A 56,757-nucleotide genomic window follows, 5' to 3' on the forward strand; every position below is an offset into this window, starting at 1 on the left:
GGCCCCGTCGTCTAGTGGCCCAGGACGCCGCCCTCTCAAGGCGGTAGCGCCGGTTCGAATCCGGTCGGGGCTACAGCACCGTCAGCCCGTCCCGTTCTCGGGGCGGGCTGTTCTGCTGTTCGGCCCCGGTGTGCTCGGCCGTCTCGCGGGGCGACCCCCCGCAGCGGCGCCGGAAGCGGTGCCGCTAGACTACTCCCGCACCGCCCGCGAGGGTGGTGAAGCAGGAAAAGTGCCTGGCCCCGTCGTCTAGTGGCCCAGGACGCCGCCCTCTCAAGGCGGTAGCGCCGGTTCGAATCCGGTCGGGGCTACAGCTCACCGAACGGCCCGTCTCGCTCTCGCGAGGCGGGCCGTTCGCCGTTTCGCCGGGATCCTCGCGCCCGGCGGGGGTCAGAGGCCGGAGAGGCGTTGGCCGGCCCGGACGACGGCCATGGCGTGGCGTTCGCCGGGACGGCGGCCGAGGCGCTCGATCGGGCCGGAGATGCTGATCGCGGCGATCACCCGGCCGGTGCGGTCGCGGATCGGGGCCGAGACGCTCGCCACGCCCGCCTCCCGCTCGGCGACGCTCTGCGCCCAGCCGCGCCGGCGCACCTCGGCCAGCGTGCGGCCGGTGAACTTGGAGCGGGGCAGCAGCGGCATGACCGCCTCGGGTGGCTCCCAGGCGAGCAGGATCTGCGCCGCCGAGCCGGCGACCATCGGCAGCACCGAACCGACCGGGACGGTGTCCCGCAGGCCGCTGGCGCGTTCGGCGGCGGCCACGCAGATCCGCTCGTCGGCGCGGCGCAGGTAGAGCTGGGCGCTCTCGCCGGTGGCGTCGCGCAGCGCGGCGAGCAGCGGCTCGGCGGCGGTGAGCAGCACGTCCGGCGCCGCGTTCGCCAGCTCGCCCAGGCGTGGCCCGGGGCGCCATCGGCCCTGGGTGTCCCGGACCAGCATCCGGTGGATCTCCAGCGCCTGCGCCAGCCGGTGCGCGGTGGCCCGGGGCAGCTTGGTGCGTTCAACGAGTTCGGCCAGGCTGGCGCCGTCGACACAGGCGGCCAGGATGACCACCGCCTTGTCGAGAACGCCGACACCGCTCATACTGTGTCCCACAAGCCGAAATTTACCTCCCAGAATTTAGGATGTCCAGATGGTGGGAGTCACTCAACCGAGGACCCTGGCCGAGAAGGTCTGGGACGCGCACGTGGTCCGCTCCGCCGCCGGCGAGCCGGACCTGCTCTTCATCGACCTGCACCTGCTGCACGAGGTGACCAGCCCGCAGGCGTTCGACGGCCTGCGCCTGGCCGGTCGCGGTGTCCGCCGGACCGATCTGACCATCGCGACCGAGGACCACAACACCCCTACCGGGTACGACGACCCGGCGTTCCGCTCCCGGCGCGGCGACCTGCTCACGATCGCGGACCCCACCTCCCGCACCCAGATCGAGACGCTGCGCCGCAACTGCGCCGAGTTCGGCGTGCGGCTGCACCCGCTCGGCGACGAGAACCAGGGCATCGTGCACGTCATCGGCCCGCAGCTCGGCCTCACCCAGCCGGGCATGACGATCGTCTGCGGCGACTCGCACACCGCCACCCACGGCGCGTTCGGCGCGCTCGCGTTCGGCATCGGCACCAGTGAGGTGGAGCACGTGCTGGCCACCCAGACGCTGCCCCAGGCCCGGCCGAGGACGATGGCCGTGAACGTCGTCGGCGAGTTGGCCCCCGGCGTCACCGCGAAGGACCTGGTGCTCGCGCTGATCGCGCAGGTGGGCACCGGCGGCGGGCGCGGCCACATCGTCGAGTACCGGGGCGAGGCGATCCGGGACCTCTCCATGGAGGGGCGGATGACGATCGCGAACATGTCCATCGAGTGGGGCGCCAAGGCGGGCATGATCGCGCCGGACGAGACCACGTTCGCGTACCTGAAGGGGCGGCCCCACGCGCCCCAGGGGGCCGACTGGGACGCGGCGCTGGAGTTCTGGCGGACGCTGCCCACCGACGACGGCGCGACGTTCGACACCGAGGTGACGCTGGACGCCGGCCGGATCACCCCGTTCGTCACCTGGGGCACCAACCCGGGTCAGGGCGTGCCGCTGGGCGCGGCCGTGCCGGACCCGGAGGAGTTCGGCACCGAGCCGGAGCGGGTGGCCGCCCGCCGGGCGTTGGAGTACATGGACCTCACCCCCGGCACGCCGCTGCGCGACCTCGCGGTGGACGTGGTCTTCGTCGGCTCCTGCACCAACGGCCGGCTGGAGGACCTGCGGGCCGCCGCCGAGGTGCTGCGCGGGCGCCGGGTCGCCGACGGCGTACGCATGCTCGTGGTCCCCGGCTCCGCCGCGGTCCGGGAGGCGGCCGAGATCGAGGGGCTGCACCAGGTCTTCACCGACGCCGGCGCCGAGTGGCGGTTCGCCGGCTGCTCCATGTGTCTCGGCATGAACCCCGACACGCTGAAGCCGGGGGAGCGCTCCGCCTCGACCTCCAACCGCAACTTCGAGGGCCGCCAGGGCCGGGGCGGACGTACCCATCTGGTGTCCCCGCCGGTCGCCGCCGCCACCGCCGTGGTCGGCCGGCTGGCCGCCCCCGCCGACCTGTAGAAGGGCAGCCGAGAGATGGACAAGTTCACCGCACACACCGGCACCGCCGTGCCGCTGCGTCGGTCCAACGTGGACACCGACCAGATCATCCCCGCCGTGTACCTCAAGCGGGTGACCCGGACGGGCTTCGCCGACGGCCTCTTCAGCGCGTGGCGGGAGGACCCGTCGTTCGTGCTCAACAACCCCGCCTACGCGGGGGCGTCGATTCTCGTCGCCGGCCCCGAGTTCGGCACCGGCTCGTCCCGCGAGCACGCCGTCTGGGCGCTGCGGGACTGGGGCTTCCGGGCGGTGATCTCGCCCCGCTTCGGTGACATCTTCCGGGGCAACGCCCTCAAGGAAGGTCTCCTTCCGGTGGAGTTGGAATTGAAGGCCGTCGAGGAGCTGTGGGATCTGGTGGAGTCCGAGCCCACCACCGCGGTCACCGTCGACCTCACCGCCCGCCAGGTCCACGCCGGGCAGGCCACCTGGGCCTTCCCGCTGGACGACCACAGCCGGTGGCGGCTGATGGAGGGCTTGGACGACATTGGACTCACCCTCCGCCACGAGGCCGAGATCGGCGCGTACGAGGCCGTCCGGCCGGCGTTCCTGCCCTCGATCGCCTGACCCCGAGCCCCTTTTCGCCCCCACCGGCCCGGCCGGTGGGGGCGAATCCGTTGCGACACAAGGGCTTTTTTCCACCGAATGTTTGTGTCCAGGCAGCACAGGGCATACGGTGCGCGCAGAATGGCTCGCGTCGAGTCAGTTGCACAATCGGGAGGAAGTCGTGAACAAGGCCGAGCTCATCGAGGCGCTCGCCGTTCGCCTGGGGGACCGGAAAACGGCGACGGCCGCGCTCGACGCGGTTCTCGCTGAGGTCCAGGCGGCGGTCACCAAGGGCGAGAAGGTGGCGATCACCGGTTTCGGAGCGTTCGAGAAGCGCGTCCGTGGGGCCCGAACAGCGCGCAACCCGCGGACCGGCGAGGCGGTGAAGGTCAAGAAGACCTCCGTCCCGACCTTCCGGGCGGGTGCGGGCTTCAAGGAGATGGTCGCCAGCGGCAAGGTTCCGAAGGACACCACCGCCGCGAAGAAGACCACCGCCGCCACCAAGACCACGGCGGCGGCGAAGAAGACCACGGCGGCGAAGACCACCGGGGCCGCCAAGAAGACCACGGCGGCGAAGGCCACCAAGACCACCGCCGCGACCAAGAAGGCCGCGCCGGCGAAGAAGGCCACCGCGACCAAGACGGCCACCGCGACCAAGACGGCCACGGCGGCGAAGAAGACGACCGCGGCGAAGTCCGCCACGGCGAAGAAGGCGCCCGCCGCCAAGAAGACGACCGCGGCGAAGTCCGCCACGGCCAAGAAGACCACGGCGGCGAAGAAGGCACCCGCGAAGAAGGCACCGGCCAAGAAGGCCGCCAGTCGGCGCTGACCGGACGGCCCGAACGAGGGCGCCCACCGTTCGCGGTGGGCGCCCTCGTTTCGTCGGTACGCGTTGACCGCCCGCCGTACCGGCCCGCAGAATCGCCGTGCCGAAACCCCCTCGGTCACGAGAAGAGGCGCCTGTGCGGCATCGTCACCTCTCCACCGTCGCGCTCGCCCTGGGCGTCGCGGTCTTCCTGGACGTCCTGCGGGTCTGGCTGCCGTCGGTCATCACGCTCTTCGGCCGCGCCGCCGAGACACCCGCCGAACTGCTCGGCGCGTTCGCGCTCGGCTGGTTCCTGCTCGCGTTGGCCGCGCCCACCGTGGTCCGTCGGCTCGGCGCCCGCCCGGTCGGCCTCGCCGCGGCCGGCGTGCTCGCCGCCGCCCGGCTGGCGCTCACCGCCGCGCCCGGTGGCGGCGCCCAGCTCTGGCTCGCGTGCGCCGGCCTGCTCGCCGGACTGACCTGGCTCGCCGCCACCGCCGCCCGCATCGACCGGCCGGTGCCCGGGCTGGCGCTCGGCCTGGCCGGCGCCGCCGCCGGGCACGCGTTGCTCGGCACCGAGGACCTGGTCTGGCGTGGCGGCGCGCTCGGCTGGACGCTGAGCGTGGCGTTGGTGGCGGCGTTCCTGGCCGCCGCGACCGTGCCCGCGCCGCCGCCCGACGCGGGGCCGGGGGAGCCGTCGGCGGCCGGCCGCCGGGCGTGGCTGCTCTGCGGCCCGGCACTGCTGCTGGCCAACCAGATCGCGCTCGCCCCGGCGGTGTGGGCGGCCGCCTCGGGTGTCGGCCCGGCCGGCTTCCCCGGTCTGTCCCGTGACCCGGTCGGCTTCCCCGGTCTGTCCCGCGACCCGGTCGGCGTCGCACCGTGGGGTGCGTTGGCGGTCGCGCTGTTCCTGGTGACCGCGCTGTACCGGCCCCCGGCCCGGTTGGCCCGGGTGGCCCGGGTGCTCTGGCCGGTCGCGCTGCTCGCCGGGGCGGTGCTGTTCGCCGCCGGGCGGCTCGGGCCGGCGTACCTGCTCACCGCCGCCGGCCTCGGTGGCTGCCTGGCCCGCACCGACACCGCCGCGCCCGGTGGCGACGTGCCGGACCGGCGGGCAGCCGCGCGGCGCGGTCGGGCGGCGGTCGGCGGGACGGTGGTCTTCGCGGCGGCCACGATCGCCTACTACGCCGCCTACGACCTGGGGTACCCCAACGGGTGGGTGCCGGTCGCCACGGCGCTCCTGGTCGGCCTGGTGGCCGTTGCCGGGCCGTCCTGGTCGCCGACGGAGCTGTCCGGGCGGGCCCGGCGGTGGAGTGTGGCCGCGCTGGTGCTGGCGACCGCGCTCGTGCCCGTGTTCCACCACACGCCGCTGTCCGCCCCGCGGCCCGGCGTCGCGCCGGCCACGGTCCGGGTGGCCGCGTACAACATCCGGATGGGGTTCGGCCTGGACGGCCGGCTGGACCTCGACGCGGTGGCCCGGGCGTTGCGCGGGGCGGACGTGGTGCTGCTCAGCGAGGTGGACCGCGGGTGGTGGCTCAACGGCGGCCACGACACGTTGGCGTTGCTGGCGGCGCGGCTGCGGATGCCGTACGTCTTCGCGCCCGCCGCCGACCCGGTCTGGGGCGACGCGGTGCTCAGCCGGTTTCCGGCGCGCTCCGGTCGGACCCGGACGCTGCCCGCGCACGGCGCGCCGACCGGCGCGCAGGTCCTCGGCGTCACGCTCGACCTCGGCGGGCGGGAGTTGGCCGTGGTCGCCACCCACCTGCAACCGCCGCCCGGCCGGGACCCGGTGGAGCAGGCCCGCGAGGCGGCCACGTTCGCCCGCGGGTACGCGGCCGGCCGGCCGCTGGTGCTCGGCGGCGACCTGAACACCGAGCCGGCCGACCCGGCGTTCGCCGAGTTCACCGGCGCCGGTCTGGTGGACGCGCTGGCCGCGGCCCGGCCGCTGCGGACCAGCCCGGCCGACGACCCGCGGACCCAGATCGACCACGTCTTCGTCTCGCCGGGCGTGACCGCCGCCGAGGCGCGTGCCCCGCGCACCGAGGCCAGCGACCACCTCCCGGTGCGCGTCACCGTCGCGCTGCCCTGAGCCGCCGCCCGCCGGGTAAGGCGGGGGCCCCGCTTAACACCGCGGTGTTAAGCGGGGCCCCCGCCTCTACCGAAAGCGTTAAGCGGGGCCCCCGCCTTACAAGCGGTCGGGGGGGAGGAGACGGTTGCCGGCGAACGGGAGCAGCCAGCCGCCGCCCTTGGCGGTGGTGAAGTCGTCGGCGTGGCCGGTGAGCCGTTCCAGCGCGCCCGGGATCACCTTGCCCTGGCTGCACACCGCGACCGGCTCCCCGGCGGCGGCCAACGCGGCCAACCGCGCGGCGGCGGCCAACGCGCACTCCTCGGGCTGCTGACCCGGCCCCGGCTCGTCCAGGTCGCCGCAGACCTCGATCGGCAGGTCCAGCCGGGCCGCCGCCGGGTCCAGCGTCTGCACGCACCGGCGGGCCGAGGCGGAGAGCAGGCGGGCCGGGCGGACCAGGGCCACCAGCGGCACCAGCGCCCGCGCCTGGTCCCGCCCCTCGGCGTCCAGCGGCCGGCCGGTGTCCGGACCGGACCAGGTGCCCCGCTTGCCGGCGTGCGCGTGCCGGACCAGCAGCACGGTCGTGGTGACCGGCGGCAGCGCCGCGAACGCGGCGATCACCTCCGCGTCGTGCGGGTAGCTGACCCGGCGGGCCGCCGCGTCGACCGGGAACCAGGCCACGTCGTCCACCTCGGTGCCGGGCTGGAAACCGCCGCTGCCGACGGCCCGCATCGACCACCAGTCGACCGCCTTGGCGCGACCCTCGCTGCGGTAGCGGACCGTGGGCAGGCGCACCTGCGGCACCGCCCGCACGTCGGTCTCCTCGGCCACCTCCCGGACGGCGGCCGCCAGCGGGTGCTCGCCGGCGTCCAGCTTGCCCTTCGGCAGCGACCAGTCGCCGTACCGGGGGCGGTGCACCAGGCAGATCTCGACACCGCCGGGGCCGGGACGCCAGACGACCCCGCCCGCCGCCCGGATCCGCACCGGCTCGTCGTCGCTCATCCGATCACCGTATGCCCGCCCGCCGCGTGTCGCGCGCCGCTCAGTCCGCCCGGCCGCCGACCCGACGCAGCAACAGGTCCTGGAGATGGGTCGGCAGTGTGTCGCCGTCGCCGGTACGCCGGTGCCAGGTGCCGTCCGCGGCCAACTCGAACGCGTCCACCTCGGGATCGAACGCGGCGGCCAGCACGTGGTCCAGCTCGGCGCGGGCCACCGGGTCGCTCACCTGCACCAGCGCCTCGACCCGGCGGTCCAGGTTGCGGTGCATCAGGTCGGCCGAGCCCATCCAGAACTCGGCGTCGCCGTTGTTGCCGAACCGGAAGATGCGGGAGTGCTCCAGGAACCGGCCGAGGATCGACCGGACCCGGATGTTCTCCGACAGCCCCGGCACGCCCGGCCGCAGCGTGCACATGCCCCGGATCAGCAGGTCCACGTGCACGCCGGCCCGGGACGCCCGGTAGAGCGCGTCGGTGATCTCCTCGTCGACGAGCGCGTTCACCTTGAACTGCACCAGGCCCGGCATGCCCAGCCGGACGTGCTCGATCTCCCGCTCGATCCGTTCGATCAGGCCGCTGCGGATGCCCTGCGGCGCGACCAGCAACCGCCGGAAGGCCGTCTGCCGGCTGTAGCCGGTGAGCACGTTGAACAGGTCGGTCAGGTCGGCGCCGATCTCCGGGTCGGCGGTGAGCATGCCGAAGTCCTCGTAGAGCCGGGCGGTCTTCGGGTGGTAGTTGCCGGTGCCGATGTGGCAGTAGCGCCGGATCTGGTTGCCCTCCTGCCGCACCACCAGCGCGGTCTTGCAGTGCGTCTTCAGGCCGACCAGGCCGTAGACCACGTGGCAGCCGGCCCGCTCCAGCGTGCGCGCCCAGCCGATGTTGGCCACCTCGTCGAAGCGCGCCTTCACCTCGACCAGCACCACCACCTGCTTGCCGGCGGCGGCGGCGTCGACGAGCGCGTCGACGATCGGGGAGTCGCCGCTGGTGCGGTACAGCGTCTGCTTGATGGCGAGCACGTTCGGGTCGGCCGCGGCCTGCTCGACGAAGCGCTGCACGCTTGTCGCGAACGAGTGGTACGGGTGGTGCACCAGCACGTCCCCGTCGCGCAGGGTGGCGAAGACGCTGCGCGGCACCTCGCCCTCGGTCAACCGGGGATGGGTGGCCGGCACGAACGGCCGGTCCTTGAGGTCGGGGCGGTCGGCCTCGCCGTACACCTGCCAGAGCGCGGAGAGGTCGACCAGGCCGCGGACCCGCAGCACGTCGTGGTCGTCCATGTCCAGCTCGCGGACGAGCAGCTCCAGCATGTGGTCGGAGATGGAGGCGGCCACCTCCAGCCGCACCGGCGGGCCGAACCGGCGCCGGGCCAGTTCCCGTTCGAGCGCCTGGAGCAGGTCCTCGTCGCGGTCCTCGTCGACCTCCACCTCGGCGTTGCGGGTGACCCGGAACAGGTGGCACTCGACCACCTGCATGCCGGAGAAGAGTTGGCCCAGGTGGACGGCGATGAGGTCCTCCACCGGCAGGAAGCGGACGCCGGGCCGGTCCCGGGTGACCCGGACGAACCGGGGCACGTTGTTCGGCACCTTGACCCGGGCGAACAGCTCGGAGCCGCCGTCCGGGTCGCGCACCGAGACGGCCAGGTTCAGCGACCGGCCGGAGATGTAGGGGAACGGGTGCGCCGGGTCGACCGCCAGCGGGGTGAGCACCGGGAAGATGTGCTCCCGGAACCAGGTGCGCAGCCGCTCCCGCTCGGCGTCGTCCAGCTCGCTCCAGCGCAGGATGCGGACGTCTTCCTCGGCGAGCCGGGGGAGCACGTCGTCGACGAAGCAGGCGGCGTGCCGGGCCACCAGGTCGGCGGCCTTCTCGGTGATCAGGTCGAGCTGGGTTCGCAGCGGCAGCCGGTCGCCGCCGCGGACCGGCAGGCCGGCGGAGAGCCGGCGCTTCAACCCGGCCACCCGCACCATGTAGAACTCGTCCAGGTTCCCGGCGAAGATGGCCAGGAACTTCGCCCGCTCCAGCAGCGGCGTCCGGGGGTCCTCGGCGAGCGCGAGCACCCGGGCGTTGAAGTCGAGCCAGGACAGCTCCCGGTTGAGGAAGCGGTCCTCCGGCAGCGGCTCCGCGGCCGGCGGCTCGTCCCGCGGGCCGGCGATCGGGCCGGGCCCCTCGACCGGGTCGAGCGGCTCGTCCAGCCCGGTGGCGCCGGCCGCGTCCGGGTCGGCCCCGAGGCGCTCCTCGGGCGGCCGGGACGGCCGGAACCGTCCGTCCGTGCCGCGCGTCGGGCGGCCGTTGCGGGGCGTGCCGGGGTCGAGGATGGGCGGCGGACCGTCGGAGTGCTCGCGAGGGGTGCTCACCACCCCATGATTCCCTGACGAGGGTGAACGGAAAATGAACTCGACCAGGTTGTTCAGGCCATCGTCGGCAACGTCACCCGGGTGACCTCGCCGGCCGCGTCCCGTTCCACGCGTACCCGCTGCCCGAGCCGCAGCAGCCGCAGCCCGGAGGCGTCGAAGGCGCGGGCCGGGAACGCCAGCTCGGTGCCGTCGTCGAGCAGCAGCACGCCGCTGCGCGTCGACGCGTCGTAGGTGGCCACCGTGCCCTGCATGCCAGCACCGTACCGGACCGGGTCGCCGGCGCGGTCCAGCAGCGCGCCGGTGCGCGGCCCCAGGCCCAACCCGGCGGCGGTGGCCAGGTCGGCCGCGGTGTCCACGTCCCGCCGCAGGCTGGGCCAGTCGCCGGCCAGCGGCAGCGCGCCGCTGGCCGCGTGCGCACCGGCCGAACCGGGCCCGAAGCGGGGCGCCAGCGGGACCCCGGGCGGCGTGGCCAGCAGCACCGTGCCGGTGCCCGGGGCGTCGGCGACGAATCCGCGTACCCCCTCGACCGCGCGCAGCGCCGCGGCCAGCTCGGCCGGGCGCAGCGCCGGCAGGTCGGCGGTGAGGGCGGCCACCGGGGCGCGCGGCCCGGCCACCGCGGCGCCGTGCCGGAAGGCGGCGTTGAGCCCGCCGGCGGGGTCGCCCGCGACCCGGGCGCCCGCCGCGGTCACGGTGGCGGTCACCCGCGGGTCGTCGGTGACCACCAGCACCCGCCCGACCGCCGGGCAGGCCAGCGCCGCGCGCACCGTGTCGGCCGCCAGAGCCAGCGCCAGCTCCTCATGGGGTACGCCGGGCAGCGCGCCACGCAGGCGGCTCTTCGCCACCCCGAGGTGCTTCACCGGCGTCACCACGGTCCAGCTGGGCTCAGGCACACCGACCATCCTGCCAGCGCGGCCGGCGGTACCCTCACTGGCCGGACCGGTGGCGAGCAGGCATGATTCTTCCCCGGGGCGCGTGGGGCGGAACGAGGAGGCACTGTGGCACCGCGGAGGCTGGGATTCTGGCAACGGTTCGCCGTGGTGCTGGTGAAGCCGGTGTTGACCGTCTGGACCCGGCGCACCTGGCGGGGCATGGAGCACCTGGGGGGTGACGGCGGCATCATCATCGTGCCCAACCACATCTCGCACGCCGACCCGCTGGTCTCCGCGCACTTCATCTACGACGCCGGGCGCTGGCCGCAGTTCCTCGGCAAGGCCAGCGTGTTCCGGGTGCCGGTGATCGGCTGGATCCTGCACCGGTGCAAGCAGATCCCGGTCGAGCGGGGCAGCGTCGAGGCGGTCAAGTCGCTGGACAAGCTGATCGCCGCGCTGGACGAGGGAGGCGCCGTGGTGATCTACCCGGAGGGCACCACCACCCGGGAGCCGGAGCTGTGGCCGATGAGGGGCAAGACCGGCGCGGCCCGGCTGGCGCTGGCCACCGGCGCCCCGGTGATCCCGGTGGCCATGATCGGCCCGGAGCGGATGTTCGACCCGCGCACGGCCCGGTTCGGGCTGCGCCCGCGTACGCCGGTGACGGTGGTCGCCGGGCCGCCGGTCGACCTGGGCCGGTGGGCGGGCGCCACGCCGACCCGGCCGATCCTGGAGGAGATGACGGACACCATCATGCTGCGGATCCGGGACCTGGTCGCCGAGATCCGGGGCGGCACACCGCCGCCGCTGTGGCAGCGCCCGGCCCGTACCGGCACCCCGGAGGTCTCCGAATGAGCGGGCACGTCGCGGTGCTGGGCGCCGGTTCCTGGGGGACCGCGTTCGCCAAGATCCTCGCCGACGCCGGGCGGGACGTGACGGTGCTGGCCCGCCGCGCCGCGGTGGCCGAGGCGATCCGTGACGGGCGGCGCAACCCGGAGTACCTGCCGGACGTGCGCCTGCCCGAGCGGGTCACCGCCACCGGCGACGCCGCCGAGGCGATCGAGGGGGCCGAGGTGGTGGTGCTCTCGGTGCCCTCGCAGACGCTGCGCGGCAACCTCGCCGAGTGGACGCCGTACCTGGCCCCCGACGCCACGCTGGTGTCCCTGATGAAGGGCATCGAGCTGGGCACCACCAAGCGGATGAGCCAGGTGATCATGGAGACGGCCGGGGTGCCGGCGGACCGGGTGGTCGTGGTCTCCGGGCCCAACCTGGCCCCGGAGATCGCCGCCGAGCAGCCCGCCGCCACCGTGGTCGCCGGCACCGACAGTCGGCGTACCGCGCTGGTGCAGGCGTCGATCCGGACGCCCTACTTCCGCCCGTACACCAACGACGACGTGATCGGCTGCGAGCTGGGCGGCGCGGTGAAGAACGTGATCGCGCTCTCCTACGGCATCGCCACCGCGATGGGCTTCGGCGACAACACCCGCGCCATGCTGATGACCCGGGGCCTGGCCGAGACCGCCCGGCTGGGCGTGGCGCTCGGCGCCGACCCGATCACCTTCGCCGGGCTGGCCGGCATGGGCGACCTGGTCGCCTCCTGCTCGTCGCCGCTGGCCCGCAACCGCACGTTCGGCGAGCACCTGGGCCGGGGCGAGACGCTGGAGCAGGCCCAGGCGGCCACCCGGCAGACCGCCGAGGGCGTGAAGAGCTGCCTGGCCATCCGGGACCTGGCCCGGGCGCACGGGGTGGAGATGCCGATCACCGAGCAGATCGAGCGGATCTGCCACGAGGGGATGGACCCTCGCCTGGCCGTGGACGCGCTGATGAGCCGCACCGCCAAGCCGGAGTCGTACGAGTGAGCGCGGGCTGGGGGGACGGCACCCGCAGCGTCCACGCCGGCCTGCCGGCGGCGGTGCCGGGCCAGCCGTTCCTGCCCGGCCCGGTGTTCGCCGCGCCGTACCACCTCGACCCGTGGCGCGGGCCGGCGGCGGCGCCCGACGGGTACGGGCGGCCGGACAATCCCACCCGCCGGCTGCTGGAGGCGGCGATCGGCGAGCTGGAGGGCGGGGAGTGCCGGGCCTTCGCCAGCGGCCAGGCGGCCATCACCGGGCTGCTGCTGGCCGTGCTGCGTCCCGGTGACACGGTGCTGCTCCCCGCCGACGGCTACTTCCCGGTGCGCGCGTTCGCCACCGACACGCTGGAGCGGATCGGGGTGCGCGTCGTCCTCGTGCCGACCGCCGGGCCGTACCCGTCGTTCGACGGCGTCCGGCTGGTGCTGCTGGAGACGCCGGCGAACCCCGGCCTCGACGTGGCCGACGTGCCGGCGCTGGCCGGGGCGGCGCACGCCGCGGGCGCGCTGCTGGCGGTGGACAACACCACCGCGACGCCGCTCGGGCAGCGCCCGCTGGACCTCGGCGCGGACGTGGTGGTGGCCTCCGGCACCAAGGCGCTCACCGGCCATTCGGACCTGCTGCTCGGCTACGTGGCGACGCGCGACGCCGCGCTGCGCGACGCGGTGACCGGGTGGCGGACCACCACCGGCGGGGTGCCCGGCGCGTTCGACTGCTGGCTGGCCCACCGCTCGCTGGCCACCGTCGACCTGCGGCTGGCGAGGCAGACCGCCAACGCCGGGGCGCTTGCCGACCTGCTCGCCGGCCGGCCGGACGTGACCGGCCTGCGCTGGCCGGGGCGGCCGGCGGACCCGGCGTACCGGGTGGCGTCGACGCAGATGCGGCGCGTCCCCGGCGTGCTCTCGTTCGACCTGGGCGACGCCGACCGGGTGGCCCGGTTCCTCGACGCGTCCCGCCTGGTGGCGGCCGCCACCTCGTTCGGTGGGCTGCACACCACCGCCGACCGGCGGGCCCAGTGGGGCGACGACACCGTGCCCGGCTTCGTCCGGCTCTCCTGCGGCATCGAGGACGCCGCCGACCTGGTCGCCGACGTGGCCGCGGCGTTGGACGCCGCCGCGCGCTGACGCGCCGGGCTGACGGTGGGTCGACCGCTGGGCTATCGTGACGGGCAGCCACGGCCCGTGCGGCCCCGACACGAGGAGGTGAGTCCGATCCACCAGCAGAGGACCGGCGCTCCCTCCGAGTCCGTGTCGCCCCGGGGCTGAGGCGACGCCGGGGGCGCCGACGAGCGTTCCCCGAGAGGCTTGCCATGGCATCCACCGTGTTCACTCCCGACCGTCCCGCCCTCGTCCGCCGGCTGCGTGCCGCCGGTTGCGTCTTCGCCGAGGACGAGGCGGATCTTCTGATCGCCGCCGCCGACTCGGCCGACGCGCTGACCCGCCTGGCCGACCGTCGCGTCGCCGGCCTGCCGCTGGAGCACCTGCTCGGCTGGGCCGAGTTCTGCGGGCGGCGGATCATCGTCCACCCCGGCGTGTTCGTGCCCCGGGGGCGTACCGCGCTGCTCGTCGACGCCGCCGTGGCGGTGACCGGGCCGGCGCCGGCGGTGCTGGACCTGTGCTGCGGCTCCGGCGCCGCCGCCGTGGTGCTGCACGACCGGCTGGCGCCGCGCTGGCTGGGCGCCGCCGACGTCGACCCGGTGGCGGTGGCCTGCGCCCGGCGCAACCTCGACCCGCTGGGCGTGCCGGTCTACCGGGGCGACCTGTTCGCGCCGGTGCCGGCGCGCTGGCGCGGCCGGCTGGACCTGGTGGTGGCGAACGCCCCGTACGTGCCGAGCGACGCGGTGGCGATGATGCCGGCCGAGGCCCGGTTGCACGAGGCGCCGGTGGCGCTGGACGGGGGCGCGGACGGGCTGGCGGTGCTGCGCCGGGTGGCCGCCGGCGCGGCCGAGTGGCTGGCCCCGGGCGGGCACCTCGCGGTCGAGGTGAGCGAGGAGCAGGCACCCGCGCTCTGCGCCGTGTTCACCGCCGCCGGGCTGGACCCGACAGTGGTGCGCGACGAGGAGTGGGAGGCCACCGCCGTGACCGCCCGCCGCCCCGGCTGACGTCGCCGTGGCGGGTGGGCCGGCCGGGAACTAACCTCGGCTCAGACTCGACGGCGAGGCGGTGGCGGTGGGCAGCACAGGAATACCGGTGGTGGTGGGGCTGGACAACGGCGGCACGAGCAACAACGCCACCGTGCTGACCGTCGACGGCCGGTTCCTGGTGGACGGGCTGCGCGAGATCCCGAGCGAGGTGGGCGACGGCCCGGAGGCGGCCGTCGAGGCGCTCGCGCGGGCCTTCGACGGGGTGCTCGCGGACACCGGCATGCCCCGCGAGCTGGTCCGCGCGGTCGGGCTGGACACGCCCGGCCCGGCCAGCGCCACCGGGGTGATCTCGTCGCGCGGGTCGACCAACTTCGCGCAGCCCGCCTGGCGCGGCTACGACGTGCGCAGCGCGCTGGAGCGGCGGCTCGGCCTGCCGGTGGTGTACGCCAACGACGGCAACGCCGCCGCGCTCTACGCCCACCACGTGCACTTCGGCGCGGACGCGGCGGCCCGCTCGTCGGTGTCCGCGATCGTCGGCACCGGCCTCGGCGGGGGCGTGGTCGAGGCCGGCCGGGTGGTCGGCGGCGCGGCCGGCATGGCGGGCGAGTTCGGGCACGTGCACATCCCGCTGGACGGGCTGCTCGAACCGGGCCAGCCGGTGCCGGTCTGTGCCTGCGGCTTCGCCGGGGACGCGGAGAGCGTCGCCTCGCTCACCGCCATCCGGCGCAACCTGCTGCCGTACTGGCTGGCCCGGCATCCGGAGCATCCGTTGGCGGCGGAGGAGCCCGGCCGGGCGGCGAAGCTGCTCCGCGACCTCGGCGAGCGGGGCGACCCGTTGGCCCGTCAGGTGTTCGGCCAGCAGGCTCGGGCGCTGGGGCGGTTGTTCACCATCGCGGCGAACTTCACCGACCCGCACGCGTACTTCGTCGGTGGCGGCGTGGTGGAGGCCGCGCCGGAGTTCCGGGACTGGTTCCTCGCCACCGTCGCGGAGCACACGGTGCTCCGCGACGAGCAACGCGCGGTGGCGACGTTCGCGCTGGTGCCCGACCGCGACATGGCCGGCGCGCGGGGCGTCGCGATCGCCGCCCTCGATCGGGTGAAAGGCGGGGCCCCCGCTTAACGCCTTTGGTAGAGGCGGGGGCCCCGCTTAACAGCGCCCGGCGCGGCGCGGTGTCGTCAGGCGCGGGGCGGCGCGGCGGTGAAGGCGGCCCAGGCGGCGGGCGGGAACACGAGCACCGGGCCGGTCGGGTCCTTGGAGTCGCGGACCGCGACGGTCTCCGGCAGCGGCGCCATCTCCACGCAGGCGCCCTCGTCGCCGCTGTGGCTGCTCTTGCGCCACCGCGGGGTCGGGTGGCTGGGGGTCGTGCCGTTCATGCGGTCACCTCTCGTTGAGCAGACGGAGGAGCTGGTCCCGACTGGCCGCCGGGCTCAACGCCACGGTCCGCAGGTGCTCCATGATCTTTGTACAGGTACGCAGGTCGCCCGGCCGGTCCAGGACCATCTGCCCGGCGACGGTCTCCACCGACGCGATGATCGGGTCCTCCGGGTCGGCGAACTCCAGGATGTGCAGCGAACCCCGGGTGCCCCGGTGGTAGCCGGCGGAGAGCGGGATCACCTGCACCGTGATGTTCGGCAACTCGGTCATCTTGAGCAGGTGCTGGAGCTGGCTGGCCATCACCGCCCGGCCGCCGACCGGGCGCAGCAGCGCGCCCTCGTCGATGATGGCGTCGAGGATCGGCGGCTCCGCCGCGGTGATCCGCTGCTGGCGGTCCAGCCGTAGGTGGACGCGCTGCTCCACCTGCTCGTCGCTGAGCGTGTGCGGGCCGCCGCGCATCACCGCGCGGATGTAGTCGGCGGTCTGCAGCAGGCCCGGCACCACCGACGGTTCGAAGTTCGCGATGCCGGTGGCCTCGGCCTCCAGCGCGATGAAGTCGATGGTGCGGCGGTCCAGCAGGTACGAGTAGGACACCCACCAGCCGGGCTTGCGGGCGTCCTTGGCCAGTTGGACCGCCGCGGCGATCTCGTCGGGTCCCACGCCGTAGCTGGTGAGCAGCGCGCGCACGGTGGCCGGGCTGATCAGCGTCTGGGCGTTCTCGTAGCGGGACAGCGTGCTGCGGGTGCTGTTGATCTCGTCGGCCGCGGTCTCCAGCGTGAGGCCGGCGGCCTCCCGGTGGGTTCGCAGGGCGATGCCGAGCCGTCGGGCTCGGGCGGTCTTCGGCGCCATGCATCGATGGTCTCATATCCGGTGGGAAAATGGGCATGAGAGAAAGCCGATGAGAGTTGCATTCACGCCCGTCCACCTGTCAACCTGTGATGGCGTCCTCACCACCGGTTGTCGTGGCGACGGTGGTGGTGAGCGACCGGAGGGGATGGGGTGCGCGGCGGTCGGGTTTACTCCCCCACGACCCGATCGCCGCGTGCCCCTACCCGGTCCGCCAGACGGGGAGGAATCGCGATGACGGTGACGGCCTGCCGCCCCGGGCGCGGGGGTGGCCCGGAATGACCCGGTTCCTCGTGGTCCTCACCGACGTACGCCCCACCGACGGCCCCGGACGCGACGAACGGACCAGCCCGGAACGACGCCGGCAGGTGGTCGGCGCGAGCAGCCGGGAGGCGGCCGACCGGATCGCCGGCGCGTTCATGGCGCTGGGCATGGTGCGGGCCGGCCGGCAACGGGTCAAGGTCATCGCGGTCGGCCGCCGGCTCCGGCAGCCGGCCACCTGAACCACACCGGGCCCGACCCCGTGGAGGCGGCAACGGGGGTCGGGGAGCCGGGGGGGGGGCCGCGCGGGGCCCCCCCCGCCGCCCCCCGCCCGCCGCCCACCTCCACCACACGGGCCCCGACCCCGTGGCGGGGCCACGGGGGGTCGGGGCGCGGGGCGGCCGACGGCTGGTCCCGCCGTCGGCCGCCCGCGCCGTTACTCCCCGTATATGTCACCTTGACCGTTTGCCACGCGGTTGCGCTCTGCCCGGGTATCGACCACCGCTGCCGACGACGCACAGTAAGGTCAACCGGGTGAGCGCCACCGGCGAGCACGGCCAGCCGCAGCCGCGAACGATGAGGTGACCATGACCACCCCAGGCAAGACCCGTGTGGCGATCGTCTTCGGCGGCCGGAGCCCCGAACACGGCATCTCCTGCGTCAGCGCCGGCAGCGTGCTGGCCGCCCTGGACCCGGACGAGTTCGAGGTCGTCCCGGTCGGCATCACCCGGCGGGGCCAGTGGGTGCTCGCCAGCGGCGACCCGGCCGGGCTCGCCATCGCCGACCGCAAGCTGCCCGAGATCACCGCCGGCTCCGGCGCCGAACTGCTGCTGCGCGCCGACCCGGCCGCCGGCGGCCTGATGGTGCTCGACCCGGCCCAGGGTCCGGTGGCGCTGGCCGACGTGGACGTGGTCTTCCCGGTGCTGCACGGCGCGTACGGCGAGGACGGCACGATCCAGGGCATGTTGGAGATGGCCGACCTCCCCTACGTCGGGGCGAACGTGTTCGCGTCCGCCGCCGCCATGGACAAGGAGTTCACCAAGAAGCTCTGCGTGGCCGAGGGCATCCCGGTCGGCCCGTACGCGGTGCTGCGCGCCGGGATGTCGTTGAGCGAGGAGGACAAGGAGCGCCTCGGCCTGCCGGTCTTCGTCAAGCCGTCCCGCGCCGGTTCCTCGTTCGGCATCACCAAGGTCGACGACTGGGCGCGGTTGGACGCCGCGCTCGCCACCGCCCGGGAGATCGACAGCAAGGTGCTGGTGGAGGCCGCCGTGGTGGGCCGCGAGATCGAGTGCGGCGTGCTGGAGGGCGAGGCCGGCGGCGCGCCCGAGGCGTCGGTGCTCGCCGAGGTGCGGATGATCGGCGACCGAGACTGGTACGACTTCGAGGCCAAGTACATCTTCGCTGACGAGGTGACCGAGTACGACGTCCCCGCGGAGCTGCCCGAGGCGGTGACCCGGCAGGTGCGCGACTACGCCACCCGGGCGTTCACCGCGCTTGACTGCTCCGGCCTGGCCCGGGTCGACTTCTTCGTCACCCCGGCGCAGGAGGTCTTCCTCAACGAGATCAACACGATGCCGGGCTTCACGCCGACCTCGATGTTCCCGCGCATGTGGGCGGCCAGCGGGCTGGAGTACCCGAAGCTGGTCAACCGCCTGATCCGTACCGCCCTGCACCGCCGCGCCGGCCGCTGACGGGCCGGCCCGGGCGTCACCCGGCGCAGCCCGAGGGGGCCTGCTTCGCCGAGGGGACCGCGCTGACGATCGCGTCGGAGATCTGCACCACCCACTGCAACGCGGGCTGGTACGTCTCCGGCGCCCGGACCTGGACGGGCACCTCCCGGTCGACGGTGGTCAGCACCGTGGCGCCGGCCCCGGTCACCGGGTGCCAGCAGACGCCGTTGACCCGGAACACCTCGTCGGTGTCCGGGAAACAACCGGCGGGCAGCGTGGCGCCGCCGGTGGGCGACGGGCAGGGCCGCACCGGCGGCGCCGCGCCGCAGGCCACGGTGAGCGCCGGGTCGCCGTACGCCGCGTTCTGCTCCGGACCCGCGGTGACCGGGCGCTGCCGCAGGTCACGCACGCTGTCGGGAAGCTGCGAGATCAGGGCGCGGCAGACGACCCCGGGGCGCTGGGCGAGCGCCGGCGCGGGCAGCTCGACCGGCGCGGTGGACTGCGCCCGGGGGCTCGCCGACGCGCTCGGCGCGGCGTCCGGGGACTCGGGCGCGAGCTTGGCGAACGTGAAGCCGGCCACCGCCAGGGTCACCGGCACCGCGATCACCGTGGCCCAGAGCGCGGCCCGTCGGGTGCCGGGGTCCCGGCGCGTGGTGGGTTCCGTCTCGTCCACTTACAGCCGCACCACCGAACACGTGAGCGTGCGGGTGATGCCGGGCACCATCTGCACCTTGCTGACGATGAGTTTGCCCAGCTCGTCGACCGTGTTCGCCTCGGTGAGCACGACCACGTCGTAGGGCCCGGTGACGGCGTCGACCCGTACCACGCCGGCAAGGTCCGCGATCAGACCGGCCACGTCACGCGCCCGGCCGACCTCGGTCTGGATGAGGATGTACGCCTGTACCACGACTCGACCTCCGTCCGTCGCCGCCTGGGGCGGCCCGAAGGGTGAAACTACCGTACCGACCGGGCGTGATCCCTATCGGTCGCCGGTGGGCGGGCAGGTCGAGGGCGGGGGACGGTGCGGAACGTGCGGAACGACGGAGCGGAACGAGGGGACGGCATGACGGTCGAGGGTGTCGGGGAGTTCGGACTGATCGACCGGGTGACCGCCCGGCTGTCGTACGGGGAGAGCTGCCTGCTCGGCCCCGGCGACGACGCGGCGCTGGTGGCGGCGCCGGACCGGCGGGTGGTCGCCTCCACCGACGTGCTCGTCGAGGGGCGGCACTTCCGGCGGGACTGGTCCTCGGCGCGGGACGTCGGGCACCGGGCCGCCGCGGCCAACCTCGCCGACGTCGCCGCCATGGGCGCGACGCCGACCGCGCTGCTGGTCGCGCTCTGCATGCCGGCCGACCTGGACCCGGCCTGGGCCGAGGAACTGGCGGACGGGCTGGGCGCGGAGGCGGCCGGCGTGGGCGCGAGCGTGGTCGGCGGCGACATGTCCGCCAGCCCGACGCTGACCGTCGCGGTCACCGCGCTCGGTGACCTGGCCGGCCGCGCGCCGGTGGTCCGCTCCGGGGCACGACCGGGCGACGTGGTGGCGCTCGCCGGGCGTACCGGCTGGGCGGCGGCCGGCTTCACCGTGCTGTCCCGCGGCTTCCGTACGCCCCGGCTGCTGGTCGAGGCGTTCCGCCGCCCCGAGGTGCCGTACGCCGCCGGGCCGGACGCCGCCGCGGCCGGCGCCACCGCCATGATCGACGTCTCGGACGGGCTGCTCGCCGACCTGGGACACGTGGCCACGGCCAGCGGGGTGGCGGTCGACCTGAGCCGGGACGCGTTCGAGGTGCCCCGACAGATGCGCGACGCGGCGCAGGCGCTCGGCGTCGACCCGTACTCCTGGATCCTGGCCGGCGGCGACGACCACGCCCTGGCGGCCACGTTCCCCGCCGACGCGGCGCTGCCGGACGGCTGGCGTCCGGTCGGCCGGGTCACCGAGGGCGCCGGGGTCACCGTCGACGGCGGTGACTACGACGGCCCGCGTGGCTGGGACCACTTCCGCAGGGCGGACTAGCCGACCCGTCGCAGGGCGGACCAGCTGACCCGTCGCAGGGCGGACCAGCCGACCCGTCGTAGAGCGGACCAGCAGGCTCTTCCGCCGGGGCCCGCAGTGATCTGCGTCCGAGCGTGGCGACCGGCGCCGGCCGGGTGCCGGGGCCGGTCGTAGCCTGGCACGGTGAGCGAGATCGAGATCCTCCCGCGGCGCTTCGACGCGCCCGAGTCGCAGGAGCTGATCCGGGCGGCGCTGGCCGACCTGGGCCGGCGGTACGGCGGCAACGGCGACGAGACGCCCGTCGACGCCGCCGAGTTCGTCCCGCCGGCCGGCGCGTTCCTGGTCGCGTACCTGGACGGCCTGCCGGTGGGCTGCGGCGGCTGGCGCAGCCACGGCGCGGACGGCGAGGAGGCCGAGCTGAAGCGGATGTACACCGCGCCGGCCGCCCGGGGCCGGGGCGTGGCCCGTGCGGTGCTCGCCGCGATCGAGCGGTCCGCCCGCGACGCCGGCCGGAAGCGGATCGTGCTGGAGTGCGGCGACAAGCAGCCCGAGGCGCTCGCCATGTACGCCTCGGCCGGCTACGAGCGGATCCCGAACTTCGGCTACTACCGGGACGCGCCGGGCTGCCTGTCGTTCGGCCGGACGCTCTGACCGCCGCCCTCAGCCGACCGTGATCCGGATCTCCGCGGCGGCCCGTCGGGCGGCGACCGCCGCCTCGTCCGGCGTCGCGCCCCAGGTCATCAGGTGCCCGCTGCGGTGCGCCGAGGAGAGCAGCTCGGGCACGGTCTGCCCGACCTTCGTCTCGACCTGGACGTCGAGCACGCCCGGCACGCGCAGCGCCGCCCGCCGGCCGTCCACCGCGGTGACCCGGCCGGGCGGGGCGGTCAGGAACTCGATCGCCGCCGCGCCGGTCGGCCGCTGCGGCAGCGCCGGCCGTTCGCCGCGCAGCACCCGCAGGTACGCCTCGATGACGTCCCGCTCGTAGGCGATCGAGATGAGCGCCGTGATCATGTCGCCGGGCATCCGGGCGGCGCACTCCACGAGCGTCGGCACGCCGTCCGCCAGGATCCACTCGCTGTGCAGCATGCCGCTGCCGAAGCCGGCCGCCGCGGCGAGGCGGGCCGCCGCCGACCGCATCGCGTCGTGCTCGGCCGGCGGCAGCGCGGACGGCACGGTGTGCCCGGTCTCCACCGGGTGCCGGCCACCGGCGACCCGCTTGTCGGTGACGTTGGCGAAGATCACCTCGCCGTCGGCGACCAGCAGCTCCACGCTGTGCTCGGAGCCGACCAGCAACTCCTCGACCAGGACGCCGGTGGGCAGGCCCGCGGTGGCCTCGGCCGGCTCCGGCGGGGTGGCGCTGGCCGCCCAGCGGGCCGGCACCTCGGCCGGGTCGGTGATGAGCTGCACGCCGAGGCTGCCGGAGCGGCGGGTGGGCTTGAGCACGCACCGGCCGCCGTGCGCGCGGGCGAACTCCGCCGCCCGGCCCGCGTCGTCGACCAGCTCGTAGGCCGGGTTGGCCAGGCCGATCTCGTCGGCGAGCAGCCGCATCCGGTGCTTGTCGGAGAAGATGTCCGCGGCGACCGCCCCGGCGCCGGGCAGGCCGAGCCGGTCGGCCAGCCGGGCGGTGGCGGCGACCGCGTACTCCAGGCCGGGCAGCACCAGGCGCGCGTCGGCCAGGCCGGGCTCGCGACCGAGCAGGGCGTCGACGTCCAGGCCGGTCTGGTACTCCGCGGCCACCAGGCGGCCGATCAGCGGCAGCTCCTCGGCGAACCGGACCAGGTCGCGGCGGCGGATCACGTCCGGCTCCTCGACCAGCACCACACTGCCGGCCGGCAGCTCCTGGTCGAACCAGCGCAACGAGCCGAACGACCCGCCCACCACCACCAGTTGCTCGCGGCCCAGATCGAGGTCCACCGGTCGTCCTCCCCACGGTCCGCGCCGGAGCCGGACGGCCGGCGCAGCAGCACCCTAACCGGCGGGGACCAGCCGGTCGCCGTACGGTCGGTCAGCGGTCGCCGCGGACCGGCGGACACGACAGAAGCCGGCGGACCCGAGGGGTCCGCCGGCGACCGACGATGCTCCGGTGGTGCTCCGCGTCAGGCGCGGGTGACCTTGCCGGCCTTGATGCACGAGGTGCAGACCTGCAACTTCTTGGTGTTGCCGCCACCGGCCGGGGTACGCACCGACTGGATGTTCGGGTTCCAGCGGCGGTTGGTCCGCCGGTGCGAGTGGGACACGTTGTGGCCGAAGCCCGGTCCCTTGCCACAGACGTCGCACACGCTAGCCACGGGATACTCCTGGGATTGAAACGTTCATGAGGTCGCCGCCAGGCGCAGCCCGGGCAACCTGGCCAGGTTACCCGATGCCGGTCGGTACGCCCAATCGGCCCTTCGCCGAGCCCATCCAGCGTACCGGCCGGCCGGGTCGGCGTGTGGTCGGCCCGGGACCGGGGCCGACCGGGCCGACCGGCCGGGCGGACACGCCGGACGACCCCGGCGCGTGTCGGTGTGCGCCAGTAGGCTTCCCGACGTGCTGGACACCCTCGACGCCGCCGCGGTGCGCCGCTGGTGCACGAGCGGGCTGGCCGCCCTCCAGCGGCACCAGGGCGAGATCGACGGCCTCAACGTCTACCCGGTGCCGGACGGCGACACCGGCACCAACCTGGTGCTCACGCTCACCTCGGCCCAGCAGGCCCTGGCCATGGATCTCGGCACCCTCCCCGACGACGGGCACACCCCGCACGGGCACGCGCTGCGGCTGATGGCCCGCGGCGCGTTGCTCGGCGCGCGGGGCAACTCCGGGGTGATCCTCTCGCAGATCCTGCGCGGCCTCGCGGACGCGCTCGCCGCCGCGCCGGCGGTCCGGGGCCGGCAGCTCGCCGGTGCGCTCGCCGACGCCGCCACCGCCGCCTACGCCGCGGTCGCCCGGCCGGTCGAGGGCACGCTGCTGAGCGTGGTCGCCGCAGCGGCCCGCGCGGCCCAGCGGGCGGACAGCGACGACCTGCGCACGGTGGCCGGGGCCGCCGCCGAGGCGGCCACGGACGCGCTGGCCCGCACCCCGGAGCAACTGCCCGAGCTGGCCCGCGCCGGCGTGGTCGACGCCGGCGGGCGCGGGCTGTGCCTGCTGCTCGACGCGCTGGTCGAGGTGATCACCGGGGAGAGCCCCGGCCGGCCGGCCCCCGCTCCGGCCGCGCCGCACCGGCCCGGGGCCGCCGTCCGGGAGACCGGCTCCGACGCGTACGCCTACGAGGTGCAGTACCTCCTCGACGCCACCGAGGAGGCGGTCGGGCGGCTGCGCGGCGAGCTGGCCGGGCTCGGCGACTCCCTGGCCGTGGTCGGGGACGGCGACGGCACCTGGAACGTGCACGTGCACGTCAACGACGTCGGGGCCGCCGTGGAGGCGGGCGTGGTCGCCGGCCGGCCGCACCGGATCACGGTGACCCGCTTCGCCGACCACCCCGTTCCGGCGCCCGGCCCGCCGCCGACGCCGTCCGGTGGCCGGGCCGCCGTGGTGGTCGCCACCGGCGCCGGGATCGCCGAGCTGTTCGCCGCCGAGGGTGCGGTGGTGGTGCCGGCCAACCCGTCCACCGGTGAGCTGCTCGACGCGGTCCGGGCCACCGACGCGGCCCGGGTGGTGGTGCTGCCGAACGACCCGAACACGCAGTCGGTGGCGAGCGCGGCGGCCAGGGAGGCGCACCGCCTCGGCATCAAGGTCAGCGTGGTGCCCACCCGCTCGCCGGTGCAGGCGCTCGCCGCGCTCGCCGTCCGCGACCCGAGGCGCCGCTTCGAGGACGACGTGATCGCGATGGCCGAGGCCGCCGGCGCCTGCCGCTACGCCGAGGTCTGCCACGCCGGCCGGGAGGCGCTCACCGTCGCCGGCCCGTGCCGGCCGGGTGACGTGCTGGCCCTGGTGGAGGGCGAGGTGCATCTGATCGGGCAGGATCTGACCGACACCTGCACCGCCGTGGTCGACCGGATGCTCGGCGGCGGCGGCGAGCTGGTCACGCTGCTCTGCGGGGCGGACGCCCCGGCCGGGCTGGCCGACCGCGTCCGCGCGCACGTCGAGCGCGCCTGGCCGTTCGTCGAGGTGCAGGCGTACGAGGGCGGCCAGCCGCACTACCCGCTCCTGCTGGGGGTCGAATGACGAGCGAACCGTCGACGGTGGACACCCCGCTCAAGAAGCTGGTCGGGGAGAAGACCGCGAAGGCGCTTGCCGGTCACCTCGACCTGCACACCGCCGGTGACCTGATCTACCACTTCCCGCGCCGCTACGACGAGCGCGGCGAGCACACCGACATCCGCTCGCTCGACGTGGGGGAGCAGGTCACCGTGCTGGCCCAGGTGCAGCGCACCGCGGTCCGCCCGATGCGCCAGCGGCGCGGCAACCTGCTGGAGGTGACCGTCGGCGACGGTTCCGGCGGCGTGCTGACCTGCACCTTCTTCGGCAACCAGGCGTGGCGGGAGCGGGAGCTGCGACCGGGCCGCTGGGGGCTGTTCGCCGGCAAGGTGACCGAGTTCCGGGGCAAGCGGCAGCTCAACGGCCCGGAGTACGTCCTGCTCGGCGAGGGCGGTGACGGCGAGGCGGCGGCCAACGAGGAGGTCGAGGAGTTCGCCGGCGCGCTGATCCCGGTCTACCCGGCCGCGGCGGCGGTGCCGACCTGGGTGATCGCCCGCTGCGTCCGGGTCGTGCTGGACACGTTCACCCCGCCGGACGACCCGCTGCCGGCCACCCTGCGGGCCACCCGCAACCTGGTCGGCATCGGCGCCGCCCTGCGGGAGATCCACCGGCCGTCCAGCAAGGAGGCGCTCTACCGGGCCCGCCGCCGGCTCAAGTGGGACGAGGCGTTCGCGGTGCAGCTCACCCTGGCGCAGCGCAAGCACCGGGCGGCGGCCTGGCCGGCGCGGGCCCGACCGGCCCGGGCGGGTGGCCTGCTGGACGCGTTCGACGCCCGGCTGCCGTACGAGCTGACCCCCGGTCAGCAGGTGGTCGGGCGGGAGATCGCCGCCGACCTGGCCACCGCGCACCCGATGCACCGGCTGCTCCAGGGCGAGGTGGGCTCCGGCAAGACGGTGGTGGCGCTGCGCGCCATGCTCCAGGTGGTCGACGCCGGCGGTCAGGCCGCGCTGCTCGCCCCGACCGAGGTGCTCGCCGCCCAGCACCACCGCGGCATCCGGGAGCTGCTCGGCCCGCTCGGCACGGCGGGTGAGCTGGGCGCCGCCGACGACGCCACCCGGGTGGAGCTGGTCACCGGCTCGCTGGGCGCGGCGGCCCGACGCCGTGCCCTGGCCGAGGTGGCCGAGGGCCGGGCCGGCATCGTGCTCGGCACGCACGCGCTGCTCTACGAGGGTGTCGACTTCGCCGACCTGGGCCTGGTGGTGGTGGACGAGCAGCACCGGTTCGGCGTGGAGCAGCGGGACGCGCTGCGTGCCAAGGCCGAGCAGCCGCCGCACGTGCTGGTGATGACCGCCACCCCGATCCCGCGCACGGTCGCCATGACCGTCTACGGCGACCTGGAGACCTCCACGCTGTCCCAGTTGCCGCAGGGCCGCTCGCCGATCGCCTCGCACGTGGTGCCGGCCGCCGAGAAGCCGGCCTTCCTGGACCGGGCCTGGCGTCGGCTGCGCGAGGAGGTCGGCAAGGGTCATCAGGCGTACGTGGTCTGCCCCCGGATCGGAGACGGCCCGATTTCCGACGAGGAGGCGCCGCGGGAGGACGACAACGGCCGCCGGCCGCCGCTGGCGGTGACCGAGGTGGCCCCGCTGCTCGCCGACGGGCCGCTGCACGGGTTGCGGATCGGCGTGCTGCACGGGCGGCTGCCGGCCGACGAGAAGGACGCGGTGATGCGCGCGTACGCCGCCGGTGACCTGGACGTGCTGGTGGCGACCACGGTGGTCGAGGTGGGCGTGAACGTGCCCAACGCGACCGTGATGATCGTGCTCGACGCCGACCGGTTCGGCGTCTCCCAGCTGCACCAGTTGCGCGGCCGGGTCGGCCGGGGGTCGGCCGCGGGTCTCTGCCTGCTGGTCACCGAGGCGGCCGAGGGCTCGTCGGCCCGGGAGCGGCTGGACGCGGTGGCCTCCACCACCGACGGGTTCAAGTTGGCCGAGCTCGACCTGGAGCAGCGCCGGGAGGGCGACGTGCTCGGCGCGTCCCAGTCCGGCCGGCGCTCACACCTGCGGTTGCTGTCGCTCCTGCGCGACACGGAGCTGATCCGGGACGCCCGCGCCGAGGCGATCGAGCTGGTCGAGGAGGATCCGGAGCTGGCCCGGCACCCGGCGCTGGCCGCGTCCGTCGCCGCCCTGGTCGACGAGGAGCGTGCCGAATACCTGGAGAAGGGCTGACCCCGCCGGTCGACCCTGTGCGGAGTACGCGGGGCCGCGACGTCCCGGCCGCCCTGTTTCACGGAAATAGTGGCTAACTGGGCCCCGAAGGCCACTCTTTCCGTGAAACAGGCGCGTGAGGCCCGTGAGGTGTTGGGATGCGAGGGCGCGCCGACCGGGTGGTCGACGCGCCCTCGCGGCGGTGTGGGCGGGTCAGGCGGTGAAGCGGATCCGGCGGCGGCGGGCCACCACGAACAGCACCGCGCCGGCGGCCAGCAGCAACGCGGCGCCACCGGCGATCGCGCCGGCGGCCGGGCCGGTCACCGGCAGGCCGCCGCCCTGGCCGGAGCAGTCCTCCGGCTGGGTGTACGGGACGGTCTCGGCGTCGGCGACCACGTCGTACTTCACGGTGACCTTGAGGCCCCGGTAGGCGTCGAACTCGACCGAGGTGGTCGTGCCCGGCGCGGAGGTGAGCTTCCTGGTGACGCCCTTCTCGGTGGTCAGCGTGGCGGTGAAGGGGATGCCCTTCGCCGGGTTCTCCACGATGAAGGTCATCGAGTCGCAGTCCTGGTCCAGCTTGAAGATCGGCTCCGCCGGCTCGGCCGGGGCGGACGGCGTCGCGGACGGGCTCGGCGGCGTGGAGACGGACGCGGACGGCGTCGGGGTGGGCTGCTCCGGCGACCGGGTCGGCTCCGGCGTGGCGCTCGGCGACGGCGAGCTGGGCGACGGCGACGGGCTCTCCACGACCTCGCAGTTGCGGCTGGGCCGGGCCACCACGGTGCGCTCACCGTCGTGCGACTGCCGGCCCCGCTCCCAGTGCGCCCCGACGGTCAGCTTCAGCTCGGGGATCTCACCGGTGAACGTGTGGGTCTGGGTGCCGGTCAGCGGCCCGTCGCTCTGCTTCTTCAGCTCCGCGCCGACGCTCAGGCCGCCGGTGATGTCACCGGGCACGGTGGACTCGAGCTTGGTGATGCGGCCGGAGATGTCGGTCTCGCTGCTGGTCACCGACCAGGTGACGGTGACCGTGCCGTCCTTGGTGGCGCAGAAGCTGCCGGACGGTTCGGGGTGGTGGGCCGCGGCCGGGGCGGCCGTGGTGGCGACGCCCGCGAGGCCGATCAGCGCGCCGGCGGTGAGGACGGCGGCACGCCGGAGGTTGAGACGGTTCACGTCTTCTCCTGATGAGGGGAGGTGCGGAGAGAGGTGCGGCGGACGGACCGGAGTCACGCGTCCACGCGGCAACCGGGCAGACCCTAGCGAGATCGACACTGCGGGCGTTACCGCGATCTACGGGTCGTAAAGGGTCCGTTATGAATTCGAGATAATAAATGTACGGGGCGTCACGAACCGTTGCTCCCGGTGGTCCGCCCGTCCCGTGTCGGCGGTCGCGTAGCGTCGGGGCATGCGGAGGGAACGACGGTGACCCGGATCGTGGCCGGCGCGTTCGGTGGGCGGCGGATCGCCGCGCCGCCCGGCGCCGGCACCCGACCGACCTCGGACCGGGTGCGGGAGGCGCTGTTCAGCGCCGTGCAGGCCGATCTCGACCTGGCCGGGGCGCGCTTCGTCGACCTGTTCGCCGGCTCCGGCGCGGTCGGGCTGGAGGCGCTGTCCCGGGGCGCGGCGCACGTGCTGCTGGTCGAGTCGGACGCCCGGGCCGCCCGGGTGATCCGGGAGAACATCGCCATGCTCCGGGCCGCGCCGGCCGCCCGCCTGGTCACCGGCAAGGTGGCCGGCGTGCTGGCGGCCGGGCCGGACGGCGCGCCGTACGACGTGGTCTTCGCCGACCCGCCGTACGCGGTGCCGGCCGCGGAGATCACCGCGATGCTGGCCGCGCTGGTCGACGGCGACTGGCTCGCCCCGGACGCCCTGGTGGTCGTCGAGCGGTCCCGCCGATCCGGACCGGTCGACTGGGTGGAGGGCGTCACGCCGGAACGCAGTCGCCGCTACGGCGAGACCACCCTTTGGTACGGTCGCCGATCATGAGACGTGCGGTCTGCCCGGGCTCGTTCGACCCGGTCACCAATGGTCATCTCGACATCGTCGGCCGGGCCAGCCGGCTCTTCGACGAGGTGATCGTCGGCGTGCTGGTCAACCAGTCGAAGCAGGGGTTGTTCACGGTCGAGGAGCGGATCACGATGCTCCGCGAGGTGACCGCCTCGTACGACAACGTCCGGGTGGAGTCGTTCCGCGGCCTGCTCGTCGACTTCTGCCGGGACCAGCAGGCGAGCGTGTTGATCAAGGGCCTGCGGGCGGTCAGCGACTTCGACTACGAGTTGCAGATGGCCCAGATGAACATCGGCCTGGCCGGCGTGGAGACGCTCTTCATGCCGACCAACCCGCTCTACTCCTTCCTCTCCTCCAGCCTGGTCAAGGACGTGGCCAAGTGGGGCGGCGACATCTCCGCGCACGTCCCCGACCTGGTCCGCGAGCAGCTCGTAGCCCGCCTCCGCCCCTGACCCGCCCCCAACCTCGCCGATCTTGCACTTGCGGCCCGGCAGGTGTCCCTTTCGCGCCAGATGTCGGGGCGGAAAGTGCAAGATCAACGGCGGGGGTGGGGCGGGGGTGGAGGCGGGGGTGGAGGCGGGGGCGGCGCGCCGGGTGGGCGGGGTGGGGCGGGAGTGGGCGGGGCGCGACATGATGGGGGCAGCGCCGGAACCGGGCGCAGGCCGCATCATGGAGGGCGGCCGACGAAGACAGGAGTGAGGCGCCGGTGGACCCGCTCGATCGCATCGACGAACTGATCGCCATGGTGGAGCAGGCCCGCTCCGTCCCGATGTCGCGCAACAACTGCATGGTCGACCGCGGTGAGATGATCGCCGTGCTCGACGAGCTGCGCGCCGAGCTCCCCGCCGACCTGCGCCGGGCCGCCGCGCTGCTGGAGGAACGGGACAAGATCATGGAGGCCGGCAAGCGCGAGGCCGACCGGATCATCAGCGAGGGTGAGGCGGAACACGCCCGCCTGGTCTCGGTGAACGAGATCACGGTCTCCGCCGAGCACGAGGGCGCCCGGATCATCGGTGAGGCGCGGGCCGAGGCGCAGCGCCTCCGCGAGGAGGTGGACGACTACGTCGACACCGCGCTGGCCAACTTCGAGCAGTTCCTCACCCGGGCGTTGGCCTCGATAGAGCGCGGCCGGGACAAGATGCACGCGCTGCGTGAGATCGGCACCTTCGGTGGGGACGAGGCCGACCGCCCGCTACCCTTCTGAGCGGCGCGCGGGCCGGTCGCCGACAGCCGGCTGCCGCCGGGCCGGGGCGGACACGCCCCCGGTTCGACGGTCCGCCCGTCTCCCAGGTAACCTTTTTTGTCGGCCTCTCACCGGCCGGAGTCTGACTATGCCCAAACATTCGCCTCGCCAACTCGACCCCAGGGCGCCGCTGGTCCTCGACACGAGGGACCTGCCGCGTCGCCCTGGCGCGTTGCGTGAGCTCCGGCGGGTCGTGACGGCACCGGCGGACCTCGGTGTGGAGTTGATCGGCGTGCCGGCGGGCGCGGACCTCGACCTCGATCTGAGGTTGCAGTCGGTGTCCGAGGGCGTGCTCGTCTCCGGGACCGTCACCGGTCCCGTCAAGGGCGAGTGCGGTCGCTGCCTGCGCGAGATCGACGACTCGGTGGCCGTCAACGTCCAGGAGCTGTACGCGTACGAGGACAGCACCACGGACGAGACGACCGACGAGGACGAGGTGGGCCGGATGCAGGGCGATCTGATCGACCTGGAGCCGGCGTTGCGGGACGCGGTGGTGCTCGCGCTGCCGACCAACCCGCTCTGCCGGGAGGACTGCCCAGGGCTGTGCCCCGAGTGTGGGGTGCACTGGGACGATCTGCCGGCCGACCACAGTCACCAGCAGGTCGACCCGCGTTGGGCGGGCCTGTCGCAACTGACCAGTACAGAGGAGTAGGAACCGTGGCCGTCCCCAAGCGCAAGATGTCGCGCAGCAACACCCGCGCCCGCCGGGCGAACTGGAAGGCCACGGCGGTGTCCACCGTTGCCTGCCCGCAGTGCAAGTCGCCGAAGCTGCCGCACACCGCCTGCTCCGTCTGCGGCACGTACAACGGCCGCCAGGTTCTCGAGGTCTGACCTGGACGCCGAGTGACGCCCCCGACCACCGGTCGGGCGGCGCGCGCACCACGGCTCACGCCCGGTGCCCCGGCTCCCTCCGCCGCCGGCCGTTCCCCGGCCGGCGGGCCGACGGAGCCGGGCACCGCGCGGATCGCCGTCGACCTCCTCGGCGGGGACGATGCTCCCGCCGTCGTGGTTGACGGCGCTCTGCGGGCGGTGCGCACCGACCCTGACCTGCGCCTGATGCTCGTCGGCCCGATCGAGGTGGCCGACGGGCTGATCGCTGCGCTCGACCCGGCGCACCGCGCCCGGGTCACGGTCCGCCCGGTGCGGGCCGCCGTCGGCATGGCCGACCATCCGACCGCCGCACGCGGCGAGAGCACGGTACGCACGGCCGTGCAGGCCGTCCACGACGGGCTCGCCGACGCCGTGGTCTCCGCCGGCTCGACCGGAGCCACCGTCACCGCCGCCGCGCTCGGCCTGGGCCGCTGGACCGGGGTACGCCGACCCGCGCTGGTCGCCACGCTGCCGGCGGTCGCCGGGCCGGTGGTCCTGCTGGACGTCGGCGGCACACTCGAACCCGGCCCCGCCACGCTGGTCCGGCACGCCGTCCTCGGCGCCGCCTACGCGGCGGTGGCGCACGGCGTCGTCGCGCCCCGGGTGGGCCTGCTCTCCGTCGGCCACGAGGCCGGCAAGGGGGACCGCCTGCGCCGGGCCGCCGACCCGGCGCTGGGCGCCGTGCCACTGCCCTGCGGCGCCCGCTACGTCGGCCTCGTCGAGGGGTTCGACCTCTCCCTGGGCGGTCGCGCCGACGTGGTGGTGACCGACGGCTTCACCGGCAACGTCCTGCTGAAGGCCATCGAGGGCGCGTACGCCATGGCCGGTGGGCCGCCGGTCGGCGGCGGTGCGCCGCGCGCGGCGGCCCTGCTCGGGGTGGCCGGCACGGTGGTGGTGTGCCACGGCTCGGCCGGCCCGGACGACGTCGCCTCGGGCATCGCGCTGGCCGCCCACCTCTGGCGTCGTGACGCCGCCGGCACGATCCGTGCCCTGCTCGCCGAGATCCCGCACGATCCCGCACCTGACCGCAACGACACCGAGGTAGCACCATGACCAACGACAAGCGGCGGCGTGCTCCCGTCGGCCTCCTCGAGGCGGCCTTCGGGGTGTCGCTCGACCCGGAGCTGCTGGAACGCGCCCTCACCCACCGCTCGTACGCGTACGAGAACGGCGGGCTGCCCACCAACGAGCGGCTGGAGTTCCTCGGCGACTCGGTCCTCGGCGTGGTGATCACCACCGCGCTCTTCCACAACCACCCGGACCTGCCCGAGGGGCAGTTGGCGAAGCTGCGGGCCAGCGTGGTCAACATGCGCGCGCTGGCCGACGTGGCGCGTGGCCTCGGCCCGGACGGGCTGGGCGCGTACCTGCTGCTCGGCAAGGGCGAGGAGGCCACCGGCGGTCGGGACAAGGCGAGCATCCTGGCCGACACGCTGGAGGCGCTGCTCGGCGCCATCTACCTCCAGTACGGCCTGGACACCGCCGCCATCGTGATCCACCGCCTCTTCGACCCGCTGATGGCGGAGTCGGCCGGGCGGGGCGCGGCACTGGACTGGAAGACCAGCCTCCAGGAGTTGACCGCCGCGCTGGGGCTGGGCGTGCCGGAGTACCGGATCGAGGGCACCGGACCGGACCACCTGAAGACGTTCACCGCCTGGGTGGTGGTGGCCGGCAACCGGTACGGCGGCGCGGAGGGGCGCAGCAAGAAGGAGGCCGAGCAGCGGGCCGCCGAGTCGGCCTGGCGGATGCTCACCGAGCAGGCGGAGGCGACCGCGCGGGCCGAGGCCGAGGCGCGGGCGGCGGCCGAGGCCGGGGTGACCGAGGCCGGGGCGGCGGTCGACCCGGAGGACGCCGAGGCGGGCGCCGGCCGTGCCTGAGCTGCCCGAGGTCGAAACCGTCCGGCAGGGGCTGGCCGAGTGGGTGGTCGGCCGACGGATCAGCGCCGTCGAGGTGCGCCATCCCCGGGCGGTACGCCGGCACGCGCCGGGCGGCGCGCACTTCGCCGACGTGCTGGCCGGCCGGACGATCACCGACGTCCGCCGCCGGGGCAAGTATCTCTGGCTGCCGTTGGACAGCGGGGACGCGGTGATCGGCCACCTGGGCATGTCCGGGCAGTTGCTGCTGCAACCGGTCGGCGCGGCCGACGAGCTGCACCTGCGGGTCCGGTTCCGGTTCGCCGACGACGGCCCGGAGCTGCGCTTCGTCGACCAGCGCACGTTCGGCGGGCTGTCCGTCTCCGACGGCGGGGCGGAGCTGCCGGCCGAGATCGCGCACATCGCCCGGGACCCGATGGACCCGGAGTTCTCCGACGACGCGTTCGTGGCCGCGTTGCGCCGTCGGCGTACGGAGGTCAAGCGGGCGCTGCTCGACCAGACGCTGATCTCCGGCGTGGGCAACATCTACGCCGACGAGGCGCTGTGGCGGGCGAAGCTGCACGGCGCCCGGCCGACCGACGCGCTGACCCGGCCGGCGGCGCTGCGGCTGCTTGGCCACGTGCGGGACGTGCTCGGCGAGGCGATCAAGCAGGGCGGCACCAGCTTCGACGAGCTGTACGTGAACGTCAACGGCGAGAGCGGCTACTTCGACAGGTCGTTGAACGCGTACGGCCGGGAGGGCGGGCCCTGCCCGCGCTGTGGCGCGCCGATCCGGCGGGAGGCGTTCATGAACCGTTCCTCCTACAGCTGCCCGCGCTGCCAGCCGCGTCCCCGGGGCACCCTCCGGGGATGACCCCGAGCCGGTTCGGGGTTGCGCCGGTGTGCTGCGCCGGACCGGGGCCGGGGGCCGCCGCGACGTACCCTGAATGTCCTTTTTCCCCCGACCGGCGCGGCCGGTTCCGGCCGCCTGGTAGGGCCAGCCCTATCGGGGAGGAGCGGGGGCCGTTCCCCGATGTCCGGGCTCCGTCGGCTGCCTAGCGTATCCAGACGTCGGCACGGGGCCGACGGCTGGAGGGGGACCCGGATATGGGCAGGCGACCGGTGACCGTGCGGGTGGCACGGTGGAGTGCGGAGCATCCGTGGCGGGCCATCGCGCTGTGGGTGGTGTTCGTGGCGGTGTGCTTCCTCGGCGGCAACGCCGCCGGGCTGAACGAGGCCACCGACGCGGATCAGGCGATCGGCGAGTTCGGGCGGGCCGAGCTGATCGTCGACGACGGCGGCTTCCACCGGGCGGCCACCGAGAACGTGCTGATCACCGCGCGGTCGGGCGGGCTCGACCCGGCCGCGGCGAAGGCCGCCGCGCAGGACGCCGCGGACCGGCTGCGGCAGGTCGGGGGCGTCGCGTCGGTGGGTACGCCGATGTCGTCCCGGGACGGGAGCGCGTTGCTGCTGCCGATCACCATGTCCGGCGACCCGGAGACCGCCGGGGACCGGGTGGGGCCGCTGCGGGACGCCACCGCCGGCGTGCAGGCGGCCCATCCGGGGTTGCGGGTGGAGGAGGTCGGCGGCCCGTCGATCGACAAGGCGCTCGACGACACGCTCGGCAAGGACTTCAAGCGGGCCGAGCTGCTCAGCCTGCCGGTGACGCTGGCCATCCTGATCATCGCGTTCGGCGCGTTGATCGCCGCCGGCGTGCCGGTGCTGCTCGCGCTCTCCTCGGTGGCCGCCGCGATGGGCCTCTCCACGCTCGCCTCGCACCTGGTGCCGGCCACCGACACCACGGCCAGCGTGATCCTGCTGATCGGCATGGCGGTGGGCGTCGACTACTCGCTGTTCTACGTGCGGCGCGAGCGCGAGGAACGGGCGAAGGGACGGTCCGGCCTGGACGCGGTGGAGGTCGCGGCGGAGACGTCCGGGCACGCCGTGGTGGTCTCCGGCACCGCCGTGATCATCGCGATGGCCGGCTTGCTGCTCGCCCAGGACGCGATCTTCTCGTCGCTGGCGGTCGGCTCGATCCTGGTGGTCGCGGTGGCGGTGCTCGGCTCGCTGACCGTGCTGCCGGCGCTGCTGGCCAAGCTGGGCCGGTGGGTGGACCGGCCCCGGGTCCCGCTGCTCTGGCGGCTCACCACCCCGCGTGCCGGGCGGCGTCCCCGCTTCTGGCCGGCGGTGCTCCGGCCCGCGCTGCGCGCGCCGGTGGCCACCCTGCTGGTGTCGGTGGCGCTGCTGCTCGCCCTGGCCGCGCCCGCGCTGGGCATGAAGCTGAAGTTCCCCGGGACCGAGGACGTGCCGCGCACCACGGCGGCCATGCAGGCGTACGACCGGCTCGCGGCGGCCTTCCCGAGCAACGGCACCAGCCACACGGTGGCCGTGCGGGCGCCCGCCGACCAGGCCGACCGGGTGCGGGCCGCGCTCACCGGGCTGGCCGCCCGCACCGGCGCCGACCCGCTCTTCGCGCCGGCCGAGGGGGACGCCCCGGAGATCCGGGTGTCGACGGACCGGCGGGTGTCGGTGCTGGAGGTGGCCACCCCGTTCGCCAGCCGCTCGGACGAGGCGTCCCGCTCCCTGCACGAGCTGCGTGACGACCTGGTGCCGGCCGCCCTGGACGGCGTTCCCGGCGTGGAGTACGCGGTCGGCGGCGGGGTGGCCGCCAGCGAGGACTACGCCGACCACATCTGGGCGAAGCTGCCGGTGGTCGCGGCGTTCGTGCTGGCGCTGACGTTCCTGGTGATGGGCTGGACGTTCCGGTCGGTGGTGGTGGCGCTCACCTCGATCCTGCTGAACCTGCTCTCCGTCGGCGCCGCGTACGGGCTGCTGGTGCTGGTCTTCCAGAGCCACTGGGCGGAGGGGCTGCTCGGGTTCACCTCGATGGACGCGATCGTCACCTGGCTGCCGCTGTTCCTGTTCGTGGTGCTGTTCGGGCTCTCCATGGACTACCACGTCTTCGTGGTCAGCCGGATCCGCGAGGCGGTGGACCGGGGCATGCCCAACCGGGAGGCGGTGGCGTACGGGATCACGTCCTCGGCGCCGGTGGTGACCAGCGCGGCGATCGTTATGGTCGGGGTCTTCTCGATCTTCGCCACGCTCAGCATGATCGACTTCAAGCAGCTCGGCATCGGGCTGGCGGCGGCGATCCTGCTGGACGCCACGATCATCCGCGCGGTGGTGCTGCCGTCGGTGATGACGCTGCTGGGCGACGCGAACTGGTGGGCACCGCGGTTCCTGCGCCGCCGGGTGGCCGCCCCGCCGACCGAGCCGCCGCCCGCGCCGGCGCCGGAACTGGTCGGCGCCCGCTGACCGACGGGGGCCGGATCGTCCGATCCGGCCCCCGTCCGGCCGCTCAGCGCGCTCCCACCCGGCACCCAGCCCACGCCCAGCCGGGAACCGCTGGACAGGATTAACGCGCCGAACGGCGGGGCATCTGGGCGGCCATGGATGAACAGCTCTCGCCGGAGGCGCTTACTTCCGCCCCGGCTCCCGAAGCGCTCCGGCGGGCGTCATGAGCACCGACGTGTCGACAGGCACCGTCCGGACCAACGTCCCGGCCCGCCTCGACCGGCTGCCGTGGTCCCGCTGGCACTGGATGATCGTGATCGGTCTCGGGACGGTGTGGATCCTCGACGGTCTCGAGGTGACCATCGTCGGCAACCTGTCCGGGAAGCTGGCCGAGCCGGGCAGCGGTCTGGACATCACCCAGAGCCAGGTCACCGGCCTGGCCGCCGCGCTCTACGTGGCCGGCGCGTGCACCGGCGCGCTCTTCTTCGGCTGGCTCACCGACCGGTTCGGCCGCAAGAAGCTGTTCCTGCTGACGCTGGGGCTCTACCTGGTGGCCACCGCGCTCACCGCGCTCTCGTTCGACACCTGGTGGTTCTTCCTGTTCCGGTTCCTCACCGGCATGGGCATCGGCGGTGAGTACGCGGCCATCAACTCGGCCATCGACGAGCTGATCCCGGCCCGCCACCGCGGCCGGATCGACATCATCATCAACGGCACGTTCTGGCTCGGCGCGGCGGTCGGCGCGCTGCTGACCGTACCGCTGCTCAACGGCCTGCCGACCAACCTCGGCTGGCGGGTGGCGTTCGGCATGGGCGCGGTGCTCGGCGTGGTGATCCTGCTGGTCCGCCGGCACGTGCCGGAGAGCCCACGCTGGTTGTTCATCCACGGTCGGGCGGACGAGGCGAACCACCTCGTCGACTCGGTCGAGGCCGAGGTGGAACGGGAGACCGGCAAGGACCTCGCCGAGGCCGACAACTACATCGAGATCCGGCAGCGGAAGAGCACGAACTTCCTGGAGATCGCGAAGACGCTGTTCCGCCGCTACCCGAAGCGCGCCACGCTGGGCTTCTCGCTCTTCATCGGGCAGGCGTTCCTCTACAACGCGATCACGTTCGGCTTCGCCCAGATCCTGGAGACCTTCTTCGACGTCCCGCCCGGCAACAGCGGCTACTACTTCGCGGTGATCGCGGTCGGCAACCTGCTCGGCCCGCTGCTGCTCGGCAAGCTGTTCGACACGGTCGGCCGGGTGCCGATGATCGCCGGCTCGTACATCGGCTCGGGCGTGCTGCTGCTCGGCACCGCCTGGCTGTTCCACTCCGGCGTGCTCAGCGCGGTGACCATGACCGCCTGCTGGTGCGTGGTGCTCTTCTTCGCCTCGGCGGGGGCCAGCGCGGCGTACCTGACGGTCAGCGAGATCTTCCCGATGGAGACCCGGGCCATGGCGATCGCGTTCTTCTACGCGATCGGCACCGCCGCCGGTGGCATCACCGGCCCGCTGCTCTTCGCCAAGCTGGTCGGCAGCGGCCAGGTCGGCGACACCGTGATCGCGTTCGTCATCGGCGCCACCATCATGATCATCGGTGGTCTGGTGGAGCTGGCGCTCGGCGTCAAGGCGGAAGGCAAGTCCCTGGAGGACCTGGCCACCCCGCTCAGCGCCGAACACCCCGACCTGCCGTCGCAGCGCGACGCCGGCAGCCCGACCTCGACCACCGGCGCGAGCGCCGGCTGACCCCGACCACGCCCACCGCCCCCGCCCACGACGGGCGGGGGCGGTGCCGCGTTCACGGCAGCGGGCAGGGCGCCCGCCAGGCGTCGAGGGCGCGGTCCTTGCGGATGGACGCGAAGCCGTAGCCGACCGAGGTGACGCAGAACGTGGCCGGCTCGCCGACGTACTCGACGTGGAAGACCGGCTTGTGCGCGTCGACGAACGGCAGCAGCTTCGCGCACTCGCGCCGACGGACGCACTCCTGGTTGACCGCGAAGTCGAAGTCGGGCGCCAGCGCCGCCACCTGCGTCACGTCGTCGACCAGGCCGGGGGAGAGGTCGAACCGTCGGGCCAGCCCGGCCAGCCGACGGTTGAACAGCACCTGCTCGTCGAAGCCGAGCGGGAAACCGGAGCGGTGCCGGAAGCCGTCCACGTCGGACAGCGCCACCGCGCCGAAGCCCTTGCCCCGGCAGAGCCGGAACCGGTCGGCCAGCACCGGCTCCAGCGAGTCCCAGCGCCGGACGTCCAGGAACCGGCTACCGGGCCGACCCGGCACCGCCGCGCCGCGCACCGCGGCCGGGAAGCGGGCGGCGTCCGGGTCGCCTGTCGCGTACGTGCCGACCCGGACCTGACAGACCAGCCGGCGCCCCCTGGCCCGCAGCGCGGCGGTCTCGGTCGAGGTGGTGACGACCGGGTCGAGGAGGAAGACGTCCGCCGCGACCGAGACGTCGACCGGGCTGGTGAGCTGCCACTGCCACGCCCAGCGACGGGCCAGCGCGGCCGGCCACGAGGTGGGGGCGCCGGGCGGCGGGGCGAGCTGGTCCCGGCAGCCCGGGAGCGGGGCGAGCAGCAGCGCGGTCAACGCCAGCGCCACGCCCCGGCGCGGTCCCCGTCGGCGGACGCGGACCGGCCGGGAGCGCGGCCCGGCGTACGCCGGCCGGATCCGCATCGACAGCTCCCCGGACGCGGGCGGCCCGACGCCGCCCCCGACCGGTCAACGAGCGCCGGCCCGGTCACGACGCGCCGGTCAGCGCGGGGTGCCGAAGTCCTGCGTCCAGTACGGCCCGTTGCTGCGTGCCACGCCCACCCCGATCTCGGTGAACGAGCAGTTCAGGATGTTGGCCCGGTGGCCGGGGGAGTTCATCCAGGCGTCCATGACCGCGGCCGGGCTCTGCTGGTTCCAGGCGACGTTCTCGCCGTACGCGCGCCAGGCGTAGCCGGCCCGGTCGAGCCGCTGCCCGACGTCGCTGCCGTCGCTGCCGTCGTGCGTCATGGTCTTGTGGTCGGCCTGGTCCTGGCTGTGCCGCTGGGCCGCGAGCGTCAACTTGGTGTCGACGCCCAGCGCCTTGCAGCCGGCCTTGGCCCGCTCCTGGTTGACCAGGTCGACGACCTGCTGCAACTCGGCGCTGAGCCCACCCGAGGAGGTGGTCCGGGCGGTGGTGCCGCTCGGCGCGCTGCTGCGCTGCTGCTGGCGCGACGGGGCGGTGGTCCGGCTCGGCTTCGGCGCGACCTTCCTCGTCGGGCTCGGCTTGGCGGTGGTCGGCGCGGTGGACGGGCTGGCGGACGCCGAGCCGGAGGCGGACGCGTCCGCGGCGGGCGTGGCGTCGGACTCCCCGGTCGGCGACCCGGCGGCGGCCACCGGCGCGTCCACGGCGGCCCGCTCGGCCGGCCCGTCGTCGCCGGGCAGCAGCACCGCGCCCACGCCCAGGCTCACCACGAGGGTGGCCGCGGCGGCGGCGCCACCGATCACGAACGGACGGGACAGTCGCCGCTTCGGCCGGCGCCGGTCGTCGTCGGCCGGGTTGTCGGTCACCGGCTGCCAGGCGGCGGTGGGCTGCTCCCACCCGCCGGCCGGCTCCTCGCCGTTCCAGCGGTCCCGGCCCGCCGGGTAGCTGTCGCCCGGCGCGTACGGCGCCCGGGGGTCGTACGGCGGCTGCGCCTGGGCGTGGCCGGGCCGGTCGTGGCCGGGCGCGGCGGCGGGCCCGTAACAGGGCTGGTCGTAGCGGGGCTGGTCGTAGCCGGTCTGGTCGTAGCTAGCGGCCTGGTGGTAGCCGGCGGTCTGGTCGTAGCCGGACGCGGCGGCGGGGCCGTACCCCGGCTGGTCGCCGTGGCCGTAGCCGGCGGGCGAGCCGTACCCCGGCTCGGCCGGGTGGCCCCAGCCCGGGTGCGCCTCGGTGGCGTCGGCCGGGCCGTGGCCGGGCCGGGCGGTGTCGCCGTAGCGGCCGGCGTCGAGGGTGGGCGGCAGGTGGCCGGCGGGCGGCTGCCCGGACTCGTCCCCGAAGAGGTACGACGACCGCGGCTCGGGCCGGTCGGTGAGCCACGCCGGACCCTGGTCGGTCGGCGGCTCCGGGCGCCGGGAGGCGTCGTCCGGGTCGATCGGGTCGGTCCAGCGGTACACGCCTGTCGCCTCCACGGGTCGGTTGCGGGCCGGGGTGACGCTACGGGCGCGGCCCGAGCAGCGGCAACGTGGCTAAGAAAGAGTTAAGGCGAACCGGGCGGGAAGGGGGAGGTGTTCCCGGACACCCGGGCGTACAGTGAAGGCGTCCGGACAGAGCGTGTCCGCGCCCTTTGTGGCAGCCCCCCGGTGAGTGGCCCGGCCGACGTGGAGATGATCTACGGCCTGCGGCAACTTGACGAAGGAGGGGGGTTCGGCTCAATATGTAGGTGTCGCCAGTCGCGCCCAGCCATGTCCCGATACACAGCGGGAATGGCAGCCGCGAACATCATGGGCGCGCGTTGGCCGGCCTTTCCGGCAGCGCATATCGAGGAGTTCAGCATGGCGAAGGCCCTCTACGGCCACGTAGGTGCAGCGTCCGACCGGCGTCTGCTCGACGAGGTCACCCGACTGCGAGCCAGGGTTCAGGCACTGGAATTCGAGATCACGCGTCTGCGCGCCGAGAACGATCGGCTCGCGGCGGCGGCAGCGGAGGCCGACGACCTCCTCCGTCTCGCCGAGCCCGCGCTGACCTGAGTTCCAGTCGCCAGAAAACTGAATCGCACCACACCGAAAAGCGCGCCGACACACTTCAGTGCCGGCGCGCAGCCATGTGCGTACCCTTTCCGCAATTATCGATCTTGCGAGGCGTTCCGGAATTGCGCCGGCGGAAACCGGGTGGGTCGCGTGCCGGCGGCGTCCCGGCCGCGGGTTAGTCTGCGGGTTCACCAGGTCCGCGGCTCCGGCGACGGTACGGCGGCCACCGGACGAGGATCGAGAAGGTGCATCTCAAGAGCCTGACGGTGAAGGGCTTCAAGTCCTTCGCCTCCGCCACGACGTTGAAGCTGGAGCCCGGGATCACCTGCGTGGTCGGTCCGAACGGCTCCGGCAAGTCCAACGTCGTCGACGCCATCGCCTGGGTGCTCGGCGAGCAGGGCGCCAAGGCGCTGCGCGGCGGCAAGATGGAGGACGTCATCTTCGCCGGCACCGCCGGACGGGCCCCGCTGGGCCGGGCCGAGGTCACCCTCACCATCGACAACACCGACGGCGCGCTGCCGATCGAGTACACCGAGGTCTCCATCACCCGCCGGATGTTCCGCTCCGGCGAGAGCGAGTACGAGATCAACGGCGACTCCTGCCGCCTGCTCGACATCCAGGAGCTGCTCTCCGACTCGGGCATCGGCCGGGAGATGCACATCATCGTCGGGCAGGGCCGGCTCGACGGCATGCTGCACGCCAAGCCGGAGGACCGGCGGTCGTTCATCGAGGAGGCGGCCGGCGTCCTCAAGCACCGCAAGCGCAAGGAGAAGGCGCTGCGGAAGCTCGACGCGATGCAGGTGAACCTCAACCGGCTCACCGACCTCACCGCCGAGCTGCGTCGCCAGCTCAAGCCGCTGGGCCGGCAGGCCGAGGTGGCCCGGCGGGCCGCCGCCATCCAGGCCAACCTGCGCGACGCCCGGCTCCGGCTGCTCGCCGACGACCTGCACACACTGCGGACCACGCTGGACAAGGAGATCGCCGACGAGACCGCGCTGCGCGAGCGGCGCGAGCAGATCGAGGGCGAGCACGGCGAGGTGCAGGGCCGCCTCGGTGAGCTGGAGGCGGCCCTGGCCGAGGACGCCCCGCTGCTCGCGGCGGCCCAGGACACCTGGTACAAGCTCTCCGCGTTGCAGGAGCGGTTCCGGTCCATCGAACAGCTCGCCCGGGAGCGCCTGCGGCACCTCAGCGCCACCGGCGACGACGAGCGGCCCGGCCGCGACCCGGAGCAACTCGAGGCGGAGTCGCTGCGGGTCCGCGAGCAGGAGGAGGAACTGCGCGCCGCGCTCACCGACGACCAGATCCGGCTCGCCGAGGCGGTCGAGCACCGGCAGGAGCTGGAACGACAGCTCGCCGCCGCCGAACGGGAGCTGGTGGCCGCCGCCAAGGCCATCGCCGACCGGCGCGAGGGGCTGGCCCGGCTGACCGGCCAGGTGAACTCCGCCCGGGCGCGGACCACGAGCGCCGGCGAGGAGATCGAACGGCTCGCCGCCGCGCACGCCGACGCGCTGGGCCGCGCCGAGAAGGCGCAGGCCGACCTGGACGCGGTCGCCGAGCAGTCCACCGAGGCGGACCGGGACAACGCCGACCTGGACGCCCGGCACGCCGAGGCGGTGGCCGCGCACGAGCGGGCCCAGGCGACCGTGCGCGGTCTCGTCGACGCCGAGCGGGCCGCCGAGAAGGACGCCGCCACCTGGAAGGCCCGCGAGGAGGCGCTCGCGCTCGGCCTGCGCCGCAAGGACGGCGCCGGGGCGCTGCTGGCCCGCGCCGACCAGGTGCCCGGCCTGCTCGGCAGCCTCGCCGGGCTGCTCACCGTGGCCCCCGGCGACGAGGCGGCGCTCGCCGCCGCGCTGGGTGGGCTCGCCGACGCGGTCGCGGTCACCGGCGTGGACGAGGCCGTCGAGGCGATGCGGCTGCTCAAGATCTCCGACGCCGGCCGGGCCGGGCTGCTGGTCGGCAGCCCCGCCGGGCCCGGCATGGACGGCTCGGCGGACGCGCTGCGCCCGAAGCTGCCCGAGGGCGCCCGCTGGGCGCCCGACCTGGTGGAGTGCGCGGCCGGGATCCGTCCCGCCGTGCACCGGGCGCTGCGGGACGTGGCGCTCGTCGACGACCTGGCCGCCGCCGCCGAGCTGGTCGCCGCGAACCCGGAGCTGCGCGCGGTCACCCCGGACGGCGACGTGGTCGGGGCGTACGCGGCGGCCGGCGGGTCGGCCAAGGCACCCAGCTTCATCGAGGTGCAGGCCGCGGTCGAGGAGGCCCGCACCAACCGGGCCACCGCCGAGCACACCGCGGCCGAGCTGCGGGAACAACTGGTCGAGGCGCGGGCCGAGGTGACCGCCGCGAAGGAGGCCGTGCAGCACGCCGCCGCCGCCAAGCGGGAGGCGGAGAGCCACCGCAACGCCGCCGCCCGACGTCTCGCCGAGCTGGGCGCGGCCGCCCGGTCGGCCAAGGCGGAGACGGACCGGCTCGGCGACTCCCGGGCCCGCGCCGAGGCGGCCCGGGAGCGGGACCTGACGGCCCTGGCCGAGCTGGCGGAGCGGCTGCGGCTGGCCGAGGTCACCCCGATCGACGCCGAACCGTCGACCGAGGAACGCGACCAGCTCGCCGCCATGGTGCCGCCGGCCCGGCAGAACGAGATGGAGGTCCGGCTCGCGGTGCGTACCGCCGAGGAGCGGGTCTCCTCGATCGCCGGCCGGGCCGACTCGCTGGCCCGGCAGGCGACCGCCGAACGTGCCGCGCGGGAGCGCGCGGCGGCCCGCCGCGCGGCCCGCACCCGCGGCGCGGAGATCGCCCGCGCCGTGGTCGGCGGCGCCCGCGAGGCGCTCACCCGGCTCACCGTCTCGCTCGCCCGGGCCGAGGAGCACCGGGACGCCGTCGCCCGCGAGCGCGCCGCCCGCGAGGCCGAGCTGTCCGAGGTACGCGGCGCGGCCAAGCGCCTCGCCGCCGAGCTGGAGCGCCTCACCAGCCAGGTGCACCGGGACGAGGTGGCCCGCGCCGAGCAGCGGATGCGCATCGAGCAGTTGGAGGCGAAGGCCGCCGAGGACTTCGGTCTGGACGTGCCCACGCTGGTCGCCGAGTACGGCCCGGCACAGCTCGTGCCACCGACCGACGCGGACGTCGCGCAGGCCGAGAAGGACGGCCGGCCGGTGCCCGACCCGGTCCGCTACGAGCGGCCGGCGCAGGAGAAGCGGGCCGCCAAGGCGGAACGGGAACTGGCCCTGCTCGGCAAGGTGAACCCGCTCGCGCTGGAGGAGTTCGCCGCGCTGGAGGAGCGCTTCAAGTTCCTGTCCGAGCAGCTGGAGGACCTCAAGGCCACCCGGCGGGACCTGCTCACCGTGGTCAAGGACGTGGACGACCGGATCCTGGAGGTCTTCGCCAGCGCGTTCGAGGACACCGCCCGGGAGTTCGAGCAGGTCTTCACCGTGCTCTTTCCCGGTGGCGAGGGCCGGTTGGTGCTCACCGACCCGGAGGACCTGCTCACCACCGGCGTCGAGGTCGAGGCCCGGCCGCCGGGCAAGAGGATCAAGCGGCTCTCGCTGCTCTCCGGCGGCGAACGGTCGCTGACCGCGGTGGCCATGCTGGTGGCGATCTTCCGCGCCCGGCCCAGCCCGTTCTACATCATGGACGAGGTGGAGGCGGCGCTCGACGACGTCAACCTGGGCCGGCTGATCACGCTGATGGCACAGTTGCGGGAGAAGAGCCAGCTGATCGTCATCACCCACCAGAAGCGGACCATGGAGATCGCCGACGCGCTCTACGGCGTGACGATGCGCAGCGGCGTGACCCAGGTGATCAGCCAGCGGCTCAACCGGGCCGAGGACGACGGGCAGGAGACAGACGAGTGAGTCGGGAACGCGCCACGGCGCTCCTGGTGGATTTCGACGGCGTGCTGCGCCGCTGGGACCCGGCGGTGGCCGCCGGCGTCGAGCGGGAGTACGGGCTCACCGAGGGGGTCCTCGGCGAGATCGCGATGTCCTGGGGGCTGCTCCAACCGGTGCTCACCGGCCGGATGAGCCACGCCGCGTGGATGGCGAGCGTGGCGGACGCGCTGACCCCGTCGGTCGGCGACCCGGCCCGGGCCCGCGCGGCGGTCGAGGCGTGGCAGCGCTACCGCGGGGAGGTGGACCCCGACGTGCTCGCGTTCGTCCGCGAGGTGCGGGCGGCCGGCATCCGGGTCGGGTTGGGCACCAACGCCACCGACCTGCTCGACGCCGACCTGGCCGCGCTGGACCTGACCGACGAGCTGGACGTGGTGGTCAACTCCTCGGTGATCGGTGTGCACAAACCGGCGAAGGAGTACTTCCAGGCCGCCTGCGCGGCGCTGGACACGCCGCCGGGCCGGGTGCTCTTCGTCGACGACCAGGACCGCGCGGTGGCCGGCGCCCGGGTCGCCGGCCTCTCCGCACACCGGTGGAGCGGGCCGGCCGACCTGCGCTACCTGCGCGCCGCGCTGGCGTACTGAGCCGGGGGTGCGGATCAGCTCCCGGTGACGCCGTCGATGCGTTCCCGGATCAGGTCGGCGTGGCCGTTGTGCCGGGCGTACTCCTCGATCATGTGCACGTAGACCCAGCGGAGGCTGATCTCGTGGAACCCGTCGCCGTCGCGGCGGCGGTGCGAGAAGGTGTGCTCCAGCGGCAGGTCGGCCACCGCCCGGTCGGCCGCCTCGATCTCGGCGGCCAGCGTGGCGAGCGCCTCGGCCGGGTCGGCGTCGGCGATGTCGTTGAGGTCGGCGTCCGGGTCCTTGTCGTAGTCGTACATGTCGGGCAGTTCCAGGCTGGCGGCGCGGACCCGGAACCACCAGCGCTCCACGTCGGCCATGTGCCGGACCAGGCCGAGCAGGGTCAGCCCGGAGGGCTCGACGCTGCGGGTGCGCAGTTGCTCGGCGGTCAGCCCGGCGCACTTGAGGCGCAGGGTGTCGCGGTGGTTGTCCAGCCAGCCCTGGAGCATGGCGCGTTCGTCGGCGACGAAGGGCTCGTGGCGGCGGTCGATCTCGGGTGCGGTCCAGGTTGTCATCCCGGCGATGTTAAGAGGGGGCCCGGGTACAACGCGAGGCGTTAACCGGGGCCCCCTCCTTACACCTCAGGGCACCACGACGACCGGCCAGCGGCCGGCGCGCACCAGGCGGGTGGCGACGGAGCCGACCAGCTTGTGCCCGGCCTGCTCGGAGGAGCCGACCACGACCAGGTCGGCCCGGTGCTCGTCGGCGGCCCGGCACAGCTCGGCGTACGCGTCGCCGCGTCGGCTCAGGAACGTCACCGGCAGGGCCAGCTCCTCGGCCCCGCGCCGGCACTCGGCGCGCAGCTCGTCGGCCAGCTCGTCGTGGGTCTGCTGCACCGCGCCGGCCACCACCCCGGACATGATGCCGCTGTACGGGGCCGGCGAGCTGACGAACACCACCACCAGGCCGGCGCCCTGCCGGCGGGCCAGCCCGGCGGCGTACGAGGCGGCCCGCATCGAGGTGCGGCTGCCGTCCACGCCGACCAGCACCACCCGGGGCCCGTCGGTGCCCCGCTCGTAGGGCAGCGGCCGGGCCTGCGGGCCGTACCGCTCGCGTTCCGGCGCGTTCATCGGGCCACCGGGGCGGCGGCCGGGGCCACCTCCGCCTCGATCCCGGTCGGGGCCGGGTCGGCGTTGGTGCGGCGCAGCGGCACCTCCCGGATCAGCACCACCGCGAGCAGGGCGAGCAGCCCGAACGGGGCGGCGGCCAGGAAGATGTCCCCGGCGCCGTGCCCGTACGCGGACTCGACCACGGCGCGGATCGGGGCGGGCAGCGCGTGCACGTCCGGCAGCGCGCCGCCGCCTCCGGAGGCGGGCGCGGGGACGCCCAGCCGGCTCAGCCCGTCGGCCAGGTAGCCGGTGACCCGGTGGCCGAGCAGCGCGCCGAGCGCGCTGACGCCGACCGCGCCGCCGAGGCTGCGGAAGAACGCCACCACCGAACTGGCCGCGCCTAGCTCGTGCGTGCCGACGGTGTTCTGCACGGCCAGCACCAGGTTCTGCATGGTCATCCCGAGGCCCAGGCCGATCAGCGCCATGAAGATCGCGAGCCGCCAGTACGGCGTGTCCACCCGCATGCCGCCCATCAGCGCGAAGCCGGCGGTGAGCAGCACGGACCCGGTCACCAGCCAGCGCTTCCAGCGGCCGGTGCTGGTGATGATCCGGCCCACCACGGTCGAGGCGACCAGCAGGCCGCCGATCATCGGCAGCGTCATCAGGCCGGCCATGGTCGGGCTCTCACCGCGGCTGATCTGGAAGTACTGGCCGAGGAAGACCGAGGAGCCGAACATGCCGACGCCGACCGCGACGCTGGCGACGACGGCGAGCGTGATGGTGCGGTTGCGGAACAGGCGCGGCGGGATCATCGGCTCGGCGGCGCGCTGCTCGACCCGGACCGCGAGCACCCCGAGCAGCACCGCGCCGGCCACCATGGCCGCGCTGGTCCAGGAGATCCAGTCGTACCGGTCGCCGGCCAGGGTGATCCAGATCAGCAGCAGCGAGACGGCGGCGGTGATCAGCGTGGCGCCCCACCAGTCGATGGTGACCTTCCGCTTCACCACGGGCAGGTGCAGCGTCTTCTGGAGCACGATCAGCGCGAGCACGGCGAACGGCACGCCGACGTAGAAGCACCAGCGCCAGCCGAGCCAGTCGGTGTCGACGATCACGCCGCCGATCAGCGGGCCGCCGATGGTGCCGACCGCCATCACCGCGCCGAGGTAGCCGCTGTACCGGCCGCGCTCGCGGGGAGCGATCATCGTCGCCATGATCACCTGGGCCAGCGCGGTGAGCCCGCCCGCGCCGACGCCCTGCACCACGCGGCAGGCGATCAGCTCGCCGGTGGTCTGGGCCTGCCCGGCCAGCACCGAGCCCAGCACGAAGACCGTCAGGGCGAGCTGCACCAGGATCTTCTTGCTGGTCAGGTCCGCGAGCTTGCCCCAGATCGGGGTGGTCGCGGTGGTGGCCAGCAGCGTCGAGGTGACCACCCAGGTGTACGCGGACTGGCTGCCGTGCAGGTCGGTGATGATCCGTGGCAGCGCGTTCGAGACGACCGTGGAGGAGAGGATCGCGACGAACATGCCCAGCAGCAGGCCGGAGAGCGCCTCCAGGATCTGCCGGTGGGACATGCCGACGGCGGGGGCCCGGGTGGACACGGTCGCCTGGGTCATCGTGGGTTGCCTCCGAAAGGGGGGAGAAATGGGTGCCTCGGGCAACCGTACGGTTTGGTTGCCTTGAGCAACAACCGCGAGTGGTGCGTCTCCTATTCCCGCCTGAGCAGGTCAGAACGTCTCGTTGAAGCGGTGCATCAGCCGGGCGAACGCCGCCACGTCCTCGGCCGGCCAGCTCTCCAGCGACCGCCGGATCTGCCCGAGCCGGGCCGCCCGCGCCGCGTCGAACCGCCGGGTGCCCTCCTCGGTGAGGCTGAGCTGGGCGGCCCGCCGGTCGGTCGGGTCCGGGTCGCGACGCACCAGGCCCAGCGTCTCCAGGCCGCCGATCTGCCGGCTCAGCGTGCCCTTGCCGATGCCCAGCTTCACGGCCAGGTCGGTGAGCCGGATCTGACCGGAGCGGCGCAGCCAGAGCAGCAACCCGTAGGCGTTCGGCTCCAGGTTCGGGTGGACCTCGCGGGCGATCTCCCAGGACAGCGCCCGGCCGCGGCGCAGCAGCGCGGTCAACTCGTGTTCCACGGCCCGCAGCGTCTCGTCCATGATCAGAGGATAGTCAGTCCTCGTCGCTGAGCTGCTGGCGCGCCACCGGCCGCAACTCGCCCGCACTGGTGGTGCCCTCGATCACCACGGCGGCCGACCGGCCCCGGTGGGTGAGCGTGGCCACCGCGTTGCCGAAGTACGGCCCGGCGAGCTTGCGCCACCGCACCGGCGGCCGGCGCACCCCGGCCGACCGGGCCAGCGCCCGGGCCGCCCCGGCCGGGCCCGGGTTCCAGCCCAGCGTCATCAACGGGCGCATCGCGGCCGGCACCTGGTTGTGGATCGGCGAGCAGGTGAGCTGGTGCACCGGCGTCTGCACGCCACGGTCGGCGAACCGGGCCCGGGCCACGTACGAGTGGTGCACGTCGCCGGAGAGCACGCTGATCGACGCCGGCCGCGGGTACGCCGGACCGGCGCCCACCCGGGCGCCGGTGCGCGCCGCGGCGCCGCTGCCCAGCCGGGCGAACAGCTCGCCGAGCGCCTCGAACGAGCGCCGGAACGCCGCCCAGTGCTCCAGGTCCCAGGCCCGGCGCATCTGCTCGGCCAGCCGCGCCACCCAGGGCCGGTCGGAGTCGGCCAGGCGCTCGTTCCACGCCTCCACGTGGTGGATGCCCGGCGGCAGCAGCCACGGCAGCGAGGTGCCCACCACCAGGTGGTCGTAGGCGCCGTGCGCCTGGTCCAGGAACCACGACCACTCGCCCGGCGGCAGCATCGCCCGGCTGCCCGGCAGCAGCACCCGGCTGGAGCGGTTGTCCAGCATCACCAGGCGGGTGCGCCCCAGGTCCAGCGCGTAACTCCACTGGTACTGCACGGCCCGCCAGCGCTCGGTGTCGTGCGCCAGGTCGGCCTCGGTGTCCACCCGCGCGCCGAACTCGTGCAGCACGCTCGTGGCGTCCTCGGCGGCCACCACCTTCGCGTACACCGGGTCGGCGGCGATCTCGTCCGGGCTCAGGTTGCCCAGGTGCTGATAGACCCAGTAGGAGGCGAGGCCGCTGCGGATCCGCTCGGCCCACCACTGCTCCTCCCGCATGTCCGCCCGCCAGGACTGCGAGGTGTTCCAGTCGTCGATGACCTCGTGGTCGTCGAAGATCATCACGCTCGGCACGGTGGAGAGCAGCCAGCGGATCTCCGGATCCCGCCAGGACTCCAGATACAGCTTCGTGTACTCGTCGAAGCTCACCACCTGCGTCGCCGGGGCGTCCTTCGGCCGCCGCCGACGCCGCTTGAGCAGCTTGCGCACGGTCGGTGAGGTCTCGTCCGCGTAGACCTGGTCACCGAGCAGCACCAGCAGGTCGGGCAGCGTGTTCTCCTCGGGCGCGGCCATCACCCGCCGGGCGTACGCGTCGAGCGCGTCCGGCGGCAGCTTGCGCGCGGTGGAGTGCTGGGTGGTCTCCCGGCAGGAGCCGAACACCAGGCGTACCGGCTGGTCGGCGTCGTCGGCCGCACGGGTGCGGATCACGCTGGGCGGGAACGCGCTGTCCGGCAGCGGCCAGGCCGCCTCGTCGTCGATCAGCACCTGGTATTCGGTGGCGCTGTCCGGCGTGAGGCCGGTCACCACCACGATCGCGTAGTGGTGGTCGTACGCGGAGAAGGTGGGCGCGCTGCCGGTGGCGCCGTCGGCCGTGCGGACGGTGACCACGGCGGGCGCGCTGGTCTCCACCCAGACCGTCGCCCGCGTGTCGACGACCCGACGCAGCAGTGGGCCGATGAGCAGGCGGGAACCGGGCACGGCGTCTACCTCCGACAAGATCGTATGGGCGTTCCTACCCGGCCGGCGGTTGCGGTACGCCTTCCGAACGCGAGCGTACCCGCAGGTTGTTCGCGTGCCGAGGCGGTGAGTGGGACGCCGTCGCCGGCATCTGACAGGATTTCGGCATGAAGGAATACCTCCTCGTCGCTCTCGCCCTGCTCGGCGTGCTCATCATCGGCGGCCTGAGCCTGGTGGTGCCCCGGCTGCGCCGGCGCCCCGAGCCGCCGCTGCCGCGCACGGAGGTCGACACCCGCACCGAGGAGGACCTGGCCGGCCCGCCGGTGGAGGCGCCCGAGGCGGAACTGACCACCGGCGTGGTGGTCGAGGCGCCGCCGGTCGAGGCGCCCCCGATCGAGGTTCCCGAGCCCACCGCCGGCCGGCTGGTCCGGCTGCGCTCCCGGCTGTCCCGCTCACAGAACGCGTTCGGCAAGGGCCTGCTCGGCCTGCTCAGCCGCGACCGGCTCGACGAGGACACCTGGGAGGAGATCGAGGACAGCCTGATCACCGCCGACGTCGGCGTGGACTCCACCCGGGAGATCGTCGACCGGCTGCGGGAGCGCACCCGGGTGCTCGGCACCCGCACCGGCGACGAACTGCGCACGCTGCTCGCCACCGAACTGGTCAACGCGCTCGACCCCGGCCTGGACCGGTCGCTGCGGACCACGCCGAAGGATGGCGTGCCGGCGGTGGTGCTGGTGGTCGGCGTGAACGGCGCCGGCAAGACCACCACCTGCGGCAAGATCGCCCGGGTGCTGGTCGCGGACGGCCGTACCGTGCTGCTCGGCGCGGCCGACACGTTCCGGGCCGCCGCCGCCGACCAGCTGGAGACCTGGGGCGGCCGGGTGGGCGCGGAGACGGTCCGTGGCCCGGAGGCCGCCGACCCGGCCAGCGTCGCGTTCGACGCGGTCCGGCGCGGCATCGAGGTGGGCGTCGACACCGTGCTCATCGACACCGCCGGCCGGCTCCAGAACAAGATCGGCCTGATGGACGAGCTGGGCAAGGTCAAGCGGGTGGTGGAGAAGCACGGCCCGATCGACGAGACGCTGCTGATCCTGGACGCCACCACCGGCCAGAACGGCCTGGAGCAGGCCCGGGTCTTCACCGAGGCGGTCAACGTCACAGGCGTGGTGCTGACCAAGCTCGACGGGACGGCCAAGGGCGGCATCGTGATCGCCGTGCAACGCAAGCTCGGCATCCCGGTCAAGCTGGTCGGGCTCGGCGAGGGCAAGGACGACCTGGCCCCGTTCGACCCGGCGCAGTTCGTCGACGCGCTGCTCGGCACCGAGCCGCCCGGCCGGGACGCGTAACCCCTGCCGTGACCACCGACGATCGCGCCTACCCGGAGTGGCGCGACCCCCACCACCCCGCGCCGCGCCTCGGGAGACCGTACGTGACTTCGCAGGAGATCCCGCTGCACGGCGGGAACGTCAGCACCGTGGTCCGCGTGGGCGACACGGTCCGGCGCAACGCCGGCCCCTGGACCCCCTCGGTGCACGCGCTGCTGCGCCACCTGGAATACGTCGGCTTCACCGGCGCGCCGCGCGCGCTCGGCATGGACGAGCGCAACCGGGAGGTGCTGTCGTACCTGGAGGGGGAGTGCGGGGAGTACCCGCTGGCCCCGCACTGGGTGACCGACGAGGCGCTGGTCACGGTGGCCACCATGCTGCGGATGTTCCACGACGCCCAGTACGGTTTCACCCCGCCGCCCGGTGCGGTCTGGCGCTCGTTCGGCCCGCCCCCGCCGGACACCGAGGTCATCTGCCACCACGACGCCGCGCCGCACAACGTGATCTGGCGTCCCGACGGCACGCTCGGGCTGATCGACTTCGACCTCGCCTCGCCCGGCGCCCGCATCTACGACGTGGCGTACGCGGCCTGGACCTGGGTGCCGATCTTCGCCGACCGGGACTCCATCACGCTCGGCTGGAAGCGCCCCGACCGGCCGCGCCGGCTGCGCCTGTTCGCCGACGCGTACGGGCTGATCCCCCGCGACCGGCACCGGCTCATCCGCACCATCCGCAAGCGCATCGTCGACCACGTCGAGGGCATCCGGCGGATGGCCGCCGCCGGTGAGCCGGCGTTCGTCCGGATCGTGCACAAGGGCCATCTCCGCCGCCCGATGCGGGACCTGCGCCTGCTCGACTACGAGCGGCACCACCTGGAGTACGCGCTGCGCTGAGCAAGATCGGCGTTCTTCACACGCCGGAAACAACCCGTCACGCGTCGGAAATCGAGCGGTGTCGGTACAGGAAACAGCGGCCGACCAAGCTTCCGCGCAACCGGCGTACGGGCGACGCTGCCCCGGAAGCCGCGAAGGAGGAAGTTCACCTTTAGGAGGCCAGCGTGCCTGAAGCACCGACGATCGACGGCGGCAACACCGTTTGGCTGCTGGTTTCGACCGCTCTCGTGCTGCTCATGACCCCCGGCCTGGCGCTGTTCTACGGCGGCCTCAACAGGTCCAAGGGCGTGCTCAACATGATGATGATGAGCTTCTCGGCCATCGGGCTCATCTCTGTTCTGTGGTGGTTCTACGGTTTCAGCGTCGCGTTCGGCAGCGACGTCAACGGGCTCTGGGGTGACCCGGGCGCCTACCTCGGCACCAAGACGTTCCTCGCCGAGACCGACCTCTGGGGCGCCACGGCGGAGAACCCCAGCGGCATCGGCATCCCGCTCTACGTGTTCATGGCGTTCCAGATGGTCTTCGCGGTGATCACCGTCGCGCTGATCAGCGGCGCCATCTCCGACCGGGCCAAGTTCTCCGGCTGGCTGCTCTTCGCGTTCGGCTGGGCCACCCTGGTCTACTTCCCGGTCGCGCACTGGGTGTGGGGCGGCGGCATCATCGGCGCCAAGCTGCACGCGCTGGACTTCGCCGGCGGCACCGCGGTGCACATCAACGCCGGTGCGGCGGCGCTCGGCGTGGCGCTGGTGCTCGGCAAGCGGGTCGGATGGCCCCGCGAGGGCATGAAGCCGCACAACATCCCGCTCGTCGCGCTCGGCGCCGGTCTGCTCTGGTTCGGCTGGTTCGGCTTCAACGCCGGCTCCGAGCTGACCGTCGACTCGGTGGCCGGCCTGGCGTTCCTCAACACCCAGCTCGCCACCGCCGCGGCGGTGCTCGGCTGGCTGCTGATCGAGCGGATCAAGGACGGCCGTCCGACCATGGTCGGCGCGTCCTCCGGCGCGGTCGCCGGCCTGGTCGCGATCACCCCGGCCTGCGGTTTCATCGCCCCCTGGGCGGCGGTCCTGCTCGGGCTCGTCGCCGGTGCGGTCTGCGCGCTCGCCATCAGCCTGAAGTACAAGCTCGGCTACGACGACTCGCTCGACGTGGTCGGCGTGCACTTCGTCGGCGGCTGGATCGGCTCGCTCTGGCTCGGCCTGTTCGCCACCAACTCCGTCAACAGCGCGATCGGCGACGTGGTCGGCGCCTCCGACGGCCTGTTCTACGGCGGCGGCATCACCCAGCTCGGCCGGCAGGCGCTGGCCGGTCTGATCGTCACCGTCTGGTCGGGTGGGGTGGCCTGGCTGCTCGCCTTCGCCATCCAGAAGACGATCGGCTTCCGGGTGTCGGCCGAGGCCGAGGTCGACGGCATCGACGTCGCCGAGCACGCGGAGAGCGCGTACGACCTGTCGCCCACCACGGGCAGCAGCACCAGCGCGTTCGCCCTGGCCGGGATCGGCGGCGGCAAGCCGAGCCCGGAGCCCACCGACGAGGCGGACCCGTCCGCCGCGCCGGTCGGCGAGAAGGTCGCCGGTTAACGTTCCTGGGATGGAGGGATTGGACATGAAGCTGGTGACCGCGGTCATCAAGCCGTACCAGTTGGACGCGGTGAAGGAGGCCCTGCACGCCCTCGGCGTGGCCGGGCTGACCGTCAGCGAGGTCCAGGGCTATGGCCGGCAGAAGGGGCACACCGAGGTCTACCGGGGTGCGGAGTACACGGTCGAGTTCCTGCCCAAGATCCGGGTCGAGGTGCTCACCGACGAGATGGACGTCGACAAGATCGTGGACGCCATCGTCGGCGCCGCCCGGACCGGCAAGATCGGCGACGGCAAGGTCTGGGTGACCGGCGTCGAGGAGGTCGTCCGGGTGCGTACCGGCGAGCGCGGGCTCGACGCGCTCTGACCACGGAATCCGCCGACGTGACCTCGTTGACCACGGCCACCGCCCCGGGCGGGGACGGCGTACCCGTGGTCAACGAGGTCACCGGCCTGCCCGGGGGCGTCGGCGCGGCGGCCCGCGCGGACCGCGCCGACGCGCTCGACGCCTGGCTGCGCCGGATCTTCCCGGCCCGGCCCGGCGTCGCGCTCGTCGCCGTGGGCGGGCTCGGCCGCCGCCAGTGCGCCCCCTACGGCGACCTCGACCTGGTGCTGCTGCACGCCGGGGTGCCCGGCGTCGACGAGCTGGCCGCCGCGCTCTGGTACCCCATCTGGGACGCCGGCCTGCGGCTCGACCACTCGGTACGCACCGTCGCCGAGGCGCTCTCGGTGGCCCAGGACGACGTCAAGGTCGCCCTCGGCCTGCTCGACGCGCGCCACGTGGCCGGCGACCCGGCCCTGACCGAGCAGCTCGCCCGCACCGCCACCGACCACTGGCGGCGCACCGCCATCCGGCAGCTCCCCGGGCTGCGCGAGATCACCGCGACCCGCTGGGAGGCCCACGGCGAGCTGGCCTTCCTGCTCGAAGGCGACCTCAAGGAGGCCGCCGGTGGGCTGCGCGACGTCGGCATCCTGCGGGCCATCGCCACCGCCGGCGTCACCGACGCGCTCCGCCCCGCCGTGCACGCCGCGCACCGGCGGCTGCTGGACACCCGCGACGCCCTGCACCAGCAGGTCGGCCGCCGGGTCGACCGCCTGGTCGCGCAGGAACGCGACGGCGTGGCGAAGCTCCTCGGCGTCGACGGGGGCGACGCGCTGCTGCGCCTGACCGCCGGCGACGCGCGGACCGTCCGCCACGCCCTCGACGACGCCTGGCGGGCCGCCGACCGACTCCGTTCCGGCCGGCAGCGTGCCGCCTCCGGCCGGCCGGTGCGCCGCCCGGTCGCCCGGGACGTCGTCGAGCAGGACGGCGAACTGGTGCTCGCCCGGACCGCGATCGGGGCCCGCCCCGACCCCTGCCTGTCGCTGCGGGTGGCCGCCGCGGCGGCCACCACCCGGCTGCCCATCGCGCGCGCCACCTGCGAGTGGCTGGCCGCGTACTGCCCGCCGCTGCCCGCGCCCTGGCCGCCGGCCGCCCGCGCCGCGCTGATCACCCTGCTCGGCGCCGGACCCGGCCTGGTGCCCGCCTGGGAGACCTGCGACAGGTACGGGCTGATCGACGGCTGGCTGCCCGAGTGGACCCGGATGCGCAGCCTGCCCCAGCACAACCCGGTGCACCGGTTCACGCTCGACCGGCACCTGGTGCAGACCGCGTACGAGGCCAGCCGGCACACCCGCGACGTCGAGCGCCCCGACCTGCTGCTGCTCGGCGCGTTCCTGCACGACATCGGCAAGGGACTGGCTGGCGGAGGTGCCGCCGGGCGGGCCGGCAGGCATGAGCACGTCGGCACCTCCGGAGATCATTCGACTGTCGGGGCGCCGCTGGCCGAGGCGGTGGCCACCCGGATCGGGCTGCCCCCGGCCGAGGCGGCGCTGATCGGCACGCTGGTCCGGCTGCACCTGCTGCTGCCCGAGGTGGCCACCCGGCGGGACCTGTCCGACCCGAAGACCATCGCCGGGGTCGCCGGGCTGGTCGGCGACCCCGGCACGCTGGAACTGCTGCACGCGCTGGTCCGGGCGGACGCCGCCGCCACCGGCCCGGCCGCCTGGTCCGGCTGGAAGGGCCGGCTGATCGCCGACCTGGTCGCCCGGGTACGCACCACGCTTGACACCGGCGAGGTGCCCGCCCCGCCGGCCCCCGACCCGGCGCTGGTCGCCGGCCCGCTGCCGGTCGTACACCTGGGCGAGGACCGGGTGTCGGTGGCCGCGGCCGACCGGCGTGGGCTGCTCGCCACGGTGGCCGGGTGCCTGGCCCTGCACCGACTGGAAGTGATCTCCGCGGACGCCGCCACGGTGGACGGTCGCGCCCTGGTCGAGTGCCGGGTGCAGCCGCGCTACGGGCTCGCCCCCGACCCGATCGCGCTCAGCGCCGACCTGCGCCGGGCGGTGGCCGGCGACGTCTCGGTCACCCAGCGGCTGCGCGGCCGGGCGCTCGCCGCCCGCAGCCGGGGCGCCGCGCCCCGCGTGGTCTGGCACCGGGAGGCGGCCACCGACGCGGTGCTGCTGGAGTTGCGCGCGGCGGACGCGGCCGGCCTGCTCTACCGGGTCACCTGCGCGCTCGACGAGGCCGGCGCCCAGGTGCGCGCCGCCCGGATCGCCACCCTCGGCGGCGACGTGGTGGACACGTTCTACCTGGTCGGCACCGACCTACCGGGCGAGCGTCGGGCCGTCGTCGAGGCCGCCGTCCTCGCCGCCGTGTAAGGAGGGGCCCCCTATTAACGTTTCCGGTAGAGGCGGGGCCCCCGCTTAACACCTCGCGCTACGTCCACTGACGTACGCCGGGAGCCGCCGCCGGGCCGACGCGGCGGAGGGCCGCCGGCGGGACGCTCAACGGCATGAACCCGCCCGTGCAGACCGAAGCGCTCACCAAACGGTACGGCGGCCTGACCGCCGTGCGGCATCTCGACCTGACCGTCCGACCCGGCGAGGTGTACGGCTTCCTCGGCCCCAACGGCGCCGGCAAGACCACCACGCTGCGCATGCTGCTCGGCCTGGTCCGGCCCAGCGCCGGCACGGT

At 74.4% G+C, this 56,757-nt stretch carries 51 protein-coding genes, 2 tRNA genes and 1 pseudogene (1 of these 54 only partly in view); 36 read left to right on the top strand and 18 right to left on the bottom strand.

Annotation, left to right across the window (positions count from 1 at the left end; genetic code table 11):
• Together ACLQ2W_RS26690 and ACLQ2W_RS26695 are read left to right on the top strand one after the other, a co-directional pair.
• Positions 1–73 (top strand) — tRNA-Glu (locus tag ACLQ2W_RS26690).
• A gap of 162 nt (positions 74–235) precedes the next feature.
• Positions 236–308, top strand: a tRNA-Glu gene (locus tag ACLQ2W_RS26695).
• A 79-nt stretch (positions 309–387) separates the two neighbouring features.
• Here the strand turns inward: ACLQ2W_RS26695 and ACLQ2W_RS26700 are convergent.
• The gene (locus ACLQ2W_RS26700) at positions 388–1,074 is read right to left on the bottom strand and encodes an IclR family transcriptional regulator (RefSeq protein WP_091084913.1); all 687 of its coding nucleotides are present in this window, start codon (positions 1,072–1,074) and stop codon (positions 388–390) included.
• Between the two features lie 49 nt (positions 1,075–1,123).
• Here ACLQ2W_RS26700 and leuC point away from each other — a divergent pair, with 49 nt between their 5' ends.
• The 4 genes from leuC (at position 1,124) to ACLQ2W_RS26720 (ending at position 6,033) form a co-directional block, all read left to right on the top strand.
• Complete coding sequence (gene leuC / locus ACLQ2W_RS26705; protein ID WP_405092809.1) at positions 1,124–2,566, top strand: 3-isopropylmalate dehydratase large subunit; 1,443 nt, start codon at positions 1,124–1,126, stop codon at positions 2,564–2,566.
• A gap of 15 nt (positions 2,567–2,581) precedes the next feature.
• Positions 2,582–3,169: a 3-isopropylmalate dehydratase small subunit gene (gene leuD, locus ACLQ2W_RS26710; protein ID WP_425789715.1), complete on the top strand. Its 588-nt coding sequence runs from the start codon at positions 2,582–2,584 to the stop codon at positions 3,167–3,169.
• A 160-nt stretch (positions 3,170–3,329) separates the two neighbouring features.
• On the top strand, positions 3,330–3,977 hold the full coding sequence (locus ACLQ2W_RS26715; RefSeq protein WP_405094156.1) for an HU family DNA-binding protein: 648 nt from the start codon (positions 3,330–3,332) through the stop codon (positions 3,975–3,977).
• 133 nt (positions 3,978–4,110) lie between these two features.
• Positions 4,111–6,033, top strand: coding sequence for an endonuclease/exonuclease/phosphatase family protein (locus ACLQ2W_RS26720; protein WP_425789717.1), 1,923 nt, complete (start codon positions 4,111–4,113; stop codon positions 6,031–6,033).
• A gap of 96 nt (positions 6,034–6,129) precedes the next feature.
• Here the strand turns inward: ACLQ2W_RS26720 and ACLQ2W_RS26725 are convergent, their stop codons facing one another.
• From ACLQ2W_RS26725 to cofC, 3 genes and pseudogenes are all read right to left on the bottom strand, one after another.
• The gene (locus ACLQ2W_RS26725; RefSeq protein ID WP_425789719.1) at positions 6,130–7,011 is read right to left on the bottom strand and encodes an NUDIX hydrolase; all 882 of its coding nucleotides are present in this window, start codon (positions 7,009–7,011) and stop codon (positions 6,130–6,132) included.
• 40 nt (positions 7,012–7,051) lie between these two features.
• Positions 7,052–9,352: an RNA degradosome polyphosphate kinase gene (locus tag ACLQ2W_RS26730; protein ID WP_425789721.1), complete on the bottom strand. Its 2,301-nt coding sequence runs from the start codon at positions 9,350–9,352 to the stop codon at positions 7,052–7,054.
• A 278-nt stretch (positions 9,353–9,630) separates the two neighbouring features.
• A pseudogene (gene cofC, locus ACLQ2W_RS26735) lies at positions 9,631–10,251 on the bottom strand (2-phospho-L-lactate guanylyltransferase); the annotation flags it as partial.
• Positions 10,252–10,347: 96 nt separating this feature from the next.
• Between cofC and ACLQ2W_RS26740 the strand changes: the two are divergent.
• From ACLQ2W_RS26740 to ACLQ2W_RS26760, 5 genes are all read left to right on the top strand, one after another.
• Complete coding sequence (locus tag ACLQ2W_RS26740) at positions 10,348–11,073, top strand: lysophospholipid acyltransferase family protein (protein WP_405092814.1); 726 nt, start codon at positions 10,348–10,350, stop codon at positions 11,071–11,073.
• Positions 11,070–12,077 (top strand): NAD(P)H-dependent glycerol-3-phosphate dehydrogenase, encoded by a 1,008-nt coding sequence (locus ACLQ2W_RS26745; RefSeq protein WP_405092815.1) that lies wholly within the window; start codon positions 11,070–11,072, stop codon positions 12,075–12,077. Before ACLQ2W_RS26740 ends, ACLQ2W_RS26745 begins: the two co-directional genes overlap by 4 nt.
• Positions 12,074–13,192 (top strand): cystathionine gamma-lyase, encoded by a 1,119-nt coding sequence (locus ACLQ2W_RS26750; RefSeq protein WP_425789723.1) that lies wholly within the window; start codon positions 12,074–12,076, stop codon positions 13,190–13,192. The genes ACLQ2W_RS26745 and ACLQ2W_RS26750 overlap by 4 nt, the downstream gene beginning before the upstream one ends.
• A 185-nt stretch (positions 13,193–13,377) precedes the next feature.
• The gene (locus tag ACLQ2W_RS26755) at positions 13,378–14,169 is read left to right on the top strand and encodes a putative protein N(5)-glutamine methyltransferase (protein WP_425789725.1); all 792 of its coding nucleotides are present in this window, start codon (positions 13,378–13,380) and stop codon (positions 14,167–14,169) included.
• A gap of 67 nt (positions 14,170–14,236) precedes the next feature.
• The gene (locus ACLQ2W_RS26760) at positions 14,237–15,271 is read left to right on the top strand and encodes an ROK family protein (protein ID WP_425789727.1); all 1,035 of its coding nucleotides are present in this window, start codon (positions 14,237–14,239) and stop codon (positions 15,269–15,271) included.
• 56 nt (positions 15,272–15,327) lie between these two features.
• Here ACLQ2W_RS26760 and ACLQ2W_RS26765 read toward each other — a convergent pair whose 3' ends face one another.
• Together ACLQ2W_RS26765 and ACLQ2W_RS26770 are read right to left on the bottom strand one after the other, a co-directional pair.
• A complete protein-coding gene (locus ACLQ2W_RS26765; protein ID WP_107156132.1) occupies positions 15,328–15,525 on the bottom strand; it encodes a DUF397 domain-containing protein in 198 nt (65 codons plus the stop codon).
• Between the two features lie 4 nt (positions 15,526–15,529).
• Positions 15,530–16,375 carry a helix-turn-helix domain-containing protein gene (locus tag ACLQ2W_RS26770; protein ID WP_281935775.1) on the bottom strand — a complete coding sequence of 282 codons (846 nt, stop codon included), beginning with the start codon at positions 16,373–16,375 and terminating at the stop codon, positions 15,530–15,532.
• A 275-nt stretch (positions 16,376–16,650) separates the two neighbouring features.
• Here ACLQ2W_RS26770 and ACLQ2W_RS26775 point away from each other — a divergent pair, with 275 nt between their 5' ends.
• Positions 16,651–16,875 carry a hypothetical protein gene (locus tag ACLQ2W_RS26775; RefSeq protein ID WP_405092819.1) on the top strand — a complete coding sequence of 75 codons (225 nt, stop codon included), beginning with the start codon at positions 16,651–16,653 and terminating at the stop codon, positions 16,873–16,875.
• Positions 16,876–17,220: 345 nt separating this feature from the next.
• Positions 17,221–18,324, top strand: a complete 1,104-nt coding sequence (locus tag ACLQ2W_RS26780; RefSeq protein ID WP_405092820.1) for a D-alanine--D-alanine ligase family protein — start codon at positions 17,221–17,223, stop codon at positions 18,322–18,324.
• A gap of 16 nt (positions 18,325–18,340) precedes the next feature.
• Here ACLQ2W_RS26780 and ACLQ2W_RS26785 read toward each other — a convergent pair whose 3' ends face one another.
• Both ACLQ2W_RS26785 and ACLQ2W_RS26790 read right to left on the bottom strand, forming a co-directional pair.
• Entirely contained in the window at positions 18,341–18,976 is a 636-nt protein-coding gene (locus ACLQ2W_RS26785; protein ID WP_425789730.1) for a DUF3515 family protein, read from the bottom strand.
• A complete protein-coding gene (locus ACLQ2W_RS26790; protein WP_013284547.1) occupies positions 18,977–19,210 on the bottom strand; it encodes an Lrp/AsnC ligand binding domain-containing protein in 234 nt (77 codons plus the stop codon).
• Positions 19,211–19,366: 156 nt separating this feature from the next.
• On the opposite strand from ACLQ2W_RS26790, the gene ACLQ2W_RS26795 reads away from it, so the two are divergent.
• Both ACLQ2W_RS26795 and ACLQ2W_RS26800 read left to right on the top strand, forming a co-directional pair.
• Positions 19,367–20,314 carry a thiamine-phosphate kinase gene (locus tag ACLQ2W_RS26795; protein WP_425789732.1) on the top strand — a complete coding sequence of 316 codons (948 nt, stop codon included), beginning with the start codon at positions 19,367–19,369 and terminating at the stop codon, positions 20,312–20,314.
• 162 nt (positions 20,315–20,476) lie between these two features.
• Positions 20,477–20,944 (top strand): GNAT family N-acetyltransferase, encoded by a 468-nt coding sequence (locus tag ACLQ2W_RS26800; protein ID WP_405092823.1) that lies wholly within the window; start codon positions 20,477–20,479, stop codon positions 20,942–20,944.
• A gap of 9 nt (positions 20,945–20,953) precedes the next feature.
• Here ACLQ2W_RS26800 and ACLQ2W_RS26805 read toward each other — a convergent pair whose 3' ends face one another.
• Positions 20,954–22,207, bottom strand: coding sequence for an ATP-grasp domain-containing protein (locus ACLQ2W_RS26805; RefSeq protein ID WP_425789735.1), 1,254 nt, complete (start codon positions 22,205–22,207; stop codon positions 20,954–20,956).
• A gap of 182 nt (positions 22,208–22,389) precedes the next feature.
• Positions 22,390–22,581: a 50S ribosomal protein L28 gene (gene rpmB, locus ACLQ2W_RS26810; RefSeq protein ID WP_007456456.1), complete on the bottom strand. Its 192-nt coding sequence runs from the start codon at positions 22,579–22,581 to the stop codon at positions 22,390–22,392.
• 241 nt (positions 22,582–22,822) lie between these two features.
• Between rpmB and ACLQ2W_RS26815 the strand changes: the two genes are divergently transcribed.
• Both ACLQ2W_RS26815 and recG read left to right on the top strand, forming a co-directional pair.
• Complete coding sequence (locus tag ACLQ2W_RS26815) at positions 22,823–24,436, top strand: DAK2 domain-containing protein (protein WP_425789737.1); 1,614 nt, start codon at positions 22,823–22,825, stop codon at positions 24,434–24,436.
• Positions 24,433–26,634 carry an ATP-dependent DNA helicase RecG gene (gene recG / locus ACLQ2W_RS26820; protein WP_425789739.1) on the top strand — a complete coding sequence of 734 codons (2,202 nt, stop codon included), beginning with the start codon at positions 24,433–24,435 and terminating at the stop codon, positions 26,632–26,634. Before ACLQ2W_RS26815 ends, recG begins: the two co-directional genes overlap by 4 nt.
• Before the next feature lie 192 nt (positions 26,635–26,826).
• Here the strand turns inward: recG and ACLQ2W_RS26825 are convergent, their stop codons facing one another.
• A complete protein-coding gene (locus tag ACLQ2W_RS26825; protein WP_425789741.1) occupies positions 26,827–27,780 on the bottom strand; it encodes a cell wall anchor protein in 954 nt (317 codons plus the stop codon).
• Between the two features lie 249 nt (positions 27,781–28,029).
• On the opposite strand from ACLQ2W_RS26825, the gene rsmD reads away from it, so the two are divergent.
• The 10 genes from rsmD (at position 28,030) to ACLQ2W_RS26875 (ending at position 37,600) form a co-directional block, all read left to right on the top strand.
• A complete protein-coding gene (gene rsmD / locus ACLQ2W_RS26830; RefSeq protein WP_425789743.1) occupies positions 28,030–28,593 on the top strand; it encodes a 16S rRNA (guanine(966)-N(2))-methyltransferase RsmD in 564 nt (187 codons plus the stop codon).
• Positions 28,590–29,066 (top strand): pantetheine-phosphate adenylyltransferase, encoded by a 477-nt coding sequence (gene coaD, locus ACLQ2W_RS26835; protein ID WP_107156120.1) that lies wholly within the window; start codon positions 28,590–28,592, stop codon positions 29,064–29,066. Before rsmD ends, coaD begins: the two co-directional genes overlap by 4 nt.
• Before the next feature lie 254 nt (positions 29,067–29,320).
• Positions 29,321–29,818 (top strand): hypothetical protein, encoded by a 498-nt coding sequence (locus ACLQ2W_RS26840; RefSeq protein ID WP_425789745.1) that lies wholly within the window; start codon positions 29,321–29,323, stop codon positions 29,816–29,818.
• Positions 29,819–29,945: 127 nt separating this feature from the next.
• Positions 29,946–30,509, top strand: a complete 564-nt coding sequence (locus ACLQ2W_RS26845) for a YceD family protein (RefSeq protein ID WP_425789747.1) — start codon at positions 29,946–29,948, stop codon at positions 30,507–30,509.
• A gap of 5 nt (positions 30,510–30,514) precedes the next feature.
• The gene (gene rpmF / locus ACLQ2W_RS26850; RefSeq protein WP_396858650.1) at positions 30,515–30,688 is read left to right on the top strand and encodes a 50S ribosomal protein L32; all 174 of its coding nucleotides are present in this window, start codon (positions 30,515–30,517) and stop codon (positions 30,686–30,688) included.
• Between the two features lie 132 nt (positions 30,689–30,820).
• Positions 30,821–31,780 (top strand): phosphate acyltransferase PlsX, encoded by a 960-nt coding sequence (locus ACLQ2W_RS26855; RefSeq protein WP_425789916.1) that lies wholly within the window; start codon positions 30,821–30,823, stop codon positions 31,778–31,780.
• Positions 31,777–32,601: a ribonuclease III gene (rnc, locus tag ACLQ2W_RS26860; RefSeq protein WP_425789749.1), complete on the top strand. Its 825-nt coding sequence runs from the start codon at positions 31,777–31,779 to the stop codon at positions 32,599–32,601. Before ACLQ2W_RS26855 ends, rnc begins: the two co-directional genes overlap by 4 nt.
• Positions 32,594–33,451: a bifunctional DNA-formamidopyrimidine glycosylase/DNA-(apurinic or apyrimidinic site) lyase gene (gene mutM, locus ACLQ2W_RS26865; RefSeq protein ID WP_425789751.1), complete on the top strand. Its 858-nt coding sequence runs from the start codon at positions 32,594–32,596 to the stop codon at positions 33,449–33,451. The genes rnc and mutM overlap by 8 nt, the downstream gene beginning before the upstream one ends.
• Positions 33,452–33,684: 233 nt before the next feature.
• Complete coding sequence (locus ACLQ2W_RS26870) at positions 33,685–35,892, top strand: MMPL family transporter (protein ID WP_425789753.1); 2,208 nt, start codon at positions 33,685–33,687, stop codon at positions 35,890–35,892.
• Positions 35,893–36,094: 202 nt separating this feature from the next.
• The gene (locus tag ACLQ2W_RS26875; protein ID WP_357301174.1) at positions 36,095–37,600 is read left to right on the top strand and encodes an MFS transporter; all 1,506 of its coding nucleotides are present in this window, start codon (positions 36,095–36,097) and stop codon (positions 37,598–37,600) included.
• 52 nt (positions 37,601–37,652) lie between these two features.
• On the opposite strand, the gene ACLQ2W_RS26880 is transcribed toward ACLQ2W_RS26875, so the two are convergent.
• Both ACLQ2W_RS26880 and ACLQ2W_RS26885 read right to left on the bottom strand, forming a co-directional pair.
• Complete coding sequence (locus tag ACLQ2W_RS26880) at positions 37,653–38,525, bottom strand: endo alpha-1,4 polygalactosaminidase (RefSeq protein ID WP_425789756.1); 873 nt, start codon at positions 38,523–38,525, stop codon at positions 37,653–37,655.
• Between the two features lie 78 nt (positions 38,526–38,603).
• Positions 38,604–39,974, bottom strand: a complete 1,371-nt coding sequence (locus ACLQ2W_RS26885) for a CAP domain-containing protein (protein ID WP_425789758.1) — start codon at positions 39,972–39,974, stop codon at positions 38,604–38,606.
• Positions 39,975–40,352: 378 nt separating this feature from the next.
• Here ACLQ2W_RS26885 and ACLQ2W_RS26890 point away from each other — a divergent pair, with 378 nt between their 5' ends.
• The 3 genes from ACLQ2W_RS26890 (at position 40,353) to ACLQ2W_RS26900 (ending at position 45,009) form a co-directional block, all read left to right on the top strand.
• Positions 40,353–40,547, top strand: coding sequence for a hypothetical protein (locus ACLQ2W_RS26890; protein WP_107156252.1), 195 nt, complete (start codon positions 40,353–40,355; stop codon positions 40,545–40,547).
• Positions 40,548–40,792: 245 nt separating this feature from the next.
• Positions 40,793–44,392 (top strand): chromosome segregation protein SMC, encoded by a 3,600-nt coding sequence (smc, locus tag ACLQ2W_RS26895; protein WP_425789760.1) that lies wholly within the window; start codon positions 40,793–40,795, stop codon positions 44,390–44,392.
• Complete coding sequence (locus tag ACLQ2W_RS26900) at positions 44,389–45,009, top strand: HAD-IA family hydrolase (protein WP_281935730.1); 621 nt, start codon at positions 44,389–44,391, stop codon at positions 45,007–45,009. The genes smc and ACLQ2W_RS26900 overlap by 4 nt, the downstream gene beginning before the upstream one ends.
• Before the next feature lie 14 nt (positions 45,010–45,023).
• On the opposite strand, the gene ACLQ2W_RS26905 is transcribed toward ACLQ2W_RS26900, so the two are convergent.
• The 5 genes from ACLQ2W_RS26905 to ACLQ2W_RS26925 form a co-directional block, all read right to left on the bottom strand.
• Positions 45,024–45,560 (bottom strand): DinB family protein, encoded by a 537-nt coding sequence (locus ACLQ2W_RS26905; protein ID WP_425789762.1) that lies wholly within the window; start codon positions 45,558–45,560, stop codon positions 45,024–45,026.
• Positions 45,561–45,626: 66 nt separating this feature from the next.
• Positions 45,627–46,115 (bottom strand): universal stress protein, encoded by a 489-nt coding sequence (locus ACLQ2W_RS26910; RefSeq protein ID WP_281935726.1) that lies wholly within the window; start codon positions 46,113–46,115, stop codon positions 45,627–45,629.
• Positions 46,112–47,707, bottom strand: a complete 1,596-nt coding sequence (locus ACLQ2W_RS26915; RefSeq protein WP_425789765.1) for an MDR family MFS transporter — start codon at positions 47,705–47,707, stop codon at positions 46,112–46,114. The genes ACLQ2W_RS26910 and ACLQ2W_RS26915 overlap by 4 nt, the downstream gene beginning before the upstream one ends.
• A 111-nt stretch (positions 47,708–47,818) precedes the next feature.
• Positions 47,819–48,244, bottom strand: coding sequence for a MarR family winged helix-turn-helix transcriptional regulator (locus tag ACLQ2W_RS26920; protein WP_107156104.1), 426 nt, complete (start codon positions 48,242–48,244; stop codon positions 47,819–47,821).
• 13 nt (positions 48,245–48,257) lie between these two features.
• Positions 48,258–49,970 (bottom strand): alkaline phosphatase D family protein, encoded by a 1,713-nt coding sequence (locus ACLQ2W_RS26925; RefSeq protein ID WP_425789767.1) that lies wholly within the window; start codon positions 49,968–49,970, stop codon positions 48,258–48,260.
• Between the two features lie 146 nt (positions 49,971–50,116).
• Between ACLQ2W_RS26925 and ftsY the strand changes: the two genes are divergently transcribed.
• The 6 genes from ftsY to ACLQ2W_RS26955 form a co-directional block, all read left to right on the top strand.
• Positions 50,117–51,298: a signal recognition particle-docking protein FtsY gene (gene ftsY, locus ACLQ2W_RS26930; RefSeq protein ID WP_425789769.1), complete on the top strand. Its 1,182-nt coding sequence runs from the start codon at positions 50,117–50,119 to the stop codon at positions 51,296–51,298.
• A gap of 8 nt (positions 51,299–51,306) precedes the next feature.
• Positions 51,307–52,170: an aminoglycoside phosphotransferase family protein gene (locus ACLQ2W_RS26935; RefSeq protein WP_281935717.1), complete on the top strand. Its 864-nt coding sequence runs from the start codon at positions 51,307–51,309 to the stop codon at positions 52,168–52,170.
• 164 nt (positions 52,171–52,334) lie between these two features.
• Positions 52,335–53,744 carry an ammonium transporter gene (locus ACLQ2W_RS26940; protein WP_425789771.1) on the top strand — a complete coding sequence of 470 codons (1,410 nt, stop codon included), beginning with the start codon at positions 52,335–52,337 and terminating at the stop codon, positions 53,742–53,744.
• A gap of 25 nt (positions 53,745–53,769) precedes the next feature.
• Positions 53,770–54,108, top strand: a complete 339-nt coding sequence (locus tag ACLQ2W_RS26945) for a P-II family nitrogen regulator (protein ID WP_013284578.1) — start codon at positions 53,770–53,772, stop codon at positions 54,106–54,108.
• Positions 54,109–54,125: 17 nt separating this feature from the next.
• Positions 54,126–56,441: a [protein-PII] uridylyltransferase gene (locus ACLQ2W_RS26950; protein ID WP_425789773.1), complete on the top strand. Its 2,316-nt coding sequence runs from the start codon at positions 54,126–54,128 to the stop codon at positions 56,439–56,441.
• Positions 56,442–56,575: 134 nt separating this feature from the next.
• On the top strand, positions 56,576–56,757 hold the 5' end (the start) of the coding sequence (locus tag ACLQ2W_RS26955) for an ABC transporter ATP-binding protein (protein WP_405092844.1). Its footprint extends 721 nt past the window's final position; 182 of the gene's 903 nt are visible here — the first part of the coding sequence; its start codon is at positions 56,576–56,578; the stop codon falls past the right edge of the window.

The organism is Micromonospora sp. DT227 (genome assembly GCF_049841835.1).
Classification (GTDB): Bacteria; Actinomycetota; Actinomycetes; order Mycobacteriales; family Micromonosporaceae; genus Micromonospora.

Excerpts from the sequence above, each read along its gene's own strand:
- ACLQ2W_RS26700 (WP_091084913.1), bottom strand. The coding sequence starts at position 1,074 with ATGAGCGGTGTCGGCGTTCTCGACAAGGCGGTGGTCATCCTGGCCGCC.
- leuC (WP_405092809.1), top strand. The coding sequence starts at position 1,124 with ATGGTGGGAGTCACTCAACCGAGGACCCTGGCCGAGAAGGTCTGGGAC.
- leuD (WP_425789715.1), top strand. The coding sequence starts at position 2,582 with ATGGACAAGTTCACCGCACACACCGGCACCGCCGTGCCGCTGCGTCGG.
- ACLQ2W_RS26725 (WP_425789719.1), bottom strand. The coding sequence starts at position 7,011 with ATGAGCGACGACGAGCCGGTGCGGATCCGGGCGGCGGGCGGGGTCGTC.
- ACLQ2W_RS26745 (WP_405092815.1), top strand. The coding sequence starts at position 11,070 with ATGAGCGGGCACGTCGCGGTGCTGGGCGCCGGTTCCTGGGGGACCGCG.
- ACLQ2W_RS26755 (WP_425789725.1), top strand. The coding sequence starts at position 13,378 with ATGGCATCCACCGTGTTCACTCCCGACCGTCCCGCCCTCGTCCGCCGG.
- ACLQ2W_RS26765 (WP_107156132.1), bottom strand. The coding sequence starts at position 15,525 with ATGAACGGCACGACCCCCAGCCACCCGACCCCGCGGTGGCGCAAGAGC.
- ACLQ2W_RS26770 (WP_281935775.1), bottom strand. The coding sequence starts at position 16,375 with ATGGCGCCGAAGACCGCCCGAGCCCGACGGCTCGGCATCGCCCTGCGA.
- ACLQ2W_RS26775 (WP_405092819.1), top strand. The coding sequence starts at position 16,651 with ATGACCCGGTTCCTCGTGGTCCTCACCGACGTACGCCCCACCGACGGC.
- ACLQ2W_RS26780 (WP_405092820.1), top strand. The coding sequence starts at position 17,221 with ATGACCACCCCAGGCAAGACCCGTGTGGCGATCGTCTTCGGCGGCCGG.
- ACLQ2W_RS26795 (WP_425789732.1), top strand. The coding sequence starts at position 19,367 with ATGACGGTCGAGGGTGTCGGGGAGTTCGGACTGATCGACCGGGTGACC.
- recG (WP_425789739.1), top strand. The coding sequence starts at position 24,433 with ATGACGAGCGAACCGTCGACGGTGGACACCCCGCTCAAGAAGCTGGTC.
- coaD (WP_107156120.1), top strand. The coding sequence starts at position 28,590 with ATGAGACGTGCGGTCTGCCCGGGCTCGTTCGACCCGGTCACCAATGGT.
- ACLQ2W_RS26845 (WP_425789747.1), top strand. The coding sequence starts at position 29,946 with ATGCCCAAACATTCGCCTCGCCAACTCGACCCCAGGGCGCCGCTGGTC.
- rnc (WP_425789749.1), top strand. The coding sequence starts at position 31,777 with ATGACCAACGACAAGCGGCGGCGTGCTCCCGTCGGCCTCCTCGAGGCG.
- ACLQ2W_RS26870 (WP_425789753.1), top strand. The coding sequence starts at position 33,685 with ATGGGCAGGCGACCGGTGACCGTGCGGGTGGCACGGTGGAGTGCGGAG.
- ACLQ2W_RS26875 (WP_357301174.1), top strand. The coding sequence starts at position 36,095 with ATGAGCACCGACGTGTCGACAGGCACCGTCCGGACCAACGTCCCGGCC.
- ACLQ2W_RS26880 (WP_425789756.1), bottom strand. The coding sequence starts at position 38,525 with ATGCGGATCCGGCCGGCGTACGCCGGGCCGCGCTCCCGGCCGGTCCGC.
- ACLQ2W_RS26890 (WP_107156252.1), top strand. The coding sequence starts at position 40,353 with ATGGCGAAGGCCCTCTACGGCCACGTAGGTGCAGCGTCCGACCGGCGT.
- ACLQ2W_RS26905 (WP_425789762.1), bottom strand. The coding sequence starts at position 45,560 with ATGACAACCTGGACCGCACCCGAGATCGACCGCCGCCACGAGCCCTTC.
- ACLQ2W_RS26910 (WP_281935726.1), bottom strand. The coding sequence starts at position 46,115 with ATGAACGCGCCGGAACGCGAGCGGTACGGCCCGCAGGCCCGGCCGCTG.
- ACLQ2W_RS26915 (WP_425789765.1), bottom strand. The coding sequence starts at position 47,707 with ATGACCCAGGCGACCGTGTCCACCCGGGCCCCCGCCGTCGGCATGTCC.
- ACLQ2W_RS26920 (WP_107156104.1), bottom strand. The coding sequence starts at position 48,244 with ATGGACGAGACGCTGCGGGCCGTGGAACACGAGTTGACCGCGCTGCTG.
- ftsY (WP_425789769.1), top strand. The coding sequence starts at position 50,117 with ATGAAGGAATACCTCCTCGTCGCTCTCGCCCTGCTCGGCGTGCTCATC.
- ACLQ2W_RS26945 (WP_013284578.1), top strand. The coding sequence starts at position 53,770 with ATGAAGCTGGTGACCGCGGTCATCAAGCCGTACCAGTTGGACGCGGTG.